At 64.9% G+C, this 42591-nt stretch carries 35 protein-coding genes and 2 tRNA genes; 12 read left to right on the plus strand and 25 right to left on the minus strand.

What is annotated here, in order from left to right; genetic code table 11:
* Positions 1–115: 115 nt before the first annotated feature.
* Complete coding sequence (locus J1C49_RS18260; protein WP_227447313.1) at positions 116–991, minus strand: DMT family transporter; 876 nt, start codon at positions 989–991, stop codon at positions 116–118.
* Between the two features lie 434 nt (positions 992–1425).
* A complete protein-coding gene (ilvC, locus tag J1C49_RS18265) occupies positions 1426–2448 on the minus strand; it encodes a ketol-acid reductoisomerase (RefSeq protein WP_227447281.1) in 1023 nt (340 codons plus the stop codon).
* A 135-nt stretch (positions 2449–2583) separates the two neighbouring features.
* Here ilvC and J1C49_RS18270 point away from each other — a divergent pair, with 135 nt between their 5' ends.
* From J1C49_RS18270 to J1C49_RS18280, 3 genes are all read left to right on the plus strand, one after another.
* On the plus strand, positions 2584–3039 hold the full coding sequence (locus J1C49_RS18270; protein WP_227447282.1) for an Lrp/AsnC family transcriptional regulator: 456 nt from the start codon (positions 2584–2586) through the stop codon (positions 3037–3039).
* Positions 3040–3041: 2 nt separating this feature from the next.
* On the plus strand, positions 3042–3497 hold the full coding sequence (locus tag J1C49_RS18275) for an Lrp/AsnC family transcriptional regulator (RefSeq protein ID WP_227447314.1): 456 nt from the start codon (positions 3042–3044) through the stop codon (positions 3495–3497).
* Between the two features lie 231 nt (positions 3498–3728).
* Positions 3729–4853: an aminotransferase class V-fold PLP-dependent enzyme gene (locus tag J1C49_RS18280; protein ID WP_227447283.1), complete on the plus strand. Its 1125-nt coding sequence runs from the start codon at positions 3729–3731 to the stop codon at positions 4851–4853.
* Positions 4854–4999: 146 nt separating this feature from the next.
* On the opposite strand, the gene J1C49_RS18285 is transcribed toward J1C49_RS18280, so the two are convergent.
* The 3 genes from J1C49_RS18285 to J1C49_RS18295 all read right to left on the minus strand — a co-directional run bounded on the left by J1C49_RS18285 (position 5000) and on the right by J1C49_RS18295 (position 7321).
* Positions 5000–6214: a UbiH/UbiF family hydroxylase gene (locus J1C49_RS18285; protein ID WP_227447284.1), complete on the minus strand. Its 1215-nt coding sequence runs from the start codon at positions 6212–6214 to the stop codon at positions 5000–5002.
* 55 nt (positions 6215–6269) lie between these two features.
* The gene (locus J1C49_RS18290) at positions 6270–6500 is read right to left on the minus strand and encodes a hypothetical protein (protein WP_227447285.1); all 231 of its coding nucleotides are present in this window, start codon (positions 6498–6500) and stop codon (positions 6270–6272) included.
* 149 nt (positions 6501–6649) lie between these two features.
* Complete coding sequence (locus tag J1C49_RS18295; RefSeq protein WP_227447286.1) at positions 6650–7321, minus strand: pyrimidine 5'-nucleotidase; 672 nt, start codon at positions 7319–7321, stop codon at positions 6650–6652.
* Positions 7322–7537: 216 nt separating this feature from the next.
* Between J1C49_RS18295 and J1C49_RS18300 the strand changes: the two genes are divergently transcribed.
* The gene (locus J1C49_RS18300) at positions 7538–8188 is read left to right on the plus strand and encodes a GntR family transcriptional regulator (RefSeq protein WP_227447287.1); all 651 of its coding nucleotides are present in this window, start codon (positions 7538–7540) and stop codon (positions 8186–8188) included.
* A 471-nt stretch (positions 8189–8659) separates the two neighbouring features.
* On the opposite strand, the gene J1C49_RS18305 is transcribed toward J1C49_RS18300, so the two are convergent.
* Both J1C49_RS18305 and carA read right to left on the minus strand, forming a co-directional pair.
* On the minus strand, positions 8660–10573 hold the full coding sequence (locus J1C49_RS18305; RefSeq protein ID WP_227447288.1) for a glycosyltransferase family 2 protein: 1914 nt from the start codon (positions 10571–10573) through the stop codon (positions 8660–8662).
* A 317-nt stretch (positions 10574–10890) separates the two neighbouring features.
* Positions 10891–12045 (minus strand): glutamine-hydrolyzing carbamoyl-phosphate synthase small subunit, encoded by a 1155-nt coding sequence (gene carA / locus J1C49_RS18310; protein ID WP_227447289.1) that lies wholly within the window; start codon positions 12043–12045, stop codon positions 10891–10893.
* A gap of 188 nt (positions 12046–12233) precedes the next feature.
* Between carA and J1C49_RS18315 the strand changes: the two genes are divergently transcribed.
* The gene (locus J1C49_RS18315) at positions 12234–12698 is read left to right on the plus strand and encodes a GatB/YqeY domain-containing protein (protein ID WP_227447290.1); all 465 of its coding nucleotides are present in this window, start codon (positions 12234–12236) and stop codon (positions 12696–12698) included.
* Between the two features lie 156 nt (positions 12699–12854).
* Here the strand turns inward: J1C49_RS18315 and J1C49_RS18320 are convergent, their stop codons facing one another.
* The 4 genes from J1C49_RS18320 to ctaD all read right to left on the minus strand — a co-directional run bounded on the left by J1C49_RS18320 (position 12855) and on the right by ctaD (position 16709).
* Entirely contained in the window at positions 12855–13757 is a 903-nt protein-coding gene (locus J1C49_RS18320) for a hypothetical protein (protein ID WP_227447291.1), read from the minus strand.
* Positions 13757–14260: a DUF2244 domain-containing protein gene (locus tag J1C49_RS18325; protein ID WP_227447292.1), complete on the minus strand. Its 504-nt coding sequence runs from the start codon at positions 14258–14260 to the stop codon at positions 13757–13759. The genes J1C49_RS18320 and J1C49_RS18325 overlap by 1 nt, the downstream gene beginning before the upstream one ends.
* A gap of 6 nt (positions 14261–14266) precedes the next feature.
* Complete coding sequence (locus J1C49_RS18330) at positions 14267–14905, minus strand: glutathione S-transferase family protein (RefSeq protein WP_227447293.1); 639 nt, start codon at positions 14903–14905, stop codon at positions 14267–14269.
* 130 nt (positions 14906–15035) lie between these two features.
* A complete protein-coding gene (ctaD, locus tag J1C49_RS18335; protein WP_227447294.1) occupies positions 15036–16709 on the minus strand; it encodes a cytochrome c oxidase subunit I in 1674 nt (557 codons plus the stop codon).
* An 866-nt stretch (positions 16710–17575) separates the two neighbouring features.
* Here ctaD and J1C49_RS18340 point away from each other — a divergent pair.
* Entirely contained in the window at positions 17576–17785 is a 210-nt protein-coding gene (locus J1C49_RS18340; protein WP_227447295.1) for a hypothetical protein, read from the plus strand.
* Between the two features lie 192 nt (positions 17786–17977).
* Here J1C49_RS18340 and J1C49_RS18345 read toward each other — a convergent pair whose 3' ends face one another.
* Both J1C49_RS18345 and J1C49_RS18350 read right to left on the minus strand, forming a co-directional pair.
* Positions 17978–18517, minus strand: coding sequence for a hypothetical protein (locus J1C49_RS18345; RefSeq protein WP_227447296.1), 540 nt, complete (start codon positions 18515–18517; stop codon positions 17978–17980).
* A gap of 132 nt (positions 18518–18649) precedes the next feature.
* A complete protein-coding gene (locus J1C49_RS18350; RefSeq protein ID WP_227447297.1) occupies positions 18650–20200 on the minus strand; it encodes a trimethylamine methyltransferase family protein in 1551 nt (516 codons plus the stop codon).
* Positions 20201–20371: 171 nt separating this feature from the next.
* Here J1C49_RS18350 and J1C49_RS18355 point away from each other — a divergent pair, with 171 nt between their 5' ends.
* Positions 20372–22804, plus strand: coding sequence for an FAD-dependent oxidoreductase (locus tag J1C49_RS18355; protein WP_227447298.1), 2433 nt, complete (start codon positions 20372–20374; stop codon positions 22802–22804).
* 173 nt (positions 22805–22977) lie between these two features.
* On the opposite strand, the gene rsgA is transcribed toward J1C49_RS18355, so the two are convergent.
* The 4 genes from rsgA to J1C49_RS18375 all read right to left on the minus strand — a co-directional run bounded on the left by rsgA (position 22978) and on the right by J1C49_RS18375 (position 27977).
* A complete protein-coding gene (gene rsgA, locus J1C49_RS18360) occupies positions 22978–24060 on the minus strand; it encodes a ribosome small subunit-dependent GTPase A (RefSeq protein WP_227447299.1) in 1083 nt (360 codons plus the stop codon).
* A gap of 695 nt (positions 24061–24755) precedes the next feature.
* Positions 24756–25667: an alpha/beta fold hydrolase gene (locus J1C49_RS18365; RefSeq protein ID WP_227447300.1), complete on the minus strand. Its 912-nt coding sequence runs from the start codon at positions 25665–25667 to the stop codon at positions 24756–24758.
* Complete coding sequence (locus J1C49_RS18370) at positions 25667–26743, minus strand: tartrate dehydrogenase (protein ID WP_227447301.1); 1077 nt, start codon at positions 26741–26743, stop codon at positions 25667–25669. Before J1C49_RS18370 ends, J1C49_RS18365 begins: the two co-directional genes overlap by 1 nt.
* Positions 26744–26876: 133 nt before the next feature.
* Positions 26877–27977 carry a tartrate dehydrogenase gene (locus J1C49_RS18375; protein ID WP_227447302.1) on the minus strand — a complete coding sequence of 367 codons (1101 nt, stop codon included), beginning with the start codon at positions 27975–27977 and terminating at the stop codon, positions 26877–26879.
* A 153-nt stretch (positions 27978–28130) separates the two neighbouring features.
* Between J1C49_RS18375 and J1C49_RS18380 the strand changes: the two genes are divergently transcribed.
* Complete coding sequence (locus J1C49_RS18380) at positions 28131–29045, plus strand: LysR family transcriptional regulator (protein WP_227447303.1); 915 nt, start codon at positions 28131–28133, stop codon at positions 29043–29045.
* 185 nt (positions 29046–29230) lie between these two features.
* Here the strand turns inward: J1C49_RS18380 and J1C49_RS18385 are convergent, their stop codons facing one another.
* Positions 29231–30223, minus strand: coding sequence for an aldo/keto reductase (locus tag J1C49_RS18385; RefSeq protein WP_227447304.1), 993 nt, complete (start codon positions 30221–30223; stop codon positions 29231–29233).
* A gap of 436 nt (positions 30224–30659) precedes the next feature.
* Between J1C49_RS18385 and J1C49_RS18390 the strand changes: the two genes are divergently transcribed.
* Complete coding sequence (locus J1C49_RS18390; protein ID WP_227447305.1) at positions 30660–33500, plus strand: calcium-binding protein; 2841 nt, start codon at positions 30660–30662, stop codon at positions 33498–33500.
* A gap of 337 nt (positions 33501–33837) precedes the next feature.
* Here the strand turns inward: J1C49_RS18390 and J1C49_RS18395 are convergent.
* Positions 33838–33913 (minus strand) — tRNA-Ala (locus J1C49_RS18395).
* Positions 33914–34357: 444 nt separating this feature from the next.
* A complete protein-coding gene (locus tag J1C49_RS18400) occupies positions 34358–34678 on the minus strand; it encodes a TIGR02300 family protein (RefSeq protein WP_227447306.1) in 321 nt (106 codons plus the stop codon).
* A 153-nt stretch (positions 34679–34831) separates the two neighbouring features.
* On the opposite strand from J1C49_RS18400, the gene J1C49_RS18405 reads away from it, so the two are divergent.
* Both J1C49_RS18405 and J1C49_RS18410 read left to right on the plus strand, forming a co-directional pair.
* Positions 34832–35524: a M48 family metallopeptidase gene (locus J1C49_RS18405; RefSeq protein ID WP_227447307.1), complete on the plus strand. Its 693-nt coding sequence runs from the start codon at positions 34832–34834 to the stop codon at positions 35522–35524.
* A 214-nt stretch (positions 35525–35738) separates the two neighbouring features.
* On the plus strand, positions 35739–36389 hold the full coding sequence (locus J1C49_RS18410) for a GntR family transcriptional regulator (RefSeq protein WP_227447308.1): 651 nt from the start codon (positions 35739–35741) through the stop codon (positions 36387–36389).
* A gap of 569 nt (positions 36390–36958) precedes the next feature.
* Here J1C49_RS18410 and J1C49_RS18415 read toward each other — a convergent pair.
* The 4 genes from J1C49_RS18415 to lipB all read right to left on the minus strand — a co-directional run bounded on the left by J1C49_RS18415 (position 36959) and on the right by lipB (position 41620).
* Positions 36959–37369, minus strand: coding sequence for a thioredoxin family protein (locus tag J1C49_RS18415; protein WP_227447309.1), 411 nt, complete (start codon positions 37367–37369; stop codon positions 36959–36961).
* 14 nt (positions 37370–37383) lie between these two features.
* Positions 37384–38097, minus strand: a complete 714-nt coding sequence (locus J1C49_RS18420) for a cytochrome c biogenesis CcdA family protein (RefSeq protein ID WP_227447310.1) — start codon at positions 38095–38097, stop codon at positions 37384–37386.
* Between the two features lie 473 nt (positions 38098–38570).
* Positions 38571–40478, minus strand: a complete 1908-nt coding sequence (locus J1C49_RS18425) for a PhoX family phosphatase (RefSeq protein WP_227447311.1) — start codon at positions 40476–40478, stop codon at positions 38571–38573.
* Positions 40479–40681: 203 nt separating this feature from the next.
* On the minus strand, positions 40682–41620 hold the full coding sequence (gene lipB, locus J1C49_RS18430; protein ID WP_370639433.1) for a lipoyl(octanoyl) transferase LipB: 939 nt from the start codon (positions 41618–41620) through the stop codon (positions 40682–40684).
* A 311-nt stretch (positions 41621–41931) separates the two neighbouring features.
* Between lipB and J1C49_RS18435 the strand changes: the two genes are divergently transcribed.
* Positions 41932–42018, plus strand: a tRNA-Leu gene (locus tag J1C49_RS18435).
* 273 nt (positions 42019–42291) lie between these two features.
* On the opposite strand, the gene J1C49_RS18440 is transcribed toward J1C49_RS18435, so the two are convergent.
* Positions 42292–42591, minus strand: a 300-nt coding sequence (locus J1C49_RS18440; protein ID WP_227447312.1) for a hypothetical protein, incomplete at its 5' end; no start/stop codon positions are given.

The following is a 42591-nucleotide window of genomic DNA, read 5'->3' on the forward strand; positions in this document are numbered from 1 at the left end:
TACGGTCGGAGACCCGCCTGACCGAACCGAAGGTTCGGCAAACGCTCCGGGGGAGCGTTTGTGGCGATTACGGTCGGAGACCCGCCTGACCGAACTGTCACGCTGACCGAGGCCGTCAAGCCTTGCCGAACAAGCGCAGCAATGCGCCCCACTGGCTCAGGAATACCCCGCAAAGGATCAGAGCCAGGGCCAGCAAAAGGCTCGCCGGCGCGGCTTCGCCGAGGACCAACACCCCGAGCAGCACCGACCACATCGGCACCTGATAATTGACCAAGGACATGAAAACCGGGCCGGCGGAGCGAATCACCAGAACCCGCAGCAGGTTGGCGCCTGCCGTGGGGATCAGGCCAAGCACCAACAGCACCCAGAGCGTTTTGGTATCGGGCAGGGGCGGCGGGCCTTCGACCGCCCAGGCCAATGGAATCACGAAACCCGCCCCGATCAGCAGCGTCGCCGCAGACAGGCCGATCGGATCGATCGGGGGCAGGCGCCGCATCACGATCGAGCTTACCGCATAGCAGCAGGCGGCCCCCAGACAGGCTGCGCGCCCGGCGCCTTCAAGGGCGGCTCCGGTGGAGTCAAAGGCCTGCCCGCCAATCAGCAGCACGACTCCGGCGAAGCCGATGAGGAACCCGAGCACGCGGCGCAGATGCATCCGCTCACCGGGAACGAAAACATGCGCCAAGGGCAGAACGATCAGCGCGACCGCCGCCATGGAGACACCCGCAAAGGCCGATGTCACATGTTGCTGCCCCCAGCTGAGCAACAGGAATGGCACGGCGCTCGACAACAGGCTCACGGAGATCAGCGCGGGCCAGCTGCGTTGCGCGGTGGGCCAGAGCGACCCGCCCCAGACCCGCCACACCACAAGCGTGAGAAGCGCGGCAAACCCGATGCGCGCCGCCGCGAGCCAGAACGGGGTGATGCCCTCCAGCGCTATGGCGATGAACAGAAACGTCGCGCCCCAAACAAACCCGAGCCCACCCACCATGGCCCAGCTTGTGGCCGTGATGTCCGGTGCATCGGAGGCCGCGGTGCGGTGGGTTGCAGCGCGGGGCTGTGCCGCATTCGGTGTTTCGGTTTGCACGATATTTCACCTTTTCGATGCGCTCGGATCAAAACTTGAGCGCCGGGCGGTTTCATTTTGGTCCCGCACAGGTAGGATGACCCGGTCTGTCAACCGCTGGGAAAACGCAAATGATCTACACGCTGGCTCTGATCGCCTTGGTCGCACTTTTGGCGCTCTGCATTTACAATCTCAAGAACGATCTTTGAGGACGGGTCTCCGGGCTCGGGGCAACCCGTCCGGAGACGGCAACAAGAGAGGCCCGGACAAGCGCCGGGCCTCTTATTTTTCGTCGCGCGACGCAGGATCGTGCCGCCGACAAAGCGATGCGGCGCGGGGGTGTCCCGCGCCACGCGCGCTTAGTTGCGCGCCTTGTCGACCATCTTGCCTTCGGAGATCCACGGCATCATGGCGCGGAGCTTCTCGCCGGTTTCCTCGATCTGGTGCGCGTCGTTCATGCGGCGCGTGCCTTTGAAGAACGGCTGACCAACAGCGTTCTCCTGCATGAAATCGCGCACGAATTTGCCGGTCTGGATGTCGGTCAGAATGTCTTTCATCCGGGCCTTCGTCTCGTCATAGGGCAGGACGCGCGGACCGGAGACATACTCGCCATACTCCGCCGTGTTGGAGATCGAGTAGTTCATGTTGGCGATGCCGCCTTCATAGATCAGGTCCACGATCAGCTTCACTTCGTGCAGGCACTCAAAGTAAGCCATTTCAGGCGCATAGCCCGCTTCGACCAGCGTTTCGAACCCGGCGCGGATCAGTTCCACGAGACCGCCGCAGAGCACGGCCTGTTCGCCGAAGAGGTCGGTTTCACACTCTTCCTTGAAGTTGGTCTCGATGATGCCGGAGCGGCCGCCCCCGATGGCGGAGCAATAGCTCAGGCCGATTTCCAAGGCACGGCCGGAGGCGTCGTTGTGCACCGCCACGAGGCAGGGCACGCCGCCGCCCTTGGTGTATTCGCCGCGGACCGTGTGGCCCGGGCCCTTCGGCGCCATCATGATCACGTCGACGCCGGGCTTGGGCTCGATCAGGCCGAAATGCACGTTGAGGCCATGGGCAAAAGCGATTGCGGCGCCTTCGCGCAGGTTGTCGTGCACGTGCTTTTTGTAGGTTTCGGCCTGCAATTCGTCGGGCATGGTGAACATGATCAGATCGCACCATGCGGCGGCCTCTGCGATGCCCATGACCTGAAGGCCTTCGCCTTCGGCCTTTGCCGCGGAGGGCGAGCCGTCGCGCAGGGCGACGACGACGTTCTTGGCGCCGCTGTCGCGCAGGTTGAGCGCGTGGGCGTGGCCTTGGCTGCCGTAGCCAAGAATGGCCACCTTCATGTCCTTGATAAGATTGATGTCGCAATCGCGGTCGTAATACACGCGCATGACGGATCCTCCGGTTGGTCTGTGTGTCCTGTGGCGCATCCTAGGCAACAAGGCGCTAGAGTGTTTGCGTTTTGGGTGCGTATTTGAGAAAATGAGGAAACGCCATTCGTTATTTTTATATTTTGTGGTGAATTCATGCTTGATGACACGGATCGGCGCATCCTGCGCTACATGCAGAGCGAGCCGGAGGCCGCCATGGCGATCCTGGCGGAGCGCGCGGGTGTGACGGCCACGACCTTGTCGCGGCGGCTGGACCGGATGCGCGATCTGGGCGTGTTGCGCGGGGTGCGGGGCGAAATCCATTGGCCGGCCCTTGGCTATGCGGTGGAGGTGAGCCTGCGGATCACGCTCGACAAGACTCAGGCCCGGGCCTTTGACGCCTTTATCGCCGCGGCGCGCGAGGTGCCGGAAGTGATTGAAATCCAGACATTCCTGGGTTCTGTCGATGCGCGGCTTTCGGTGATCGCGCGGGATATGAAGCATTATCAGGCGTTGTATCGCGAGCGGTTGCTGACCCTGCCGCATATTGCCGATATCGAGGCCCTGATGCAGGTGGCGCGGGTGAAATCGGAAAGTCGGGTGCCAGTGTGACCATGCTCGATCTCGACGAGATCGACCGCGCGCTGGTGCGGGCGCTGGCGCAGGACATGAGCGCATCGGCGGGCGCTCTGGGGCGGGCGCTGGGCCTGTCGCAGCCTGCATGTTGGCGCAGAATCAAACGCTTACGCGAGGCGGGCGTGTTCCGTGCCGCGCGGCTCGACCTTGATCTGGAAGCGCTCAGTTTTGGCGTGACGGTCTTTCTTGGTGTCAAGCTGGCCACCAAGGGGCGGGTCAGCCTTGAGGATTTCGAACGGGCCGTCTCGGCGATTCCGGAGGTGCAGACGGTCGAGCATGTGCTGGGGCTTTATGACTATCGCCTGCGCGTCGTGGCGCGCGACCTGTCGGATTTCGAACGTGTGCTGCGGCGCCGGATCATGGCGCTGCCCGGCGTCGGCGGGCTGGAGGCCAACGTGTTGCTCAGCGAGGAGCAGCGGCCCGGCCCGATCTGAGCACGGGCGGGAACGGCGCTCGGTCTCGACGCGCGAACCACCGCGCTGTCGAGTCGTCGGGCGGGGGCCGGAGCGCGCCGATCCGCGCCCGGAATTTCCGATGCACACAGCATGCACAATCCATGCACATCCCATGCGCATCATTGGCATGGACCCGCGACGCTTTCGCGCTTGGCGCAGGGGTGGTGCGCGCGGTAGGCCTGTGGGCAGAAAAACAAGGGAGACCCTCCAATGGCTTTGCTCGATCAGATCGACCCGGACGGGCTGGACGAATTCTCGGTTGTGTTCACCGACCGCTCGCTGAACCACATGTCGGCGGCCTTCGGCGCGGTGATGCGCGACATCTCCGAGATGCTGCGCGCGGTGTATTGCGCCGATGCGGTGGCCATCGTGCCCGGCGGCGGAACCTATGCCATGGAGGCGGTTGCGCGCCAGTTCGGCCAGGGCGCCTCGGTGCTCGTGGTGCGCAACGGCTGGTTCTCCTATCGCTGGAGCCAGATTTTCGACGCGGGCGGGTTTGGCGATGAAACCACCGTAATCAAGGCGCGCCGCACCGGCAATGCTCCGCAGGCCCCGTTTGCGCCGCCGCCGGTCGAGGAGGTTGTCGCGGCGATCCGCGAGCAACAGCCCGACGTGGTCTTTGCGCCGCATGTGGAGACCTCTGCGGGGGTGATCCTGCCGGATGCGTATATCGCGGCCATGGCGGAGGCGGCGCATGAGGTCGGGGCGCTGATGGTGCTTGATTGTATCGCGTCGGGCTGTGCCTGGGTCGATATGCGCGCGCTCGGCGTCGATGTTCTGATCTCCGCGCCGCAGAAGGGGTGGTCCTCGACCCCCTCAGCGGGGCTTGTCATGTTGTCGGAGCGGGCGCTGGCGCGGATGGAAGAGACCAGTTCGAACAGTTTTGCGGTGGATCTCAAGAAATGGCGCAGCATCATGGCCACCTATGAGGCGGGGGGGCACGCCTATCATGCAACCATGCCGACGGACGGGTTGAAGGCTTTCCGCGATACGATGCTCGAAACCCGCGCCTACGGGTTTGACCGGCTGAAGGCGGCGCAATGGGCGCTCGGCAACGCGGTGCGCGCCATGCTGGCGGAGAAGGGCGTTGTGTCGGTGGCGGCGGACGGGTTCGGCGCGCCGGGGGTCGTGGTGAGCTACACCGGCGATCCGGAGATCCAGTCGGGCCGGGCCTTTGCGAAGGAGGGCATGCAGATCGCCGCCGGGGTGCCGTTGCAATGCGATGAACCGCCGGAGTTTTCCACGTTCCGGCTCGGGCTGTTCGGTCTGGACAAGCTCTATGACGTCGAGGGCACGGTGGCGCGGCTGCGCAAGGTGGTCGACCGCGTGCTTTGAGGGGCTGCGCGAGCGCTTAGGTGGCCGGTCGGACCGGGGCGCTGCCCCGGACCCCGGGATATTTCAGGCCCAAAGAAACCGGGGTCGTGCCCCGGTATTGGTGGCCGGTGCGCGGGCGGCGGGTTTGGTCCGGTCGGGGCCTGTGATCAGCCGCGCGCGCCGAGGCCGAGTTGCATCACGGCCTTGCGGACCGGGGTCGCGCGGTAGAGCGCATCGAGGCCAGTGGCGCGCATGTCGCGCAGGCTCGGCGCGGAGACCATGGAAATGCGGTTGAGCGCCGCGATCCCGGCGACACGGGTGCGGATATCGGTGATGCGCGCCCGGTGATAGGCATCCAGCATCGCGGCGTCGCCGAGACCCTCGGGACGGGCCATGGCGAGCGTGCGCAGCGCGGCGATATCCTTCAGCGACATGTTGAGCCCCTGTGCGCCGATCGGGGGCACCACATGCGCGGCTTCGGCGACAAGGGCCACGCGCTGTGCGGTCAGCCGGGTGGCTTCCTGCGCGATGATTGGCCAGATCGTGCGGCGCGAGGCCAATGTCAGCGGACCGAGGATATGGCAGCTGCGCAGGCTCATTGCCTCTTCGAAGGCGGGGATGTCGAGCGCGTGGAGGGCCTCCGCTTTCGGACCTTCTTCCATCCAGACGATGGCCGAGGAGGGGCGTCCATCCTGATCGGGGAGTGGCACCAGTGTGAAGGGCCCGCCGGTGCGGTGGATTTCGGTCGACACGTTCTCGTGAGGGACAGGGTGGGTCACCGCGAAGGCCAGTGCTTTCTGGCCAAAGCGGGTGGTGCGCAGGCCGATCCCGGCGGCCTTGCGCATGGGCGAGCCGCGCCCGTCCGCGGCCACAAGCAGGCGTGTGCGCGGGCGGGTGCCGTCGCTCAGCGTCACACGGGCTTCGCCGTCGCGGGTGAACAGGCCGGTGGTTGCGGTGCCGGGCCGGAAGGTGATCGTGTCCGTTGCGTCGAGATGGGCCGCCATCTCGCGGCGCAGCAGCCAGTTCGGGAGGTTCCAGCCGAAGGGTTTTTCGGAAATATCCGAGGCGTCGAAATCATGGCTGACGCGCGGCTCGGGATCGGGCCCGCCCGCATCGACGATGCGCATGGTTTGCAGCGGCGTGGCATGGTCGGCCAGCCGCCGCCAAAGCCCGATCTCTTCGAGAAAGGCCTGTGCCGGTTGCAGGAACGCTGTGGAGCGCATGTCTGCGCCTTCGGCATCGCGGGTGGTGACGGGCGGCGCCGGATCGACGCAGAGCACCGTGAAGCCGGCATGCCCGAAGGCGGCCGCGGCGCTGAGACCGGCAATCCCGCCGCCCGAGACGATGATATCGAAATCCGTTTTGCCGTTGCCGCTTGTCATGGGTCGCTCCGACGCTGCCCGCGTCGCCAATGATGGACGCGTCTCTGTCGTCTGTTTACTTGCCGACGGTAATCAGCACCAGAACCGTAAATGTCACGGGCACAAGCACCAACGCGCTGAGCGCAAGTGCGGGCAGGCCCCATGTGGCCACAGCCAGGATGACCAGGGCCAGCAACAACAGCACGCCCGACAAAGCGATCCGTGTCTCGTGGCGCTCGCGCTCCTCGGCGCTGAGGCTGGGGGCATGGGCCCGGGCGCGGGCGGTATCGGTTGCGGTGAGGGTCATGGCGGCTCCGATGCTGACTGTGACAGCGCAGAGGTATGGTCGCGCACGCGCCGGACCAGCGGATGAATTGTCGCATCTGGGTTAGATCTTTTATTCAAGCGCGCTGTGTGCCGCAGGCGGGGGCAGGGGCGGTGTGTGAGCGGGGCTGTTCACAGGCGGGTTAGGAACGCGGAGAGGTCCTCTGTGTGGTGGTGGATATGCGCCGCTTCGACCGGTTCGGGGGCGACATGGACCGTGCGCATGCCAAGCGCGTGTGGCACGGCGAGGTTGCGCGGTTCATCTTCGAACATCGCCGCGGTTTCCCCCACGAGCCCGTCGCGCGCAAAGACACGGTCGAAGGCGGTGCGCTCCGGTTTTGGTGCAAAGCCCGCATGTTCCACGCCATAGATCGCGTCGAACACGTCGGAGAGGCCGCGTGCGGCGAGCACCTGCATCGCATAGGGTGCGCTGCCGTTGGTATAGATGATCTTGCGGCCGGGCAGATCCGAGATCCGGGCCGCGAGCACCGGGTCCGGCTCCAGCGCATCGAAGCGGATATCGTGGACCTCGTCGAGATAGGCGTCGGGGTCGATGCCGTGTTCGCGCATCAGCCCGGCGAGGGTGGTGCCGTATTCCTGCCAGTAATGCCCGCGCAACCGGTCCGCCTCTTGCGTGTCGACGCCCAGTTCCCTTGCCACGAAGCCCGTCATGCGGGCCTCGATCTGGTCAAAGAGCCGGATATGCGGCGGGTAAAGCGTGTTGTCGAGATCGAAGACCCAGTGGCGCACGTGGTCAAACTGCGCGGCCAGATCGCGGGGCGGCATGTCGGAGGTTCTGGTCATGGCGTGCAAGCTAGGGCGGCCCGTGCGGCGGGGCAAGGAGCGGCAGGGCGGGGTTTTGTTTGGCACGGCGCGGGTGCTGCATGGGCGCGGTCGCGCGCAAATCCTTGTCCAATATAGGTTTTTAACGAGACGTCATCATAGGCAACGGCTTGATTGACAGGGATGGACGGGGCTATCGTGGCGCAAATCCGGCGTTGCGCCGGCAAGGAGCGCCGCATGACCCAGACCCGAAGCTCGAACAAGGACGCCTATGCGTTGATCCTTGAAGCGATCGATGGGGGCATTTACCGCCCCGGAGACCGGCTGGTGGAGAGCGAGCTTGCCGAACGGTTCGGGGTCTCCCGGACGCCGATTCGCGAGGCATTGCAACGGCTTGAGACGCAGTCGCTTCTGGCGCGGGACGGACGGTCGCTGATCGTGGCCTCGCTGGACCACAACCAGATGGCGGAGCTCTATGTTGTGCGCACCGAGCTTGAGGGCCTCGCAGCCCGCCTCGCGGCACGCCATGCCACGGAAGAAGAGGTGCAGGTGTTGCGCGAAATGATCGGCGAGGACCGCGCGCTGCTCGATGATCCGACGGCCCTCAGCCGCGCGAACCGGCGCTTTCACAAGATGATCCATCTGGCGTCTCATAACCGGTATCTGGTCCAGCAGCTCGACCTCGTGCACCGCTCCATGGCGCTGATGGCGACCACGTCACTGGCGGCACAGGGACGCGGCGAGATTGCGCTGGCCGAACATGAGGCGATCGTCGAAGCGATTGCGCGCCGGGACGAGGATGCTGCCTACCAGGCGCTCCGGGATCATATTTCCGTGGCGTTTGTCACGCGTCTGAAGCTTGACAGTCAAAGCAGTCTTGGTGCCTAGCGTCACGCGGGCGCGACAGGTCCGCAGATGACTGCGTTGCAGGTGACGCTGGCCAGAGCGGTGATTTGGGAAGGCCGGCTTGGGCTTTCCGCGATTGTGCGCCCATGACAAGGGATCTGCACGCTGCTTATGAGCGCGGAATTGTGCGTCACGGCGCGCTGGCCGCGCTTTCCGGTTCGCGACCGCCCGGTGGTGTCCGGGAATGCGGCCGTGTGGTCTACACGCGCCGGCCGCGCTAGCGAGTTTGAAGGTCTCGACGGGACCATTCGTGAACCGTAAAGCGGACTGCGCGTCTTTTCTGGGGTGCGGAGAGCCTTGACCTTGCCGGGATCTGCCGCGGCGCAGGTGGCCTTGACCGATGAAGACCGGCTTGCAAGAGCGGCCCGCCATCGTGTTGGGCAGAAGCGCCGTTGGGTTGGGAGCCTTGGAATTGAGAGCCCCGCGGTGACGGGGCGCGGGCGGCGTCGGCTCTCAATCGGGCTGAATGCCCGATTTCGGCAACCGCTCGGGCGTTTCGGCGGAAGGTGTGTCGGGCGCGGAATGCCCGTGTTCCGTCTTGTCCCAATAGAAGGCATTGCGACTCAGGACTTCCCACATCCCCTTGTAGATCGCCAGTGACCCGAGCGGGAAATACAGAAACAGCGTCGGAACCCAAGGCATGAGCCGCTCGTGCGGGCTGCGGCTGACGGCGACGAAACCGACAAACAGCGCGGTTGCTTCCGCGGCCAGGAAGACCGTCGTGAGCAGTCCGGTGGCGCCCGGCGTCAACCACGGGTCGAGCGGGTGGGGCAGGCCGAAGATGAGAAGCCAGAATGACCACAGGATCGGCGCAAGAGTGAACTGAAGAATGGTTGTCAGAAAAAGCGCCTGCATCCCGAAAAAGCGTCGTGGCCCGAGCGCGCGCCAGAGTGCCAGTGGCCGCCGGGTGTGAACCCACCAGGTGATCGTATAGCCTTTCAGCCAGCGCGACCGCTGACGCACCCATGGCCAGAACCGGTTGTTGGCCTCTTCGCGGGTCACGGTCGGGACCAGCTCCGTGCGATAGCCCCGGCGCGCAAGAAGGATCCCGAGATCCGCGTCCTCGGTGACATTATGCGCATCCCAGCCTCCGGCGGCGAGCAGCGCGTCGCGTCTGAAAAACACCGTTGTCCCGCCCAGCGGCACGGCGAGTCCCATATGAGCAAGACCCGGCAGTAGAACGCGAAACCAGGCGGCATATTCAATGGCAAAACACCGCGACAACCAATTGGCGCGCGGGTTGTAGAAATCGAGAATACCCTGAAGACAGCCAACCGTCGGCGGGGCGCGGCAGAAATGGGCGGTCACGCGCTCGATCTGATCGGGGGCGGGTGAGTCCTCGGCATCGTATATGCCGAGGATCGGTGCGTCGGTGAAGCGGAGCGCGTAGTTCATCGCGCGCGGCTTGGTCAGGAGCGTGCCGCAGGGCACTTCGATGACGCGAAACCACGGCGGCAGGGCCACGGCGCGGAGCGCCTCGCGGGTTTCGGTATCATCTTGTTCGAGGATCAGCATCACGTCGAGCAGGCTGCGCGGATAGGTCAGCCGTGACAGGCGCGCGATCAGCGTGCGGGCGATGTCTTGCTCGCGAAACAGCGGCACAAGCAGGGAAACGCGGGGCGGTGCGGCGGGCAGTTGCGCCTTCGGGGCGATGGCTGGTCCCTTGGGCCGCGAAGCCAGAAGCGCGGCCAGTTTGAGCCCTTGCGCCACCACGAGCGACGCCAAGGCCAGCGCGAGACCGGCGGCAAAAACCAGTTCCGGCGCAAACCAGAACCCGGTCAGCACCATGACCAGCGCCAGACCGACGCAAAGCCGGCCCCGGAGGGACGATTCGTTGAGATCGCGGCAACTGTCTTCGAGCGGGCGCATGGTTTCAGCCTGCGCAATCAGCGCCTGACCGTGGCTCGCAGCGATGGAGTCGTGGATATCGGCTTCGAGTGTCACCGCCATCATCACCGGGCCAAGCTCGGCGGGCAATGTCTCGCGCAGCGTGTCGAATGCGTCGGGCCGGGAGGTCGCCACGAGCAGGCTGTCGCCGATCCGGCGCCAGGGCAGAACGCCATGTTCGAGGCAGAAAGCGGCGGGCAGCAGCCCTGCGAGGGTGTCGTCGGGTGGGGTTTCGTCGCGGCGGACAACAAGCGCGCCGAACCGCTCCGCCTGTGCGGCGAGAACCGTTTCGGGCGTTGTGATGCCTTCGGCGGCGAGTACGCGGGAGAGTGGTTCACCGGTGCGGGTGGTTTCCGCGAGCGCGCCGACCATGACCCGGGGCGTGACACTGCCATCTTCGAGCAGGATCTGGCTGACAGGCTGGCCGCGGCGCGTCAGCGCTGGGTCCGCGTCCCGTTTCGTGATCAGCCGATTGCCCATTCGCCGCCTCGCACAACCCGGTGTCAAGGAATAGGCAGGCTTCGTTAACAAAGCGTTAAAAGGCTGACATTCAACATGAAAGAAAGGGTTAACGCGGCAGGGCGTCGCAGGGGGCAGGTTAGCTTGGTTGCGGCTTTGCGCGCATTGCGCAAGGTGGCGCGCTTGAAGCGCATGGCCATGTCGCGCGGCGCCCCACTTCACGCGACCCGCAACAAGCGGGCCCGCGCGATGCGTGGAAAACCGGGTGCCGCTTTTCGGGCGGCGCCTGGTGGTGCATGCCGCGTGTCCGAGAACCAGGTGCCGCTTGTCAGGCGGCGTCAGGCGCGGGCCTGCATGGAGGCGGCAAACCGTTCAAACAGATAGAAACTGTCCTGCGGGCCAGGGCTGGCTTCTGGGTGATGCTGGACGGAAAAAACCGGCCGGTCCTGCACCCGCAAGCCGCAATTCGACCCGTCGAACAGGCTCACATGGGTTTCGAGCACACCGTCGGGCAGCGATTGGCTGTCCACCGCGAACCCATGGTTCATCGAGGTGATTTCCACCTTGCCGGTGTCGTGATCCTTGACCGGATGGTTGGCACCGTGATGACCGTGGTTCATCTTGGCTGTCCTGGCGCCCAGGGCGAGGCCAAGCATCTGGTGTCCAAGGCAGATCCCAAAGATCGGCAGGTCCGTCTTGTCGAGCAAGGCCCGGATCATCGGCACGGCATAGCTGCCGGTCGCCGCGGGATCACCGGGCCCGTTGGACAGGAACACCCCGTCGGGCTTGTGCGCCATGACATCGTCATAGCTGGCCGTGGCGGGCAGCACGGTGACGTCGCATCCCGCAGAGGCGAGGCAGCGCAGGATGTTGCGCTTGGCCCCGTAATCCACCGCGACGACCTTGTGGCGCGGATTTGTCTGACGGGTGTAGCCCTCGGGCCAGGCCCAGCGCATTTCGTCCCACCGGTAGCTTTGGGCACAGGTCACGTCCTTGGCGAGATCCTTGCCTTCGAGACCTTCGAAAGCGCGGGCCGCGGCGACCAGCGCCTCGATGTCGAACCGGCCTTCCGGATTATGCTCCAGCGCCACATGCGGAGCGCCGAGCTGGCGGATCGCACGGGTCAGGCGCCGCGTGTCGACGCCGCCGATGGCGATGCGCCCGCGGCTGGCAAGCCAGTCGCCAAGCTCTTGCGCGGCCCGCCAGTTGGAACTTTGCGTCGGCATCCACTTGACCACCATGCCGGCGGCCACCGGGTCCGCGGTCTCGTCATCCTCGGGGTTCACGCCGGTGTTGCCGATATGCGGGAACGTGAAGGTCACGATTTGGCCCGCGTAGGACGGGTCGGTCATGATTTCCTGATACCCGGTCATGGCGGTGTTGAAGCACAGCTCTGCCGTGGTGCGGCCGGTTGCGCCGAACCCGGTGCCATAGAACAGGGTGCCATCAGCCAGCGCGAGGCAGGCGGTCGGGTGCGTCGCGGTCGCGGTCATGGGGCGGCTCTCCGGGTAAATGCGGGTAAATCGCGCGGAACCTATGCCCGACGGGGGGAGAAATCAAGAGCCGGATTGAGGCATTGGTAGTTGTTTTGTTTCAATGGTTTAGGTTGTTTTTGAGGTGGTTGCTCCAGACAGCGTGTCGGTGTAGTGTCCGGGCTTGGATGTGACAACGGGGATATGTCATGGAACTCAGAGAGCGGGTGAATGCCGCCGTTAAACAGGCCATGCGGGACAAGGCCGCGGATCGGCTGTCGACGTTGCGCCTGATCAACGCCGCGATCAAGGATCGCGATATCGCCGCACGCGGTGATGGTCAGGATGGCGGTGTCGATGACGAGGCTGTGCTTGCGATCCTCTCCAAGATGGTCAAGCAGCGCCGCGAAAGCGCGCGGACCTATGAAGAGGGCGGCCGGCTGGACCTTGCAGAGCGCGAGATGCGGGAGATCGAGGTCATCGAGGAATTCCTGCCCCGCGCCATGACGGAAAAGGAAGTGGCCCGCGCCGTGGATGCCGCCGTTGACGAGGTGGGCGCGTCGTCGATCCGGGATATGGGCCGCGTGATGGGGGCGCTGAAGAGCAAATATGCCGGGCGCATGGATTTCGGCGCAGCCGGTGGCATGGTCAAGGCGCGGCTCGCAGGGGGGTAATCCCCGGCCTCGGGTGCGCCGCAGGCGTCCGCAAGACGGAAGACAGGTCGCGCCGAAGGCGCGGCTTTTTTTGTTTTGCGGGGGGTGCGCGCCGCAGGCGCGGGGGCTTTTCTGTCGCGCTGACGGGGCTGGGGGGCGTCGGGACAGGCCCGTGGCTCAGCTTGCCGGGAAATCGGCTTTGATGGTGCGCAGCGCCGCCGGGTCGGTCACGCGGAAGCGTTGCACGAAGCGGGTCTTGAAACCAACCCGGCCACGACGCGCGCCAAAATTGTCGCCATGGTTGAGCACGTAGAGCACCGAGGGCCGCGGCAGCGGCGTCAGTGGCAGTCCGGCCAAAGCCGCGAGATGCGGAAACATGCGGTGTTCATGGGCGGTCATGGCCGTGAGGAAATCCGTGGCCTCGGGAAGAGTCGGATCATACCACAGCGCGGCACAGGAGCCGCAGAGTTTCCAGAACGGTTTGCGTAGTGGGAGACTGGGCGTGGGGGAATCCGCGAGCGCCACGTCACCCGTGGCATGGTCCATGACATAACCGGAGCGTGCGAGCCAGCCCCGCTCAGGGCTGGAGAGCATCCGCGCCACGGTGCCTTTGCGCAGCAGGTCGTCGGCGTCAAAGCTCATGGCGTAGCCGGGCCGGTCCGAGAGGGTCGGCAGATGCGCGCAGAGCGCGGCGAGCTTGCGCCATTTGTCGTTTCCGGATGTCGGATCGTCAAAGGGCAGGTGCGTGATGCGGGGATCGTCCGGCAGGCCGGCCGGTCGTGTCTGACAGCAGATCACCGCCTGCCAGCGCGGATCGTCCTGATCCAGAAAGCTCTGCACCGTGGCGTTCAGACGTTGGGTGACAGCGGACCAGTCGCTCACGTGATGCGGACCCACAAGCGGGATCAGGAAGCGCACGTCTTCTGCCGGACGCCTGCGGGCGGGAAGGGCTTGGCGCAGAGCGAGCGCGGCGCGTTCGCTGTCCGCCATCGGCAGGCGCGTCGCCAGGCTGCCGGAGACTGCCGCCGCGGCGCGCAGGAGCACCCGGCGGCCTTTTGGGGTGGCGGGTTCCTGGGCCATCAGCGCGTCATCCCGGGGGCGGTTTGCGCCAGAGCGCGTGTCAGGTCATCGAACAGCGCCTTGCGTTCGTGTTCCGACAGAAACGCGCCGATCTCGACTTCGCGGTCCTTGCCCTTCAGCGTGACGTAGAATGGCACTGGCCCGCCGTCTTCATGCAGCGTGGCGCGGACCCAGTAGGTTGCGGAGTGCCAGTCCTGCGTGTCGCCTTTGGGATTGCGCCGTGTCAGGCGGGTTTCCTCCGGCCCCAGTTGCAGCGTTTCGAGGATCTGCCGGTCGCGGCGGTTGCGGCGCAGCGCATAGTAGAGCGCGGCGGTGGCGGCAAGCATGAAGGGGAGGATACCCCAGAGCAGGATGGTTCCCAGAAGTCCGTAGAGCGGGATCGAGGCAAACAGGAAGAAGCCGAGAACCATGGCCGCGAAGCCCTGTGGTGGCAGGGAATTGTGCGGCCAGAGTTGCAGCACGCGGGTGTCGGTCTTTTCGGTGTTGGTCCAGTGATAAGGCATGGTCGTCTAGGCGCGCAGGGCCTCGTAGGAGACCATCACGGTCTCCCTGTAGGCGGGGCGCGTGGTCAGGCGGTCATAGTAGTCCCGAAGCGCAGGCAGCGGCCGGCGCGGGATCGGGATGTCGAAGTAGCGGTAGAGGATGTGGCCGAGTTGGATATCGGCAAGGGTGAAATCGTCGCCCGCGATGAAAGGATGCGTAGCCAGCCTGGCATCGGCAATGGCGAGACGGTCATCAAGCGCGGCGGTCGCGGCGTCGATGGCGTCCGTGTCGCGGTCTGCGGCGGGTGTGCGCACCACGCGCCAGAAGATCGGGACCGTGAAGTTGACCGCAATGGTGACCTTGGCCCATTCAGCCCAACGGTCGATCTCGGTGCGCGCGATCAACTCGTCCGGCCAGAAGGGCGCGGCGCCATAGGCGTTGGCGAGGTAGCGCAGGATCGCACCGGTTTCCCAGAGCGGGGGGTTGTCGCCATCGCAGAGGACCGGGATCGTTCCGTTCGGGTTCATGGCGCGGAAGGCGGGCGTATCCGTGACCCCGAAACGCTGCCCGGCATCGATGCGCTCGAACGGCAGGCCCAGCTCCGTAAGGGCCCAGAGCGTGGCCTGGACATTGGAAGAATCCGTGCGGCCCCAAATGGTGATCATGGCATATGCCCCGTCTGCAGGTTTCTGTGGGTCTCGGCGTCGGCGGTCTCGCCGCGGTAGCGGAGGGGAGAAAAAGAGAAGGCCCCGGATTACTCCGGGGCCTGTCTTATGGGTATGGTGAGGCCCGGGCTCAGTGCGCGGGGGCCTTGTCCCAGTCTTCGCGCTTCGGGAGCTGCTCGAACGTGTGCTCTGGCGGCGGCGAGGGAAGGGTCCATTCCAGCGTATCCGCATACTCGTTCCACGGATTGTTCTCGGTCACGCGGGCACCGCGCAGGAGCGCATGGCCGATGACGAAGAAGAAGAACAGGAAGGACGCGAAGGAGATGAAAGCACCCCAGCTGGAGACATAGTTCCACAGAGCGAACTGCTCGGGGTAGTCGATGTAGCGACGGGGCATGCCCTGACGGCCCAGGAAGTGCTGGGGGAAGAATGTCAGGTTGGCACCGACGAACATCGCCCAGAAGTGGATCTTGCCCCAGGTCTCGTTATACATGCGGCCGGTCATCTTGGGGAAGTAGAAGTAGATCCCCGCGAAGATGGCGAACACGGCACCGAGGCTCATCACGTAGTGGAAATGTGCCACGACATAGTAGGTGTCGTGATAGGCGCGGTCCACGGCGGCCTGCGACAGCACGATGCCGGTGACACCACCCACGGTGAAGAGGAACAGGAAGCCGAAGGCCCAGAGCATCGGTGTCTTGAACTCGATGGAACCGCCCCACATGGTTGCGATCCAGCTGAACACCTTCACACCCGTTGGCACCGCGATGACCATCGTGGCGAGCATGAAGTAGGACTGCTGCGTGAGCGACATGCCGACGGTGTACATGTGGTGCGCCCACACGACGAAGCCGAGTGCGCCGATCGCGATGATCGCCCAGACCATCGGCAGGTAGCCGAAGATGGGCTTGCGCGCGAAGGTTGCGATCACGTGCGAGATGATGCCGAAGCCGGGCAGGATGATGATGTAGACCTCGGGGTGACCGAAGAACCACAGGATGTGCTGATACAGCACCGGGTCACCGCCACCGGCCGGATCGAAGAAGGTCGTGCCGAAGTTGCGGTCGGTGAGCAGCATGGTGATCGCACCGGCCAGCACCGGAAGCGCCAGAAGGATGAGCCATGCGGTCACGAAGATCGACCACGAGAACAGCGGCACCTTGAACAGGGTCATGCCCGGGGCACGCATGTTCAGGAAGGTGGTGATGATGTTGATCGCGCCGAGGATGGAGCTGGCACCGGAGACGTGCACCGCGAAGATCGCGAGATCCATCGACATGCCGCCTTCAGTGGTGGAGAGCGGCGGGTAGAGCACCCAACCCACGCCGGAGCCGAGCTGACCGTTGCCGCCGGGTGCGAAAACCGAGCAGATCGCCAGGGTCGTGCCGACCACATACATCCAGAAGGACAGGTTGTTCATCCGCGGGAACGCCATGTCCGGCGCGCCGATCTGCAACGGCATGAAGTAGTTGCCGAAGCCGCCGAAAAGCGCCGGGATCACGACAAAGAACATCATCAGGATGCCGTGGCCGGTGATCAGGACGTTCCACAGGTGGCCGTTGGGTGTGCAGTTCTCGACCGCGGTCGGGAAGAGGCGCATGCCCTCCATGCACATGTATTGCACGCCCGGATTCATAAGCTCCATGCGCATGTAGACGGTGAAAGCCACCGACACGAAACCGACCAGCGCGGAGACGACGAGATAGAGAATCCCGATATCCTTGTGGTTGGTCGACATGAACCAGCGGGTGAAGAACCCCCGGTTGTCTTCGTGTTCGTGGCCGTGAATGGCGGCGTCTGCCATTGTCTGCCTCCTCAAAGTGGTCGGGGTTCCGCGCGGGGATGTCCCCGCGAACCGCGATCTTGAACTACGTTCTGAGCGAAACGGGCTCGCCCTTTTGCGATCACAAAAGGGAATCCGATATCGTCAGGTCCGAATGCGTTGTAGAATCTGTCCAGCGAGGCGGCAACAGAGGGATTTGACGCAGATCAAACAATATTGTCGCACCTTCTTGTCAGAAGCGGTGTCAGTCCTGCAAATCCGCGCATGAGCGCCCAGTGCCACGTTTGAGGCTTCGGGGTTTATTATTGTTTTTTGCCAGTGTGTTACGGGGAGTCCACGTCATCCGTGACGGTCTCGCGTGGCATCGGTCGCGATCCTTTTGGCTCGCAGGGCGCGCAACCCGGACGGCGCGCCGCAACGCGATGACGCACGGTATTTGACCAGCACGGCCGAACGCCACGAAACCGCTGCGCGTCGGGTCGTGCGATGGTCACGCGCCATGAGGTGAGCAAAGCCCGGAACCGCGAAACAGCGCGGCGCCGTCGGGATGCGCGGCGTGCGGCGCGGACGCCCTCTATCCTTGGCCCCCTGTCTTGGCGCGCAGGGTGGGCCGGCGTGCAGTGCGGCAGAGGCGCGGTCTGGCCGCGTGAGGAAGTTCCGGCGTCGCGGGAAGGGTTGCGCCGCCTTCCTTTCTGGCAACCGGGACGATCCCCTTTGCCTTGCCTTGGCGGGCGCGATGGAGATGCCAGGCGCGATAGAGATGGTCGGGAATTCCGGACGGTCGGGTTTTGCTGACTGCGCATCTGGGGGGAAGCCGTGGCACTCTCTCCCCATGCTCGGCAGGTCGTCACGCCCCATATGACCTGCACATCTGAAGGAGACGATCCATGGCCTTTTACGATCCCAGCTTTGCCCCGACCCGCCCGACGCTGCGCGCCCGGATCGCCCGGCTCTTCGAAACGGAGTTCGACCGCAAGGCCCGTCGCCTGTCCGATGAGGTCGCCGCATTGCGCGCGCTCAGCGACGACGCGCTTGCCCGCCGCGGGATCGCGCGCGACGATATCCTGTTTCATGTCTTTGTCGGGGCCCGGCGCTGAGCGGGCGCATCCTGCTATCCCTGTCGCTCTGACCTGCCTCGGAGCGGTGACTTTTGCCCCGGCTCGTCCGGGGCAATTTTTGTGCGGGCTTTCAAGATTGCGCGCCGATGGTGGGGCGCGACGGAGCGGCCCGTCCCCGGTGTGGCTCGGATCGGCAGACAACCGAGACCAACGCGATGAGAACGGCTTCGCTCAGAACGGCTTTGGCGGGGTGTCCGAGAATCCCAGAGGCAAATCGTTGAACAGGCCGGTCGCATCCGCGTAGCGCGCCATCCATGGCGCGGGTCTGGCCAGCCTCCCTTCCGGCTGCCACAGGAAATACCTAAGGTTGCCCTTCGCGGGGATCGGTGTGACGGCGATCGGGTCGGCGAGGGTCAGGCCCGCCTTGCCGCCGAACCATTCGCTGTCGCTTTGGGTGATGATCCCGGTCACGGTCACCGCGCCGATGATGGCCCCGCGCGGCAGATCGGCCGGGGCAGGGCAGCGCACGCCGTGCCGCTCAAGCCGCCAATGCCCCCAGCGATATTCCTTTTCCGTCATGCCGGTTGCGGCGTGCAGAGCGATGCGGCCGGGCACCATGCCGCCCGCGCGGATCGCACCGAGCGAGCGGTTCTCTATGATCTTGCCGCCGTGCAGGATTGCCCAGGCCCAGGGCTGGCGCACGGACAGGGCATGAGGGGGCAGCGCATCCACGGTCATGGCAGGATGGTAGGCCGATACGGGGGGAAACAAGCCCGCCCGTGTCGGGGGATCACCCTTGCGCGGTGGCGTCAGGCCGGGGGGCATCGGAAATGCGGCGCGAATGATGGCGTCGGTTTCTGGATAAGGCTACCCGTCTCACGGACGTGCCTGCGGGCCTTGGCGTCAGGCCGGAAGGATCATCGGAAACGCGGCGCGGATGGCGGCGTCGGTTTCCGGGTCGAGATGCCCGGGATGATGCGTTTCGAGAATGCGACGGGCTTCGGCATTGGCGCGCTGCCATGCCGTGGGCGCGCCCGCATCGGCCCATGCGGACGGGGTCATGCGGTCGGCGAGCCGGGGGTAAAGATAGTCGCGCTCCATGGCGTCCTGAGTTTGCGAGGCACCGAGGAAGTGGCCCTCGCCCAGCACCGTCGCACAGATCGCGTCATAGGCAAGCGTGTCCTCGGTGACTTCGATCCCGCGCAGGATGCGGTAGACCGCGCCGAGCATCTCGTCGTCAAGCACGAACGCCTCGAAACTGGCGCCCAGCAACGAGGCGGTCATGCCCGCGCTTTCATAGACCAGATTGCCCCCTGCCAGACCGGCGGCCAGCGCCGTAATCCCCTTTTCCGCGCCGTATTGCGCATCGATGGCCTTGGCGTCGGTCATCGAGCTTGCCACGCCGGAGGGCAGCCCGAGCCAGTTCGACAGTTGCGCCGAGGCGGCATTGAGCACGGCAATCTCTCCGCCACCCCCCGCGAAGGCCCCGGTGCGCAGGTCGATCACCAGCGGCCAGTTGGAGAAGATCATCGGAAAGCCCGGCTTGATGGCATGGACCATGACCAGCGAGGCCAGCGTCTCGGCCAACGACATGGCGAGGAACCCGGCCAGCGTCGCGGGGGCTGTCGCACCGGATTGCGCGGCGGTGATGCAGGAGATCGGGATGCCGTGGCGGATGCATTCATAGACCACGTCGACCGCATCCTCGCCGTAGCGCATGGGCGAGATCACCGGGCTGATATGGGCCTTCATGAAGGGCCGCGCGGCAAAGCCTTCCGGGCCGGCGGCACGCTCCAGCATGGACATGATCGGGGCAACGTTTTTTGCCAGCGTGAAGGCGGTGGCCGTGGGTTTGGTGGTGTTCCGGATCAGCGCATAGGCGGTGTTGACGTCGAGCGCGAACGTGTCGGGCAGGTCCGTTGCGATGCAGCATCGGGTGAACCAGCTCACATTGGTGAGCGTGTCTTGGAGCCGTGTGAAGTCATGCAGATCGCGCAAGGTGGACGGGCGGTAGAGGCCGGTTTCGAGGTCGAGCGTCTGGACGGCGGCACCGCCGGTGCCGAAATGCACCGCGTCGCCGCCCACCTCGATGGAGCGGCCCTTGTCGCGCCCGTGCAGCCAGAAGCGTTTGGCGGCGCCGGCGATGGCGTCCTCGACAAGCGGTTCGGGAAACGTGACGCGCGCGCCTGACCCGCGCGCCCCGGCCTTGACGAGATCGTCTCGCAGGCGGTCGGGCACGTCTCCCATGCCCAGCCGGTCAAGAAGGCGGCGCGCGGTGTCGTAGATCGCGCGCATCTGCGGTTCGGTCAGCGGTTGATACTGGCCCCCGATCTGGCCGGGCGGAGCGGGGTTCGGCGGGCCGATGGCGCGGTGCCTGTGCCGCGCTTGCCGCCCGCCTGCGCGCCGTTTGGGAGGAGAGCTGTCCTGCATCCGGATATCAGAAGGGGGCGGCATGGGCGGGGCAAGACCCTTTTCCAGTGGCGCGAAAATTTGCCAAGGTTGTTCGAATTTTTCGAACGCTTGCGCCCGTGCTTGCACCTGTCCGACACGCGGCAGAGGGTTTTGATCCAGAAAGGCCGCGACAGGAGCGCGAGACGGTCCGCGCTGCCAAGCAAGGAGGACAGCATGAAACTCTCGACCCGCGTTGTTGTGATCGGCGGCGGCATTGCCGGGTGTTCGACGCTTTACCACCTGACGCAGGAGGGCTGGAGCGACGTGATGCTGCTCGAACGGGACGAGCTGACCTCGGGCACCACATGGCATTCGGCGGCGCAGGTCACGAATTTCGGCATGAACCAGACCATGGTGGGGCTGAAGTCGCATTCCATCGCGCTTTACAAGGCGTTGGCGGAGGATCCGGATTACCCCATCACCTATCATCACGCCGATGGCGGCATCCGGCTCGCCAACACGCCCGAACAGATGGACGGCTATCGGCATTTTGCCTCGATGGCGCGCGGCATGGGCGTGGAGTTCGAGGTGATCGATGCGCAGGAATGCGCGCGGCGACATCCGCTGATTTCGACCGAGAATCTTCTGGGGGGCCTTTGGGACCCGATGGATGGCGATATCGACCCGGCGCAGCTCTGTCAGGCGCTGGCGCGCCGGGCGCGCAAGGCGGGCGCGGAGGTGCATCGCAACACGCCCGTGACCGGGCTGACGCAAAAGGGCGACGGGAGCTGGATGGTGGAGACACCGCGCGGCACGGTCCATGCGGAAATTGTGGTGAATGCCTGCGGCTACCGGGTCAACGAGGTGGGCGCGATGATGGGTGTGCAACATCCGGTCATGTCGATGGAGCACCAGTATTTTGTCACCGAGGGCATGGCGGCGGTGCGCGATGCGGGGCGGCGGATGCCGTTGCTGCGCTGTCCGATCAGCGATTACTACTGCCGTCAGGAGCGGGACGGGCTGCTGGTGGGGTTCTACGAGCAGGATTGCCGGACCTGGGGGATGGACGGGATCGACCCGAATTTCACCAATGCGCTGTGCCCCGATGACCTCGACCGGGTGACGGATGTGCTGGAAGGCGCGTTCGAGCGGATGCCCGCGCTGATGGAGGCGGGGATCAAGACCATCGTGAACGGGCCGATCACCTACACCATCGACGGCGCGCCGCTGGTCGGTCCGGTGCCGGGCAAGCGCAACGCGTTCTGCATCATCGGGCTGCGGGCGGGGCTTGGCGAGGGCGGCGGGCATGGCTGGCTTCTGGCGCAGCAGATCGTGCATGGCGAGGCGTGTTATGACACCTGGGTGATCGACCCGCGCCGATTTACCGGGCATGGCACCGTGGAGCTGACGGCGCTGAAGGCGATCGAGGATTACCAGAACGAGTTCCGCTTTCATTTTCCGCATGAGCATCGCCCAGCGGGACGCAACGCCAAGACGACGCCGCTGACCCCAGTCTGGGAGGCGGAAGGCGCGGAGTTTACCGTGGTCAATGGCTGGGAGCGGATCGACTATATCCGTCCGTCCGACGGGTTCACGGAGCCGCACACGTTTCGGCGCAGCCCGGTGGAGGACGTCGTCGCCGCCGAGGTCCAGGCGGTACACGCCCGCGTCGGCCTGACCGAGATCAACGGCTTCAACCGGATCGAGCTGACCGGGCGCGACGCGGAGGCGTTCCTTGACCGGATGGTCTGTGGTGGCGTGCCGAAGCGCGCTGGGCGCGTCGGGCTGGCCTATCTGCTGAACGACCAGGGGATGGTGAAGTCCGAGGCGACGATTGCGCGGCTGCCGGCGTCGGATCGCGGGCCGGAGCGGATCTGGTATGGCTCCGCCGCCGCATCGGAGCAGCACGATTGGGACTGGCTGGCGCACAACATCCGCGCGGACGAGGACGTGCGCCTGCACAGCCTGACCAATGCCCAGACGATCCTGCTCCTCGCTGGTCCGCAGGCGCGCGCAGTGCTGTCGGCGGTGTCACGTGGGGATTGGTCGGCAACGGGTTTCCCGTGGCTGAGTGTGCGCGAATGCTTTGTCGGGATCGCCCCCGCGACGGTGATGGCGGTGAGTTTCTCGGGCGAGCTGGCCTATGAAATCCACGTGCCCACGCATCAGGCCTATGCCGCGTGGCAGGCCATTCGCGCGGCGGGCAAAGCGCATGAGCTCGCGCTGTTCGGGATGCGCGCCATCGAGTCGATGCGGATGGAGAAGGGCTATCTGCATTGGAAGGCCGAGCTTCTGACGGAGTTCGACCCGTTCGAAACCGGGCTGGACCGGTTTGTGCGGATGCAAAAGCCGGAATTTGTCGGGCAAGGGGCGCTTGCGCAGCGGCAGGGGGCGCTGCGCCGGAAGCTGGTCATGCTGGCAGTCGACAGCACGGACCGCCCGGCCCATGGCGGCGCGTCGGTCATGACGGGCGACAGGGTTATCGGCACGGTGACCAACGGCGCCTTCGGGCACCGCACGGGCGTCAACCTCGCATTCGCCTTTGTCGCGCCCGAGTTCAGTGCAAAGGGGAGCCGTGTCAGCCTTGATCTGCTGGGCGAGCGGTTTGATGCCACGGTCATCCCCCGATGCAGCTTCGACCCGGACGGGGGCCGGTATCGCTGCTGATCCGGTTGGCCGGTTCCCATGCGCCGGGTGCGTCCCGTCCTCCCGCCGCCGCGCCGGTCTTGGGCCGGTAAGGTCGGGGGGAGAGCCGCACGTCAAGCGTGTCCATGCTGGCGGGCTGTCCGCTTCGGGCCGCGAAAGACCAGTTGCCGGGCCCATGCCCGGCCCGGAGAGGGTTAGCGTTTCTTGCGGTTGGTCTTCTGGATGCCTTTGATCATCTTGCCGAATTTGCGATCCTTCGACCGGCGCTCCGCCAGAGTGGCGGTGTTGAGCGCGTCTTCCGCGACCAGCTTGCGCCAGCGTCCGAGACGCTCTGCCTCGATCTCGCCGCGCGCGAGGGCCGCCTGCACGGCACAGCCCGGCTCGGTGTCGTGGCGGCAATCGCGGAAGCGGCAATCCGCGGCCAGAGTGGCAAGATCGTCGAAGACGTCCCGCAGCCCGGCGCTGGCTTCGGTCAGTTGCAGCTCCCGCATGCCCGGCGTGTCGAGAATGGCGCAGCCTGTCGCGCGGATATGCAGGTGGCGGCTCGTGGTGGTGTGCCGGCCTTTTGCGTCATCATCGCGGATGCCCCGGGTGGCTGCAGTTTCCTGACCCAGGAGCGCATTGGTCAGCGTCGATTTGCCGACACCGGAGGAGCCGAGGAAGGCGATGGTGCGCCCGCTGCCGCACCAGGGCGCCAGCCGGGTGGTCGGATCGTCACCGCGTGCATCGAGCAGCAACGCAGGCACCTGCGCGGAGATTGCCTCGGCCTTTTCGAGATAACCCTGCGGGTTGTCGGCGAGGTCGGGTTTGGTGATGACGATCACCGGGTCGATCTCTGCCTCGAAAGCCAGTGCGATGTAGCGTTCGAGCCGGGCCACGTTGAAATCGGCGTTGCAGGAGGTGACGATGAAGGCGGTATCGATATTGGCCGCGATCAGCTGGACGCGGCGATCATGCCCGGGGGCGCGCCGCTTCAGAACGCTCTTGCGCTCCAGCAGTGTGCTGGCGGTGGGGAGCACGGCGTCATAGAGAAGCCAGTCGCCCACCGTTGCTTCAAGACCGGGCGGAATCGTCGTTTCGATGGTCTCGCCCATGACGCGCAGGCCGGAGCGGTGGATTTCGACCACCCTGACGGGCGGTGTCTGGGTCAGTGCGTCGAGGGTGATCTGGCTGGCAAAGAACGGCTGCCATCCGAGCATGTCGAGGCGCGATGGCGTGGGCCGGTGCGGGGGCGCCGCTGCGGTGCCGGGCAGGAAGTGCGAATAGTCGCGGGTCATGCGTGAGGGTGATCCTGATAATGCGCCAATGCGCGGTGCGCGCCGGTCCTTGCCGCAGCCAGAGTGACGGAAGCTGTGGAGGCTGGCGGTGCGGAGACACATGCCAAGACTGCGGTTTCTGGCGGTGCGTTTAGACGTGCGGATGCCCGTGATGCTGGTGGTGTGTTTACACGTGCCAAGGCTGCGGTGTCTGGTGGAGCGGTTAGACGGATCGATGCCGGTGATGCGGGCGGTATGGATACATGTGCCAAGGCACTTACCGCTGGCCGTGCGATTGCCGACGCTCTGCGCGGCAAGGCGGCGCGTGCCGGCACCGCAGGTTCAGACGCTGCGGGGTCTTGCGGTGCGGGTGCCATCGCCGCGGGGTCGTCTGCGCGCGGCAAGAACACCGCGCGCCGGGTCAGAACCGCGGCCGGGTTCACGTGAAGCGGTGCGCGGGGAGCGCATCGGGCTCCCACGTTCGACAAGTCATACAGTCTCCGGTTCCGCATCGGGCGATCCGACATGTGGCGCGATCTTAGCATCCCGCAGCTGAGCGTGTCGCTGAAAAACTGTGCTGTGACGCCGGGAGAGGCCGGTTGTGCCTTTTGCAGACCGGATTTGCCGCAGGCCGGGGCGTCGTTGCCAGTGGGGCCGGGCGCCATGCGGCGCAGCCGCGGCGCGGGTGCAGCCCATCACGGCTGCGGCAGCGGGTGTCAGGCGGCGCCAGCGTCCAAGCCCGCAATATGCGACAGAACCTGTTCAAGCAGGATCTCGGGGCATTCCTCGGGGATGGCGTGGCCGCAGGGAAGCGCCAAGCCACGCACATCGCGCGCTTTTTCCTGCCAGGTCGCGACCACATCGTAAAGCTGCCCGACCACGCCATCGCGCCCCCAGAGCGCCAGAACGGGGGCCATGACGGTGTGCGTGGCGTCCGCCGCGTCATGGTCGAGATCAATGCTCGCCGCCGCGCGGTAATCCTCGCAGATCGCATGAATGGTGGCTGGATCGTCGTAGCAGCGCAGGTATTCCGCGAACACCGTTTCAGAGACCGCGCCGGATGTCTTGACCTGGCCGTTGATGTGGCGGCGCAGGAAGTAGGCGGGGTCCGCGCCGATCATCCGTTCCGGCAGGTCGGCGGGCTGGATCAGGAAAAACCACCAGAAATACCGCGTGGCGAACTCCTTGTCGGTGCGCGCATACATCGTGGCGGTGGGCGCAATGTCGAGCAGGGTGAGCGACGTGACGCGGGCGGGATGGTCGAGCGCCATGCGGTGCGCTACCCGTCCGCCGCGATCATGGCCGATGACATGGGCCTTGGCGACCCCGAGCGCATCGAGCAGAGCGATCTGGTCGCGCGCCATCACCCGTTTCGAATAAGGCATGTGCCGCGCGTCGCTTGCGGGGGCGTCGCTGTCGCCATAGCCGCGCAGGTCCGGCGCAATCACACGATACCCGGCCGCGACAAGCGCGGGTGCGATCTTGCGCCAGACCACATGGGTTTGCGGATGGCCATGCAGCAAAAGGATTGCTGGCCCGTCCCCCGCGACGGCGTAGTGGATGCCAACCCCGTCAAGCGGCACCTTGTGCAGCTCGAACCCTTGCAGGAATGGCGACGGCTGCGCCATCAGACGCGCGAAACCGCGTCTGCCACGGCCGCACCGCAGGCTTTTGTGTCCGCCGTGCCGCCGAGATCCGCGGTGCGCAAGGCCGGGTTGGCCAGAACCTCCTCGATGGCGCGGATGATGGCGGCGGCGGCCTCTGTCGCGCCGAGATGATCCAGCATCATTGCCCCGGCCCAGATCTGTCCGATCGGGTTCGCGATGCCCTTGCCAGCGATGTCGGGCGCTGAGCCGTGCACCGGCTCGAACAGCGACGGATGCGTGCGCTCGGGATTGATATTGCCGGACGGGGCGATGCCGATGGTGCCGGTGCAGGCCGGTCCGAGATCCGACAGGATGTCGCCGAACAGGTTCGAGGCCACCACGACGTCAAACCAGTCCGGGTGCAGCACGAACTGGGCGGTGAGAATGTCGATATGGAACTTGTCGACCCGCACGTCGGGATAGGCCTGTGCCATCTCGGCGACCCGTTCATCCCAATAGGGCATGGTGATCGAGATGCCATTCGACTTGGTCGCGGAGGTCAGGTGCCCGCTGCGTCGCTGCGCCAGATCGAAGGCGTATTTCAGGATGCGGTCGACGCCGGTGCGGGTCATCACGGTTTCCTGGATCACGACCTCACGGTCGGTGCCCGGGAACATGCGCCCACCGATGGAGGAGTATTCGCCTTCGGTGTTCTCGCGCACGATCATCATGTCGATATCGCCGGGTTCACGCCCGGCAAGGGGCAGCGGCACGCCCGGCATGGCCCGCGCGGGGCGCAGGCTCACATATTGGTCGAATTCGCGCCGAAACTGGATCAGCGAGCCCCAGAGCGAAACATGATCGGGCACCGTCTCGGGCCATCCGACCGCTCCGAAAAAGATCGCGTCGGACCCGCTGACGCGGTCTTTCCAATCCTCGGGCATCATCCGGTCGTGGGCGGCGTAATACTCCGCACAGGCGAAATCGTGATGGGTGAAATCAAAGGAGAGACCGAAGCGGCGCGCGGCGGCTTCAAGAACGCGCACCCCCTCCGGCATGACTTCCTTGCCGATCCCGTCGCCGGGGATGACGGCGATTGCGAAGCTGTCTTGTGTCATGACTCATCCTGTTTCTTGCCGTGCATCGTCAGAGGTGCAGGCGCGCGTGGCCGGGAATGGCCGGGTGGCCCAATGGAAGCGGCCGGCGGCCGGTTTGCGCCGCCGGATTTCTGCGCGATGCGCGCTCAGTGGATCATGGGGCCGATTGGCCGCCCGGAGCAAGGACATTGGAGCCCTGAATGGCTGCAATCACCGCGTCCGTCACCTCCTTGGTGGTGGCGGTGCCGCCCACGTCCGGGGTGACGATGCCCTCGGCACAGACGCGTTCCACCGCCGCCATGAGCAGGGCGCTCGCTTTGTTTTCGCCGAGGTGGTCGAGCATCTGGGCCGCGGTCCAGAAGGTCGCCACGGGGTTTGCAATGCCCTTCCCGGTGATGTCGAAGGCAGAGCCGTGGATCGGCTCGAACATGGACGGGAAGCGGCGCTCCGGGTCGATATTGGCGGTGGGCGCCACCCCAAGGCTGCCGGCCAGCGCGCCGGCGAGATCGGAGAGGATATCGGCGTGCAGGTTGGTGGCCACAACCGTGTCAATGCTCTTGGGGTCCTTGACCATGCGGACGGTCATGGCATCGACCAGCATCTTGTCCCATGTGACATCGGGAAATTCCTGCGCCACTTCGGCGGCGATCTCGTCCCACATCACCATGCCGAAGCGCTGGGCGTTGGATTTTGTCACCACCGTCAGCAGCTTTCGGGGGCGCGACTGTGCAAGCTGGAAGGCGTAGCGCATGATGCGGGTCACACCCACGCGCGTGAAAATGGCGACCTCGGTGCCGACCTCTTCGGGCAGGCCGCGATGGGCGCGTCCGCCATTTCCGGAATACTCGCCCTCGGAATTCTCGCGCACGATCACCCAGTCCAGATCACCGGTTGTCACATCGCGCAGCGGCGAGGTCACGCCGGGGATGATCTTCGTTGGTCGAACATTGGCGTATTGGTCAAAGCCCTGACAGATCGGCAGGCGCAGGCCCCAGAGCGTGACGTGGTCGGGCACATCCGGCGCCCCGACAGCACCGAAATAGATGGCGTCAAAAGGCTTGAGGGTCTCGAGCCCGTCTTCGGGCATCATGACGCCGTGTTTCTTGTAATAATCCGAGCCCCAATCGAAGGTTGTGACCTCGAAGGCCAGGTCACCCATCCGTGCGGCGAGCGCATCGAGCACAGCGGTGCCCGCGTCGATCACCTCCGGTCCGATTCCGTCGGCGGGAATTGCGGCAATACGATAGGAGGTCATGGTGTGGCCTTTCGCGGTTGGGGTTCTGGGCACTCCGCGCCACGGCGTGGCGCGGGTGGCGCGGGGGCTTTGCGTGCACCGCTATGGCGCGACCGGCGCTCTTGCCGCAATGGTCATAAGATTATATAATTTATGTGTATAATCGGAGGGAATATGGAACTGCGCCAGTTGCGATGCCTGATCGCGGTCTCTGAAACGCTCCATTTCGGTCGCGCCGCGCAGGCGATGGACATGCTGCCTGCGTCCTTGGGCCGGCATATCCGTATGCTTGAGGACGGGCTCGGTCACCGTTTGCTTTTGCGCACGACGCGCAGCGTGTCGCTGACCCCGGAGGGGCGCGCGTTTGTCCGGGCCGCGCGGGATATCGTGGAGCGCGCAGACCGGCTTGAGGCGCGGTTCCGGGACGTGCCGCAGGCGCAGAGCAAGACCTTGCGGGTCGGAGCGATCGACAGCGCGGCAGCGGGCCTCATGCCGCAGCTTTTGCCGCGCTTTCGCGACGCGATGCCGACGGTGGACGTGGAAATGCTTGAGCAAAAGACAATTCGGCTCTTGCCACGAATCCTGTCAGGCAGCCTCGACCTTGCCATCATCCGGCCACCGGAGACGCGCGACCCGCGGCTTGAGTTCCGCCCGTTGTTTCAGGAAACCGCGGTGGTTGCGGTGCCGGAGAACCATCCCCTCGCGGCCCGCGCGGCCATCCGGGTTGCGGATATGGCCGGTGCGCCGTTGATCGTGCCGGACCGGCGCTCGCGCCCACACAGCCATGATCTGACGATGACGCTTTTTGCGCAGGCGGGCCTGACTGCGCGGGTTGCCCAGATTGCCCAGGAAAAACAGACCATTGTCAGTCTCGTCGGGTCCGGGGTCGGGCTGGCCATCGTGCCGAAATGGGCCTCCCGGCTTGCGGTCGGGGGCGTGCGGTTTGTCGATCTGGTGCTGCCCGATGGCAAGACGCCGCGCGAACTGGCGCTGTATGCGGTGTGGCTGCGCGATACGCGCAACCCGCTGCGCGACCGCTTCATCGAAATCCTGACGCAGGATCTCGAACGTCTCAGCGCCAGCGGCTAACAGCAGCAGCACCGTCCCGTGCCGCTTGCCCGGCCGTGGGGGCGGGCGCGATTGACCCGCTGCGCGGTGTCGCAAAACGCCCGGACGCCGCTGACGGTTCTGGCGCGGCGCCGCTTGGAGTCGCTATGCGATGGTCCGCGTGCGCGCGGTGCCGCGTCGCGGACGCTCCGCGAGCGACTGTTGGATCAGCAATAGCCCTCCGGACCGTTCCACTGGTCGGCGGAATAGCGGTCCCCGTGGGCCCAGCCGACGGGCATGATCCCGTCAAGGGTCGCGGCGATATCGGGCGTCAGCACAAAGTCGCTCGCGGCGGCGATGGCGTCGAGATGGGCCGCCGAGCGCGTGCCCGGGATCGGGATCACATGCGGCCCGCGCGACAAGCACCAGGCAAGCGCCAGCGTGGCCGGGGCGATGCCGAGATCGCGGGCGAGGGCGTGAAAGCGCTGCGTCACCTCCCGGTTATGGGAGAAGTTTGGCTCCTGAAAGCGGGGATTGCGCCGCCGCCAGTCGCCATCCGCGAAGCGCGCGGGGTCGAGCGCATCCTGCGCGAACATGCCTCGCCCAAGCGGGGAGTATGGCACAAGGGCCACGCCGCTTGCGGCACAGGCCTGGATGAGGCCAAGTTCGGGCTGGCGGGTCCAGAGGGAGTATTCGCTCTGAACGGCATCCACCGGTCCGACGGCCAAGGCCCGTTTCAGCGAGGCGGGAGCGATCTCCGAAAAGCCGATGCCGCCGATCTTGCCTTCCTCCTTGAAGGTCAGCAGCGTCTCCATCACCGCTTCGATTTCGACCGACGGGTCGCGGCGATGCACGTAAAAAAGGTCAACCCGGTCGACGCCGAGCCGCCGCAGGGAGCCTTCGAGTTCCGTCCGCAGATAGGCGGAGGTGTTGTTGAAGCCGCGGTTGCCATGGGTCGCATCGCGCCAGATACCGGCCTTGGTGGCGAGCGTGATGTCCGCGCCTGTCGAGCGCAGAAACGCCCCGATCATCGTCTCTGACTGGCCGAAACCATAGATGTTGGACGTGTCGAAGAAGGTGATGCCGAGGTCCACGGCACGGGCCATGGTCTGCTGGGCTTCGGCATCGGAGGACGGGCCGTAGAACCCGGTGAAATTCATGCAACCAAGGCCGATTTCAGGAACGGACTGACCGGTTTGCAAAAGGGATCGTGTCTTCATGTCGGAGCCTTTCCCGTTGGGTGGTCAAACGCGGCGTTACCGCTTGCGGGCGCGGCCCCGGGGGCAATGGATGGCCCGGGGCCGCGCCGTTTTCTGGGCCGTGATGTGGTGCATGACGGGCATAAATCCAGCACGCCGCCACCCGGTTGAACCGCGCCGGACACAGCGCTGGCAAAGGTGCGCCTTGTAAGGCGATACTTTTAGAGTGTCCGGGGCAATACACGGGCGGGATGGCTTGGGCGCCGGTGGTCTTCCGCGCACACCACATGGTCATTCGACACGGCATGACGGCGAGCGCATCGACCCCCAAACCCGGAAGGGTTGCGCATTTCAGACTGGACACCGTGCGTCTCCCGGCGTCTATTCCCCGCAGGAGCGGACCCGTTCAGCGCGCGGCATCCTCGCTCTGGCTTCATTTTCCAAGATCGGATTTTCAGTGCCCTTTATCAGTGTCGGCCCTTCGGGCCAGAACCAGATCGTTTCCCTGTCGTCGGTAGGTGTTCGGTCCGGGGAGTGGTTTACGGTTGTTCCGGTGGGCGAGTTGGAGCAACGGGATTCGACCAGAACAACCACCGCAGTGGTCCTGACGTTTGACGACACGATCTTTTCCGCCAATTCGGTGTTGAACTCCGGGGCGGGTTTGTTGCTGCAAGAGAACGGCACCGATACGGTGCTGGTTCGCTCGGCCTCGCGCAATGCGCTCAACATCGATCTTGATGGCGATTTCGGGGTGTTCATAGATCCCATTGGGTTGTTTTCGGACGAAGACGATGTAGTCACTCTGGATAACGCGACTGTCGCGATGACCATCCAAACGGTTCAGGAATTTACGACGTCTTTTTCTACCTTGAGTGAGATCTTTCTTCGGGCGGGCGCGGGTGCTGATCGGGTCGAGATCATCGGTACGGTCGGTCAGATCGTCGGCGACATCTCCGGCACAGAGATCGGGTCGTCGTTTTACGGCGAGGACGGCAACGACACGATCATTGGCTCCGGAAATGAACGCCTCGTACTCTTTGGCGGGCCGGGCAATGACGTGCTCGAAGGGGCGGCAGGCGATGATCAGCTTGATGGCGGGGTCGGCGATGACGGCATTCTCGGGCTGGATGGGAACGACTTCATACGCGGTGGGGAGGGCGACGATTTTGCCCTTGGCGGCCCCGGCGATGACCGTTTGCTCGGGGGTGAAGGCGACGACAACATGGCCGGGGATGGCGGCAATGATACGATTCACGGTGGCATAGGCGGCGCTGATGAGTTTTCCGGCCATGACCGCCTGCGCGGTGGCGACGGAATTGACGAGATCTATGGCGAAGACGGCGATGACGTTCTGGAAGGCGGGGCCGGAGATGACCTGCTTTATGGCAATGAGGGCAACGACGCGATTGACGGCAATACCGGAGATGACAGCATCATCGGTGGCGTCGGGGATGACATCCTTGATGGTGGGGCGGGGAACGACACGCTGTACGCCGGAGAGGGCGATGACCGTCTCGATGGATGGGACGGCAATGATCAACTCTATGCTGAGGAAGGCAATGACACGCTGTTTGGTGGCGATGCCGATGACACACTGAATGGTGGGGTCGGCAACGATTCCCTGAACGGTGATGCGGGCAATGACCGGCTGCTTGGTGGAGAGGGTGACGATACGGTCCGCGGTGGCGACGGCGATGACGAAATTCAGGGTGGGTCCGGCGCCAATCTGCTCGATGGCGGCGCCGGGAATGACGAAGTCTATGGCTCGTCCGGCAACAGCAGGATTTTGGGCGGTGCGGGCAATGACCGGGTGTATTCGGGAAATGCCGGGGGTGACCTTCTCGATGGCGGGACTGGCGATGACTCGCTTGGAGGACAGGGCGGCGGCAACAGGCTGCTTGGCGGCGACGGACAGGATTCGCTGACTGCTGATGGTGGCGAAACACATCTCGATGGCGGGCTTGGCGATGACACGCTGCAGGCTTCGGGCAGCGACAACGCGCTTTTCGGCGATCTCGGCGATGACCTGCTGGAGGTTTATGACGGCGGCAACAGGCTGCTTGGCGGGTTTGGCGAGGATACGCTGATTTCGGGTGCCGGTGACAATTATCTCGATGGGGGGCGCGGCGACGATCTGCTTCAGGGCGGTCCGGGCAACGACACGCTCAACGGCCTGTTCGGCAACGACACGATGACTGGTGGCAGCGGCGATGACGAGTTCTTTGCGGCCTTTGGCAATGCGGTGATCGATGGTGGCCTCGGCAACGACACGGCTCTGTTCTCGTATACGATTGAGTATGTGGCGGTTCTCAACACGGATGACGGGCTGCTTTTCATCGCGCCCGAGGGGCATGTTCGGGTGCAGAATGTCGAGACGTTCTTTGTCAACGGGATGATTGTCGATGCGCAGGCGCTGCTGCTGACCCCGCACCCGGATCTCGAGATCGACGGCACGCCCGATGCGGATGACGTCCTTGGCGCCGACGGCGATGACACGATTGATGTGGGGGCTGACAGTGATTCCGTGCAGGCGGGCGATGGCGATGACCTCGTTCTGGGCGGGGTCGGGTTTGATACGCTGCTTGGAGAGACCGGAAGCGATACGCTGAGGGGTGGCAACGGGTTCGACAGCCTCGATGGCGGCGATGACGATGATCTTTTGCAGGGCAATTTCGGCAATGACACGCTGGAGGGGCGCGACGGCGCGGACACGCTCGAAGGCGGGCTTGGGTTCGATTGGATCGACGGCGGCGCGGGCGACGATTTTGCGCAGGCGCGCGACGGGTTCGACACGCTGCGAGGCGGGGCTGGCGCCGATACGCTGCAGGGCAACAATGGCAATGACAGCCTCGATGGCGGGGCAGGGGACGACGTTCTCGAAGGCGGGCTTGGCGCCGATGTGATGGCAGGCGGTGACGGCGATGACCGGCTTTCAGGGGCCAACGGGTTTGACACGCTGCGCGGGGGCGCGGGCAATGACACGCTGATTGGCAATGCGGGCAACGACCGGATTGCGGGCGGTCTCGGGGATGACCGGTTGCAGGGCGGACTCGGGGCGGACATTTTTGTGTTTGATGCCGGTGCGGATGTGATCGTGGGATTCCAGCCCGATATCGACGCGGTGGAGATCGCCGCGGTGCTTCTGGGCGAGGTCGCGCCGGGACCGGAAGATCTGCGCGGCTATGCAAGCCTGACCGATGATGGCTGGGTGATCCTCGATTTCGGCAGTGGCAATGCGCTGACATTTCTGGGGGTGAGCGATATCGACGCGATCCTCGACGACATGCGCTTTTTCTGAGCAAGAACAGACGGCTTGAAGCGGTCATCCACCCGGAGGTGGGGTCGTAGCCTTGAGCGTGGCATGATCCATTGTGCTGGTTTTCGTCGCTGTCCGTGGTTGCTCAACATGAACATCGAGATGCCTTGGCGCCATACCAGCGGTCGTTGGGCATCTCGTCCCTAGGGAAAGCCTGATACTCTTGCGGGTCCTCGCTGGCCCGGATTGTGGTCGTGGCCAGCGGAAGTCGTAGATGCCATGTCTTGACCTGCTGAGATACGCATGAGGATTCATCCTGTGTCACACCTCTGTGTCACACCACTTCAACATCCAGCTATACTATTGGACTGCAAGGTATTGGTGGAGCCTAGGGGGATCGAACCCCTGACCTCTTGCATGCCATGCAAGCGCTCTCCCAGCTGAGCTAAGGCCCCATCGCCGCGTCCCTGTCGGGTCGCTGTGCGCGGGTGATTACGCAAAGCCGCCGCCGGGATCAAGCGGAAATCGTGCTTCTTGGTCCGCTTTTCTTGCACAGCGCCGATCCGTCCCGTGCCCAGCGGTTCACGACAGGCAAACCTGTCTGCCCGGGCCGCGGCCGCGTCGGCGGATGCTGCGCAACGCAGGGCTGGTGTGGGGCGCATCGGAACAAGCCCCCGCGCTGTCTCGCTGCGTTGTGGCCGGGCATACCGAGAAAGGGCAGGCGAGCGGCGTGACCATATCCTGCGGGCCCGTTCGATACCCCCAAAAAGGCATGCGCACGCCACTCCGGCAGCCACCGGGCGCTTGGGGATCAGGAAACGAACAAGGCCCCGGATTGCTCCGAGGCCTTCGATCATGTGCGTTTGACGCTTTGTCAGGTGGCAAAGGCCACAATTGCGTCAGCTGTCGTCGTCGCTTTCCGATGCGACATCGGCGATTTCGTCCAGAGAAACGTTGTCGTCGTCCTCATCCTCAAGAACATCGTCGTCGTCCAGATCAACATCGACCTCGTCTTCGACCAGATCGTCCTCGGTGGCGTCAACGGCCTTGCTCTTGGCGGCCTTGTCTTCGGAGTCGGCGGCGATCATCGATTTCTTGCCGGTGTCGAGGTTGACGACCTCGCCGGTATAGGGGCTCACGATCGGGTCGCGGTTCAGGTCATAGAAACGCTTGCCGGTGGTCGGGCAGACGCGTTTCGTGCCCCATTCTTCCTTGGGCATGGGATGTCCCCTTCCAGGTCTTGTCCAGTCTCTTTGGTGGCCCGGGCCAGATTGGCCGGATCGTGTCGTGCGCACTTGGCACAATCCGCGTCCCCTGCCATAACGAACCAAGGCTGTCAAAGCCTTTGGCAGAAAACTCCGGATCAGGGCGATATGGGGCAGATCAGGCTTCCGGGCAACCCACCGATTGATGTTTCGCTACGCCGCTCCGCACGGGCGCGGCGGTTGTCGTTGCGCCTGTCGCAGCTTGACGGGCGCGTGACGCTGACCCTGCCGCGGGCGGTCTCGGAGGCGGAGGGGCTGGCGTTCCTCTCCGACAAGGAGTCTTGGTTGCGCACGCATCTCGACAAGCGCGCGGCGTCGGTCACCGTGTCGGAGGGCGCGGTGATCCCAGTGGAGGGCCGCGCTTGCCGGGTTGTGTCGACAGCCGGGCGACGGGTGCGGCTCGAGGGGGATCTGCTGCATGTGCCGGGGCCGATGGGGCCGCGCTTGCAGGGATGGTTGCGCACGCTGGCGCGGGACCGGCTGGCCAGCGCGTCGGATCGCTATGCCGCGCGGCTTGGACGTCCTTACAGCAAGCTAACCTTGCGCGATACCCGGTCGCGCTGGGGGTCGTGCACGGCGGCGGGGGGGCTGATGTATAGCTGGCGGCTCATTCTCGCGCCGCCGGACGTGCTGGATTATGTTGCCGCACACGAGGTTGCGCACCTCGCCGAAATGAACCACTCGCCGGCCTTCTGGGCCACGGTTCAGCGCCTCTATGGCGACTGGCAGACCCCGCGCGCATGGCTGCGGCGCGAGGGCGCGGGGCTCCACCGGTATCGCTTTGACCTGTCCGACGAATGAAGACGGGGCGGTCGCCGGTCCCGCACCGGCGCGGCCCACATCGTGGCCGGATACAGGCAGCGCGGGCTGGCGCTGCCGCGTGCCGGAGCGGACAGCCGCGCGGTTTGAGCAGGGTCGTGGCACGATCTGAGGCGCTCGGGATTGGGGAGTCCCGGCCGGGGCCGACGCGCCATTCCCTCTTGACGGGCTGACGGTTCCGGGCGAACCATCCACGATGCACGCCATACCCCGCATCGCAGAAGCCACACCCTCCGCCCATGACCGGGTGTATCGCGGATTGCGCACGCGGATCATGCACGGCCAGATCGAGCCGGGACGCGCACTCACACTGCGGGGCCTTGGCCGGGAATTCGATGTTTCCATGACGCCGGCCCGCGAAGCGGTGCAGCGGCTCGTGGCCGAAGGGGCCTTGTCGATGTCCAGTTCGGGCCGCGTCTCCACGCCGGAACTGAGCAACGAGCGGATCGAGGAATTGGCAGCGCTGCGGTCCCTGATCGAGGTGGAGCTGGCCTCAAGAGCCTTGCCGCGGGCGCATATCGCGTTGATCGAGCGGCTTCAGAGCATCAATGCGACGATTGCCGATGCGGTCTCCAACCGGGATGCGGTCGGCTACATCCGAACCAATCTCGAATTCCACCGAACGCTCTACCTGCGGGCGCAGGCCCCGGCGATGCTGGCCATGTGCGAGACGGTGTGGCTTCAACTCGGACCAACCATGCGCACCCTTTACGGGCGTCTGAACCGCACCGAAGCGCCGCAATTCCATCGATTGATCGTTGCGGCGCTGAAGGCCGGGGACGAGCCGGGGCTGCGCCTTGCCGTGCGCTCGGACGTCACGCAGGGATTGCGGATGCTTGCCAGCTAGGGCGTGCGCCGTCGAACGGGTCTGATGGTCAGGGGACCGCGCGGAACCGGCGTTGACACGGAGCTTTGGGGTCCGGTGTCGCGTCGATCTGATGATGCGCTGAGACCATGGATGCTGCCCGCTGGGGCGCTGCCGCAGCTGATCGGTGCGCTGGGCTCCTTTTGCCCCTCCCCAAGAAGCTGGTCAGAGGTGTTTGGTGTCCGAGGTGGGTGGAGTCGTGTTGCCCCGTGTGCGGGTCGCGGATCACAGCGGTGCGGCGGGGCGCAAAACGGCGCGCAACCGGTGCGTTACGCGGTCGACATCGCGCGCGCCAGGCGACCGTTCACGGGCTGGCGCTTTTACAGAGGCCAAAGCAGGACTGCCGCCCTCCGATCGTCTCGGTGCGGCTTGGCCGGTTGTCGGGCAAGTGGTTTGCCGTTGGCACGCCCGCCGGTTAGCCCGGCGAGCCCTCCACCACACCTCTCCGGTCATTGAGGGACACGAAGAACACGGCGTCAGGGCGCGACCGGCCCCCTCCGGACGCGCACCGCGACATAGCGAAGGCCGGCACAGTGCTCAGGCGGAGAAACTCAGGCCGTTGCGGCGCCCAGAGCGGTGTTCATCAACTCGGTGATGGTGGCCTTGCCGGTTTGCGCAACGATGCGACCGAGTTCCTGATCGCCCTTCAGAACGACAAGTGTCGAGCGGCGCGGAATCCGCAAGCTCTTGACCAGATCGGAGCGGCCATACTGGTCCCAGTCGACGTCGATGAACGTGATCGCCTGTTCGTAGGCCGGATTTTCCGCCTTGAGCGCATTGAGGACGCGTTCCTGTGCGGCGCAGGTGGAACACCAGCTGGCCTTGAATTCGAGGAACACGGTGTCGCCGGCAGCGAGACGCTCCTGCACCAGACCGGGTTTGTAGGCGAGCGGCGCAGCCAAAGCGACGCGCGGCAGGGCAAGGCTCGCGCCCGCAAGGGCGAGGAAGTGTCGACGATCCATGGACTATCTCCTTTTCAAAGTGCGACGGAAAGATCGATGAGCCAGGCGGGGAAAACGCCGATCATCCAGGCTTCGATCATGTGGTGTATGTTGAACAGGATCCCGACGCCGACCGCGATAAACACGCCGCCAAGGATCGGGCGGGCGGATCCCGCCATCCGGCGGAGGGCCGCGTTCCAGCGCCCGGTTGCGCCGCGCGTGGCATAGGCAAGGCCGAGAATGAGCGTCGAGACACCGAGCGCGAAGGCGGTCATGATCGCACCGGCCCAACCGAGGCTCTGACCGGTGGACGCCAGCGCGATGGCACCGCCCAGCGTTGGACCGATGCAAGGGCTCCAGACTGCGCCCAGCAGGGCTCCAGCTGCAAATTGCCCACCGAGGCCAGTTCGATCCACCCGATCGATCCCGGCATCGGCCCGCGCGGACAGACCAGCCGTGGCGCCTTCGAGAATGGCACCCGCCCGCGGGACCAGAAGCGCGAGACCGAAACCAACCATGACAAAGGCGCCGATCCGGGAAAGCATGTCGACGTCGAGGCCGATGAGGTGGCCAAATGCCGTCACCAGAAGACCGAGGGTGACAAAAGACGCCGACAGACCGGCCGCCATGGCGAGCGGGCCGAACCGGTCTGCCTGAAGCGCACTGGCGACAACGATCGGCAGCACCGGCACAACACAAGGGTTGATCAGCGTCAGAAGCCCCGCGCCATATGCAAACAGCAATTCCATGACGCGGTGATTGCCCGTGTGCGGTTTGCTGTCACGCAACGATCTTCTGACGGGGCCTCACATGGTTGTCAGTTCGCTGACACAAAGGCAAAGCGCGTCCCGGATGAAAGCGCGACAGCGGGCGCCAGGACACGCGCCCGACCCATGCGCGCGATGGTGTGGGAAGGGCACGCCGCGCGCGAGCGGGAGTGACCGCGGCACGGGGGCCGGCGGGTCCGCTGTGGCGCAGGATGGGCGGCTTCGCGAAGAGGTGCCGCATGAGCCGGGTGCCCGGATCGCTCGGGCGCAAAAGCGGTCCGCCCCCTGATCGCAACATGGCGCTGCCATGAGGACAAGCGAAAACCGGAGCAGATGGGACATCCGCTCCGGCGTGATGGTGAGCCCTTGCAGAGCCTTCACCTGCTTTTCGGTGCGTTCGAAACGCCAACCGGACGGGCCGCAACTGGTATGCTGCGCCCCGCCAGTGTCACGCGTCAGCCGACAAGGCCGTTATCGCTGCGCTTGACGGTGATGATCGCCGAGCGCGGCAGACCGTTGCCGTCGGGCCAGGAGCCGCCCGGGTGCTGGATGCCGACAAACATCGTGCGGCGGTCCGCCGACCATGTCAGGCCCGTAACTTCGGAGCCTTTCGGGCCGGTCAGGAAGCGCGCAATCTCGCCCGTCACGGGGTCGCCCACCAGCATCTGGTTGTTTCCCATGCCCGCGAAGTCTTCTTCGTTGCCGTCATCGCCGTCGGTCTGGATCCAGAGCAGGCCGGTGCTGTCAAACGCCATCCCGTCGGGTGAGTTGAACATGTTGCCCGGCGTGATGTTGTCCGACCCGCCATAGGCGTTGTTGTAGACGGTCGGGTTGCCCGCCATGACGTAGAGATCCCAGTCGAACGTATCGGACGCGTGATCGTCGTCATGCGGACGCCAGCGCACGATCTGGCCATAGTGGTTCGTCTCGCGCGGGTTGGGGCCGTTGACGGATGTGTCGTCGCCGCCCGCGTTGGGTTTGACGCCCCGGTTGCGGTTGTTTGTCAGGCAGCAATAGCCCTCGACCGCGTGCGGATTGGTGGCGATCCATTCAGGGCGATCCATCGTCGTGGCACCGACCGCCGAACCCGCCTTGCGCGCAAAGCTCAGCACTTCGGCAAGCGAGGCCATGCCGGTTGTTTCCGGTGTCAGCGCCTTCCATATCCCGGTCTGATCGTCATTGAAGACCGCGGCATAGAGCGTGCCGTCATCGAGCAGGCCTTCGGTCGAACCGCCGGGCGTGTAGGTGCCGTTGGAGACGAACTTGTAGAGGAATTCGCCGCGCTCGTCGTCGCCCATATAGACCACCACGCGACCGTCTGCGGCCAGAACCACCTCGGCATTCTCGTGCTTGAAGCGGCCCAGACCGGTGTGCTTGACCGGGGTGCTGTCGGGTTGGGTCGGGTCGATCTCGACAACCCAGCCTGCGCGATGCGGCTCGTTGGGGTTCTTGGAGGTGTCGAAACGCGGATCCCACTTGTGGTAGTCATAGCCCCAGCCATCGGTGCCGATGCCATAGCGTTCGAAACCTGCCTGCACCATCTCGTCATAGCTGGCATCGGCGTTGGTGGAGCCGAAATAGCCGTTGAAGTTCTCTTCGCAGGTCAGGTAGGTGCCCCACGGCGTCTTGCCCGAGCCGCAATTGTTCATCGTGCCGAGCGACAGCGTGCCGGTGGGGTCCGCGTCGGTCTTGAGCAGATCATGCCCGGCGGCCGGCCCCGCGATGGCCATTTCGCTGTTGTGGTGAATGCGCCGGTTGAAGGGGCTGTCGATCACGACGGACCAGCCGTCTTCGCCTTCGGCCACTTCCATCACGGTCACGCCCTGAAGATTCTGCAGCCGCGTCACGTCACCCGCATCCGCAGGGGTGCCTTCGTTGGCGGCGGGCATGTTGATCTTGCGGTTGGTGTATTCGTGGTTGACCGCGATCAGTTGCTTGCCGCGATAGATGAAGCTCTCCATCCCGTCGGTGTTCTCGCCGAACACGCGGTCGGAGCCTTCGACCGGGCCGCCCTCTGACACGTCGTATCCGTTGGCATCGGAGAACAGCGGGTCGCCCCAGCGCGTCAGCACCTTCCACTCGTAACCGTCCGGTACATGCACGTCGAAATCCGTCGCGATGTCGATCGGCGTGAAGGCAAAGCGGTTGCCCATGGCGGCGGATTGCGCTTGCGCGGACGAGGACCCGAGCAGCCCAGTGCCCATGACCGCCGCGCCGGACCCGAAGGCGAGAACGCCGCCCAGAAACCCGCGGCGCGAGATGGCGCGCTCGACAACCGCGTCGAACTCGTTGTCTTCGGAGCGCGGAAAATTCAGCTCGTCCCAATCGTCGGCGCTGATGTCTGTGTGATCGATGTCTTTCATGGTGATCCCCCTGTCGGATTCGCATTCGGCAATGCCGACCCTGTGGCCGGCCTGCTGTCTGGCGAATAATGGCGCCGCGTTTCAGCTGCATGACAGTAGAGTAACACAATTATGACGCGAGTTGGCGCCGTGCGCGGCGTTCCGCCGGGCACCCATCTGGGCCATGGCCGGGAGGCGCGGCGGAACGTCGTGCGATCCGGAGCTTACGCGCAGGAGCGGTTTCGAAAACGGCTCTCCATCACCGCGTCAAACTGGTGACGCAGGGCAACGTCAAGGTCGTCCATCGTGACGGGCAGTCCCAGATCCACAAGCGAGGTGACGCCGAAATCGGTGATCCCGCAGGGCACGATACCGTCGAAATGGCTCAGATCGGGTTCCACGTTGATGGAGATGCCATGAAAGCTGACCCACTTGCGCAGCCGGATGCCGATTGCCGCGATCTTGTCTTCGGCCATGCGCCCGTCGGGCAGGGCAGGGCGGTCCGGGCGTTCGATCCAGACGCCGACGCGGCCGTCGCGAATGTGACCGGTCAAGCCGAATTCGCCCAGCGTGGCGATCACCCAGGCTTCGAGATCGCGGACGAAACAGCGCACGTCGCGCCCGCGTTTTGCAACGTCGAGCATGACATAGACCACGCGCTGGCCCGGCCCGTGATAGGTATATTGTCCACCGCGCCGGGTCTCGAAAACCGGAAAGCGGTCCGGCTCGCGCAGATCCTCGCGGCGCGCGGAGGTGCCGGCGGTGTAAAGCGGCGGATGTTCAAGAAGCCAAACGCATTCATCCGCGTCGCCGGCTGCGATGGCCGCGGCGCGATTTTCCATGAATTGGAGGGCGTCTTCGTAGCTGGTCAACCCGTCTGAAATTTTCCATTCCACCATGGTCTTCCGGGCCTGTGCCCGTCTCCCTGATTGTCGCGCAGGCGCGGTTTTGCGCGGCCTTGGCCGCAATAAGGGCCGAGCGGTTTTGCAGGACACAAGGAGGCAGCCGCTGTGCCCCGGGGCGGATCCTTGCAGCCCGCATCCCTGTTCTGAGTCATTATCTGGCGGGATGGCATGGGGCGCCTTGCTTGTCCAGCGCGGGGGCCGCTTGTGAAGTGTGTCGAAGGCCGTGTGGTCACGCAAGCGTTGGGCGCATCGGCCCACTGTCGGAATGATACAGCGCCGGGGACAGACCGAGACGGGCGCTCTGCGCGCCGCTGATTCCGCCAGAGCGCCATCACAGCCGGGTGCCTCAGGCCCTTCGCGGCCTGCACGGAGTGACAGGCTGCGCTGCGTTAGGGTTGCGACTGACAGGGCGCGCGGCGGCGGGGGCCGGAAAGCGAGGAATTTCAGGCCGTTCGCGCTCGCGATGTGGCCTGAGCCCGGCGGGCTTCAGGGGAATGCAAAATCGGTGCTTTTTTCCTCTTCACATCCGCTGCGCGCTTATGTAGAGACGCCCCACCAAGCCTGACAGTGCGGTCGTGGCGGAATTGGTAGACGCGCAGCGTTGAGGTCGCTGTGGGGTAACTCCCGTGGAAGTTCGAGTCTTCTCGACCGCACCATCACTCTCCCGATCATGAAGCGAAGCGAATTCGGTATTCATCACCGAGAGCGAGAGTGCTGTGATACATTCGATGCTCTGACCGTCGTTCAGGCACTAGTGCTGCAACCGTTTTGCACCAAATCACGGTGTAGAAGCCTATGGGCGCCTCATTAGGCAAGCCTTGTCCCGAGACCGGGATGAAGCCGAAGCCTATGCAAAACGTCCGAGTGACGGTGTTGCAGGATCATGGAGCGGTGCATCATTCGTTATTTCACGACTGTGAGCCCTGACCTCAGCGCGTCGCATGCGAGTCACTTTGCGGATTCGGGGGCAAATTGACACGCAACGCTTGCCAGCGTGAAAGACCGGAGCGCCAGTGACGCAAAGCAGCCGATTTGGAAGCGCGTGTGCCATTCCCGCGCTGCGCACTCTTCCCGCCCGCCATATTTTCCGGCACCCGGCCTCTGTTTCCGCTGCCGGTGCTGCGGTTTTCAGGTTTAGCAACTGTATTTCTCAGACAGTCTGAGAAGTCCATTTTTGTCCTGACTTGACGAGGGCATTTGCGATTGTGGTGAGTTTTCGAGCGACGGCT

The organism is Cognatishimia sp. F0-27 (assembly GCF_020667845.1).
Taxonomy (GTDB): Bacteria; Pseudomonadota; Alphaproteobacteria; order Rhodobacterales; family Rhodobacteraceae; genus JAFMPQ01.

What these genes read in the sequence shown, in the direction of transcription:
- J1C49_RS18260 (WP_227447313.1), bottom strand. Translation starts at nt 991, where the DNA reads ATGGTGGGTGGGCTCGGGTTTGTTTGGGGCGCGACGTTTCTGTTCATC.
- ilvC (WP_227447281.1), bottom strand. Translation starts at nt 2,448, where the DNA reads ATGCGCGTGTATTACGACCGCGATTGCGACATCAATCTTATCAAGGAC.
- J1C49_RS18270 (WP_227447282.1), top strand. Translation starts at nt 2,584, where the DNA reads ATGCTTGATGACACGGATCGGCGCATCCTGCGCTACATGCAGAGCGAG.
- J1C49_RS18275 (WP_227447314.1), top strand. Translation starts at nt 3,042, where the DNA reads ATGCTCGATCTCGACGAGATCGACCGCGCGCTGGTGCGGGCGCTGGCG.
- J1C49_RS18280 (WP_227447283.1), top strand. Translation starts at nt 3,729, where the DNA reads ATGGCTTTGCTCGATCAGATCGACCCGGACGGGCTGGACGAATTCTCG.
- J1C49_RS18285 (WP_227447284.1), bottom strand. Translation starts at nt 6,214, where the DNA reads ATGACAAGCGGCAACGGCAAAACGGATTTCGATATCATCGTCTCGGGC.
- J1C49_RS18290 (WP_227447285.1), bottom strand. Translation starts at nt 6,500, where the DNA reads ATGACCCTCACCGCAACCGATACCGCCCGCGCCCGGGCCCATGCCCCC.
- J1C49_RS18295 (WP_227447286.1), bottom strand. Translation starts at nt 7,321, where the DNA reads ATGACCAGAACCTCCGACATGCCGCCCCGCGATCTGGCCGCGCAGTTT.
- J1C49_RS18300 (WP_227447287.1), top strand. Translation starts at nt 7,538, where the DNA reads ATGACCCAGACCCGAAGCTCGAACAAGGACGCCTATGCGTTGATCCTT.
- J1C49_RS18305 (WP_227447288.1), bottom strand. Translation starts at nt 10,573, where the DNA reads ATGGGCAATCGGCTGATCACGAAACGGGACGCGGACCCAGCGCTGACG.
- carA (WP_227447289.1), bottom strand. Translation starts at nt 12,045, where the DNA reads ATGACCGCGACCGCGACGCACCCGACCGCCTGCCTCGCGCTGGCTGAT.
- J1C49_RS18315 (WP_227447290.1), top strand. Translation starts at nt 12,234, where the DNA reads ATGGAACTCAGAGAGCGGGTGAATGCCGCCGTTAAACAGGCCATGCGG.
- J1C49_RS18320 (WP_227447291.1), bottom strand. Translation starts at nt 13,757, where the DNA reads ATGGCCCAGGAACCCGCCACCCCAAAAGGCCGCCGGGTGCTCCTGCGC.
- J1C49_RS18325 (WP_227447292.1), bottom strand. Translation starts at nt 14,260, where the DNA reads ATGCCTTATCACTGGACCAACACCGAAAAGACCGACACCCGCGTGCTG.
- J1C49_RS18330 (WP_227447293.1), bottom strand. Translation starts at nt 14,905, where the DNA reads ATGATCACCATTTGGGGCCGCACGGATTCTTCCAATGTCCAGGCCACG.
- ctaD (WP_227447294.1), bottom strand. Translation starts at nt 16,709, where the DNA reads ATGGCAGACGCCGCCATTCACGGCCACGAACACGAAGACAACCGGGGG.
- J1C49_RS18340 (WP_227447295.1), top strand. Translation starts at nt 17,576, where the DNA reads ATGGCCTTTTACGATCCCAGCTTTGCCCCGACCCGCCCGACGCTGCGC.
- J1C49_RS18350 (WP_227447297.1), bottom strand. Translation starts at nt 20,200, where the DNA reads ATGCCGCCCCCTTCTGATATCCGGATGCAGGACAGCTCTCCTCCCAAA.
- J1C49_RS18355 (WP_227447298.1), top strand. Translation starts at nt 20,372, where the DNA reads ATGAAACTCTCGACCCGCGTTGTTGTGATCGGCGGCGGCATTGCCGGG.
- rsgA (WP_227447299.1), bottom strand. Translation starts at nt 24,060, where the DNA reads ATGACCCGCGACTATTCGCACTTCCTGCCCGGCACCGCAGCGGCGCCC.
- J1C49_RS18365 (WP_227447300.1), bottom strand. Translation starts at nt 25,667, where the DNA reads ATGGCGCAGCCGTCGCCATTCCTGCAAGGGTTCGAGCTGCACAAGGTG.
- J1C49_RS18370 (WP_227447301.1), bottom strand. Translation starts at nt 26,743, where the DNA reads ATGACACAAGACAGCTTCGCAATCGCCGTCATCCCCGGCGACGGGATC.
- J1C49_RS18375 (WP_227447302.1), bottom strand. Translation starts at nt 27,977, where the DNA reads ATGACCTCCTATCGTATTGCCGCAATTCCCGCCGACGGAATCGGACCG.
- J1C49_RS18380 (WP_227447303.1), top strand. Translation starts at nt 28,131, where the DNA reads ATGGAACTGCGCCAGTTGCGATGCCTGATCGCGGTCTCTGAAACGCTC.
- J1C49_RS18385 (WP_227447304.1), bottom strand. Translation starts at nt 30,223, where the DNA reads ATGAAGACACGATCCCTTTTGCAAACCGGTCAGTCCGTTCCTGAAATC.
- J1C49_RS18400 (WP_227447306.1), bottom strand. Translation starts at nt 34,678, where the DNA reads ATGCCCAAGGAAGAATGGGGCACGAAACGCGTCTGCCCGACCACCGGC.
- J1C49_RS18405 (WP_227447307.1), top strand. Translation starts at nt 34,832, where the DNA reads ATGGGGCAGATCAGGCTTCCGGGCAACCCACCGATTGATGTTTCGCTA.
- J1C49_RS18410 (WP_227447308.1), top strand. Translation starts at nt 35,739, where the DNA reads ATGCACGCCATACCCCGCATCGCAGAAGCCACACCCTCCGCCCATGAC.
- J1C49_RS18415 (WP_227447309.1), bottom strand. Translation starts at nt 37,369, where the DNA reads ATGGATCGTCGACACTTCCTCGCCCTTGCGGGCGCGAGCCTTGCCCTG.
- J1C49_RS18420 (WP_227447310.1), bottom strand. Translation starts at nt 38,097, where the DNA reads ATGGAATTGCTGTTTGCATATGGCGCGGGGCTTCTGACGCTGATCAAC.
- J1C49_RS18425 (WP_227447311.1), bottom strand. Translation starts at nt 40,478, where the DNA reads ATGAAAGACATCGATCACACAGACATCAGCGCCGACGATTGGGACGAG.